The sequence below is a fragment of the Sphingomonas prati genome, assembly GCF_014643515.1.
GTDB classification, from domain to species: domain Bacteria; phylum Pseudomonadota; class Alphaproteobacteria; order Sphingomonadales; family Sphingomonadaceae; genus Sphingomonas_R; species Sphingomonas_R prati.
Map to the genome: position 1 here is coordinate 228,020 of NZ_BMJP01000003.1, position 56,384 is coordinate 284,403.

General features: G+C 67.3%; 53 protein-coding genes and 1 pseudogene (2 of these 54 running past the window's edge). 27 read left to right on the forward strand and 27 right to left on the reverse strand.

The genetic code is table 11. From position 1 onward, the window contains the following. A protein-coding gene (locus IEX50_RS11590) for a SulP family inorganic anion transporter (protein WP_157176062.1) crosses the window boundary here: on the reverse strand, positions 1-675 show its 5' end (the start). Its footprint begins 903 nt before the window's first position; the window shows 675 of its 1,578 coding nt (coding positions 1-675); the start codon lies at positions 673-675; the stop codon falls past the left edge of the window. A 424-nt stretch (positions 676-1,099) separates the two neighbouring features. Between IEX50_RS11590 and IEX50_RS11595 the strand changes: the two genes are divergently transcribed. The 6 genes from IEX50_RS11595 (at position 1,100) to IEX50_RS11620 (ending at position 7,574) form a co-directional block, all read left to right on the forward strand. Continuing rightward, positions 1,100-2,233 carry a phosphoserine transaminase gene (locus IEX50_RS11595; protein ID WP_157176063.1) on the forward strand — a complete coding sequence of 378 codons (1,134 nt, stop codon included), beginning with the start codon at positions 1,100-1,102 and terminating at the stop codon, positions 2,231-2,233. 143 nt (positions 2,234-2,376) lie between these two features. Beyond that, a complete protein-coding gene (gene serA / locus IEX50_RS11600) occupies positions 2,377-3,951 on the forward strand; it encodes a phosphoglycerate dehydrogenase (protein ID WP_157176064.1) in 1,575 nt (524 codons plus the stop codon). Positions 3,952-4,084: 133 nt separating this feature from the next. Then, positions 4,085-4,555 (forward strand): endonuclease domain-containing protein, encoded by a 471-nt coding sequence (locus IEX50_RS11605; RefSeq protein ID WP_157176065.1) that lies wholly within the window; start codon positions 4,085-4,087, stop codon positions 4,553-4,555. Next, on the forward strand, positions 4,552-5,655 hold the full coding sequence (locus tag IEX50_RS11610; protein ID WP_157176066.1) for an ATP phosphoribosyltransferase regulatory subunit: 1,104 nt from the start codon (positions 4,552-4,554) through the stop codon (positions 5,653-5,655). Before IEX50_RS11605 ends, IEX50_RS11610 begins: the two co-directional genes overlap by 4 nt. A 70-nt stretch (positions 5,656-5,725) precedes the next feature. Further along, positions 5,726-7,015 carry an adenylosuccinate synthase gene (locus tag IEX50_RS11615; RefSeq protein ID WP_157176067.1) on the forward strand — a complete coding sequence of 430 codons (1,290 nt, stop codon included), beginning with the start codon at positions 5,726-5,728 and terminating at the stop codon, positions 7,013-7,015. 13 nt (positions 7,016-7,028) lie between these two features. Beyond that, positions 7,029-7,574: a hypothetical protein gene (locus IEX50_RS11620; protein ID WP_157176068.1), complete on the forward strand. Its 546-nt coding sequence runs from the start codon at positions 7,029-7,031 to the stop codon at positions 7,572-7,574. 203 nt (positions 7,575-7,777) lie between these two features. On the opposite strand, the gene IEX50_RS11625 is transcribed toward IEX50_RS11620, so the two are convergent. From IEX50_RS11625 to pdxH, 3 genes are read right to left on the reverse strand one after another with little or no spacing between them, the layout of a single operon-like run. Beyond that, entirely contained in the window at positions 7,778-8,587 is an 810-nt protein-coding gene (locus tag IEX50_RS11625; protein ID WP_157176069.1) for a PhzF family phenazine biosynthesis protein, read from the reverse strand. A gap of 32 nt (positions 8,588-8,619) precedes the next feature. Beyond that, positions 8,620-9,564, reverse strand: a complete 945-nt coding sequence (locus tag IEX50_RS11630) for a cation diffusion facilitator family transporter (RefSeq protein ID WP_157176070.1) — start codon at positions 9,562-9,564, stop codon at positions 8,620-8,622. Further along, the gene (gene pdxH, locus IEX50_RS11635; protein WP_157176071.1) at positions 9,561-10,139 is read right to left on the reverse strand and encodes a pyridoxamine 5'-phosphate oxidase; all 579 of its coding nucleotides are present in this window, start codon (positions 10,137-10,139) and stop codon (positions 9,561-9,563) included. The genes IEX50_RS11630 and pdxH overlap by 4 nt, the downstream gene beginning before the upstream one ends. Positions 10,140-10,293: 154 nt before the next feature. Between pdxH and IEX50_RS11640 the strand changes: the two genes are divergently transcribed. The 5 genes from IEX50_RS11640 to IEX50_RS11660 all read left to right on the forward strand — a co-directional run bounded on the left by IEX50_RS11640 (position 10,294) and on the right by IEX50_RS11660 (position 14,677). Then, the gene (locus tag IEX50_RS11640) at positions 10,294-11,241 is read left to right on the forward strand and encodes a DnaJ C-terminal domain-containing protein (RefSeq protein ID WP_157176072.1); all 948 of its coding nucleotides are present in this window, start codon (positions 10,294-10,296) and stop codon (positions 11,239-11,241) included. A 43-nt stretch (positions 11,242-11,284) separates the two neighbouring features. Continuing rightward, the gene (locus tag IEX50_RS11645) at positions 11,285-12,274 is read left to right on the forward strand and encodes a YihY/virulence factor BrkB family protein (RefSeq protein WP_229673933.1); all 990 of its coding nucleotides are present in this window, start codon (positions 11,285-11,287) and stop codon (positions 12,272-12,274) included. 16 nt (positions 12,275-12,290) lie between these two features. Further along, a complete protein-coding gene (gene fabI / locus IEX50_RS11650; RefSeq protein WP_157176073.1) occupies positions 12,291-13,094 on the forward strand; it encodes an enoyl-ACP reductase FabI in 804 nt (267 codons plus the stop codon). Positions 13,095-13,219: 125 nt separating this feature from the next. Then, positions 13,220-14,290, forward strand: coding sequence for a chorismate synthase (gene aroC / locus IEX50_RS11655; RefSeq protein ID WP_157176074.1), 1,071 nt, complete (start codon positions 13,220-13,222; stop codon positions 14,288-14,290). A gap of 123 nt (positions 14,291-14,413) precedes the next feature. Continuing rightward, a complete protein-coding gene (locus tag IEX50_RS11660) occupies positions 14,414-14,677 on the forward strand; it encodes a hypothetical protein (RefSeq protein WP_157176075.1) in 264 nt (87 codons plus the stop codon). A gap of 50 nt (positions 14,678-14,727) precedes the next feature. Here IEX50_RS11660 and IEX50_RS11665 read toward each other — a convergent pair whose 3' ends face one another. Together IEX50_RS11665 and mnmA are read right to left on the reverse strand one after the other, a co-directional pair. Continuing rightward, positions 14,728-15,405: a class I SAM-dependent methyltransferase gene (locus tag IEX50_RS11665; RefSeq protein ID WP_157176076.1), complete on the reverse strand. Its 678-nt coding sequence runs from the start codon at positions 15,403-15,405 to the stop codon at positions 14,728-14,730. A gap of 180 nt (positions 15,406-15,585) precedes the next feature. Then, on the reverse strand, positions 15,586-16,692 hold the full coding sequence (gene mnmA / locus IEX50_RS11670) for a tRNA 2-thiouridine(34) synthase MnmA (RefSeq protein WP_157176077.1): 1,107 nt from the start codon (positions 16,690-16,692) through the stop codon (positions 15,586-15,588). A gap of 106 nt (positions 16,693-16,798) precedes the next feature. On the opposite strand from mnmA, the gene IEX50_RS11675 reads away from it, so the two are divergent. From IEX50_RS11675 to IEX50_RS11690, 4 genes are all read left to right on the forward strand, one after another. Next, a complete protein-coding gene (locus IEX50_RS11675; RefSeq protein WP_157176078.1) occupies positions 16,799-17,077 on the forward strand; it encodes a hypothetical protein in 279 nt (92 codons plus the stop codon). 114 nt (positions 17,078-17,191) lie between these two features. After that, positions 17,192-17,491 carry a CtrA inhibitor SciP gene (sciP, locus tag IEX50_RS11680; protein ID WP_157176079.1) on the forward strand — a complete coding sequence of 100 codons (300 nt, stop codon included), beginning with the start codon at positions 17,192-17,194 and terminating at the stop codon, positions 17,489-17,491. A 174-nt stretch (positions 17,492-17,665) separates the two neighbouring features. Next, positions 17,666-18,139 (forward strand): DUF3617 domain-containing protein, encoded by a 474-nt coding sequence (locus IEX50_RS11685; protein WP_157176080.1) that lies wholly within the window; start codon positions 17,666-17,668, stop codon positions 18,137-18,139. Beyond that, on the forward strand, positions 18,136-18,993 hold the full coding sequence (locus IEX50_RS11690; RefSeq protein ID WP_157176081.1) for an arylamine N-acetyltransferase family protein: 858 nt from the start codon (positions 18,136-18,138) through the stop codon (positions 18,991-18,993). Before IEX50_RS11685 ends, IEX50_RS11690 begins: the two co-directional genes overlap by 4 nt. Positions 18,994-19,122: 129 nt before the next feature. Here the strand turns inward: IEX50_RS11690 and IEX50_RS17465 are convergent, their stop codons facing one another. After that, the gene (locus IEX50_RS17465; RefSeq protein ID WP_198350642.1) at positions 19,123-19,395 is read right to left on the reverse strand and encodes a hypothetical protein; all 273 of its coding nucleotides are present in this window, start codon (positions 19,393-19,395) and stop codon (positions 19,123-19,125) included. Here IEX50_RS17465 and IEX50_RS11695 point away from each other — a divergent pair. Further along, positions 19,394-20,863, forward strand: coding sequence for a vWA domain-containing protein (locus IEX50_RS11695; protein WP_229673935.1), 1,470 nt, complete (start codon positions 19,394-19,396; stop codon positions 20,861-20,863). The genes IEX50_RS17465 and IEX50_RS11695 overlap by 2 nt on opposite strands. Before the next feature lie 18 nt (positions 20,864-20,881). Here IEX50_RS11695 and IEX50_RS11700 read toward each other — a convergent pair whose 3' ends face one another. Beyond that, positions 20,882-21,967, reverse strand: coding sequence for an MBL fold metallo-hydrolase (locus IEX50_RS11700; protein ID WP_229673937.1), 1,086 nt, complete (start codon positions 21,965-21,967; stop codon positions 20,882-20,884). A gap of 209 nt (positions 21,968-22,176) precedes the next feature. On the opposite strand from IEX50_RS11700, the gene IEX50_RS11705 reads away from it, so the two are divergent. Further along, positions 22,177-22,803: an outer membrane protein gene (locus IEX50_RS11705; protein ID WP_157176083.1), complete on the forward strand. Its 627-nt coding sequence runs from the start codon at positions 22,177-22,179 to the stop codon at positions 22,801-22,803. Positions 22,804-22,833: 30 nt separating this feature from the next. Here IEX50_RS11705 and IEX50_RS11710 read toward each other — a convergent pair whose 3' ends face one another. Continuing rightward, a complete protein-coding gene (locus tag IEX50_RS11710) occupies positions 22,834-24,351 on the reverse strand; it encodes a fumarate hydratase (protein WP_157176194.1) in 1,518 nt (505 codons plus the stop codon). Positions 24,352-25,062: 711 nt separating this feature from the next. On the opposite strand from IEX50_RS11710, the pseudogene IEX50_RS11715 reads away from it, so the two are divergent. From IEX50_RS11715 to IEX50_RS11730, 4 genes and pseudogenes are all read left to right on the forward strand, one after another. Continuing rightward, positions 25,063-26,874 (forward strand): annotated as a pseudogene (locus IEX50_RS11715) (ribonucleoside-diphosphate reductase subunit alpha); the annotation flags it as partial. Positions 26,875-26,936: 62 nt separating this feature from the next. Further along, complete coding sequence (locus IEX50_RS11720) at positions 26,937-27,992, forward strand: ribonucleotide-diphosphate reductase subunit beta (protein WP_157176085.1); 1,056 nt, start codon at positions 26,937-26,939, stop codon at positions 27,990-27,992. A 128-nt stretch (positions 27,993-28,120) separates the two neighbouring features. After that, a complete protein-coding gene (locus tag IEX50_RS11725; RefSeq protein WP_184075218.1) occupies positions 28,121-28,270 on the forward strand; it encodes a hypothetical protein in 150 nt (49 codons plus the stop codon). 39 nt (positions 28,271-28,309) lie between these two features. Then, a complete protein-coding gene (locus tag IEX50_RS11730; RefSeq protein ID WP_188699469.1) occupies positions 28,310-28,639 on the forward strand; it encodes a hypothetical protein in 330 nt (109 codons plus the stop codon). 215 nt (positions 28,640-28,854) lie between these two features. Here IEX50_RS11730 and lepA read toward each other — a convergent pair whose 3' ends face one another. The 3 genes from lepA to IEX50_RS11745 form a co-directional block, all read right to left on the reverse strand. Further along, positions 28,855-30,663: a translation elongation factor 4 gene (gene lepA, locus IEX50_RS11735; RefSeq protein WP_157176086.1), complete on the reverse strand. Its 1,809-nt coding sequence runs from the start codon at positions 30,661-30,663 to the stop codon at positions 28,855-28,857. Between the two features lie 321 nt (positions 30,664-30,984). Then, positions 30,985-31,512, reverse strand: coding sequence for a glycine zipper 2TM domain-containing protein (locus IEX50_RS11740; protein ID WP_157176087.1), 528 nt, complete (start codon positions 31,510-31,512; stop codon positions 30,985-30,987). A gap of 116 nt (positions 31,513-31,628) precedes the next feature. Further along, positions 31,629-32,270 carry a response regulator transcription factor gene (locus tag IEX50_RS11745; RefSeq protein WP_157176088.1) on the reverse strand — a complete coding sequence of 214 codons (642 nt, stop codon included), beginning with the start codon at positions 32,268-32,270 and terminating at the stop codon, positions 31,629-31,631. Between the two features lie 122 nt (positions 32,271-32,392). On the opposite strand from IEX50_RS11745, the gene IEX50_RS11750 reads away from it, so the two are divergent. Together IEX50_RS11750 and IEX50_RS11755 are read left to right on the forward strand one after the other, a co-directional pair. Further along, positions 32,393-33,082, forward strand: coding sequence for a hypothetical protein (locus IEX50_RS11750; RefSeq protein ID WP_157176089.1), 690 nt, complete (start codon positions 32,393-32,395; stop codon positions 33,080-33,082). Between the two features lie 304 nt (positions 33,083-33,386). After that, on the forward strand, positions 33,387-34,787 hold the full coding sequence (locus IEX50_RS11755; RefSeq protein ID WP_229673939.1) for a sugar transferase: 1,401 nt from the start codon (positions 33,387-33,389) through the stop codon (positions 34,785-34,787). 88 nt (positions 34,788-34,875) lie between these two features. Here the strand turns inward: IEX50_RS11755 and IEX50_RS11760 are convergent, their stop codons facing one another. The 4 genes from IEX50_RS11760 to IEX50_RS11775 form a co-directional block, all read right to left on the reverse strand. Next, on the reverse strand, positions 34,876-36,249 hold the full coding sequence (locus tag IEX50_RS11760; RefSeq protein ID WP_157176090.1) for an alpha,alpha-trehalose-phosphate synthase (UDP-forming): 1,374 nt from the start codon (positions 36,247-36,249) through the stop codon (positions 34,876-34,878). Then, positions 36,246-38,039 (reverse strand): glycoside hydrolase family 15 protein, encoded by a 1,794-nt coding sequence (locus IEX50_RS11765; protein WP_157176091.1) that lies wholly within the window; start codon positions 38,037-38,039, stop codon positions 36,246-36,248. Before IEX50_RS11765 ends, IEX50_RS11760 begins: the two co-directional genes overlap by 4 nt. Then, on the reverse strand, positions 38,039-38,770 hold the full coding sequence (gene otsB, locus IEX50_RS11770) for a trehalose-phosphatase (RefSeq protein ID WP_157176092.1): 732 nt from the start codon (positions 38,768-38,770) through the stop codon (positions 38,039-38,041). The genes IEX50_RS11765 and otsB overlap by 1 nt, the downstream gene beginning before the upstream one ends. A 230-nt stretch (positions 38,771-39,000) precedes the next feature. After that, a complete protein-coding gene (locus IEX50_RS11775; protein WP_157176093.1) occupies positions 39,001-40,566 on the reverse strand; it encodes a peptide chain release factor 3 in 1,566 nt (521 codons plus the stop codon). A gap of 416 nt (positions 40,567-40,982) precedes the next feature. Between IEX50_RS11775 and IEX50_RS11780 the strand changes: the two genes are divergently transcribed. Genes IEX50_RS11780 through IEX50_RS11790 form a run of 3 tightly spaced genes read left to right on the forward strand, consistent with a single transcriptional unit; the run spans position 40,983 to position 46,967 of the window. Beyond that, complete coding sequence (locus tag IEX50_RS11780) at positions 40,983-42,176, forward strand: efflux RND transporter periplasmic adaptor subunit (RefSeq protein WP_184075216.1); 1,194 nt, start codon at positions 40,983-40,985, stop codon at positions 42,174-42,176. A 7-nt stretch (positions 42,177-42,183) separates the two neighbouring features. Further along, entirely contained in the window at positions 42,184-45,393 is a 3,210-nt protein-coding gene (locus tag IEX50_RS11785; protein WP_157176095.1) for an efflux RND transporter permease subunit, read from the forward strand. Next, positions 45,390-46,967: an efflux transporter outer membrane subunit gene (locus IEX50_RS11790; protein WP_157176096.1), complete on the forward strand. Its 1,578-nt coding sequence runs from the start codon at positions 45,390-45,392 to the stop codon at positions 46,965-46,967. Before IEX50_RS11785 ends, IEX50_RS11790 begins: the two co-directional genes overlap by 4 nt. Here the strand turns inward: IEX50_RS11790 and IEX50_RS11795 are convergent. The 4 genes from IEX50_RS11795 to IEX50_RS11810 form a co-directional block, all read right to left on the reverse strand. Beyond that, entirely contained in the window at positions 46,936-47,358 is a 423-nt protein-coding gene (locus tag IEX50_RS11795; RefSeq protein WP_157176097.1) for a DUF4345 domain-containing protein, read from the reverse strand. The genes IEX50_RS11790 and IEX50_RS11795 overlap by 32 nt on opposite strands. Continuing rightward, a complete protein-coding gene (locus tag IEX50_RS11800) occupies positions 47,355-47,837 on the reverse strand; it encodes a DUF2721 domain-containing protein (RefSeq protein WP_157176098.1) in 483 nt (160 codons plus the stop codon). The genes IEX50_RS11795 and IEX50_RS11800 overlap by 4 nt, the downstream gene beginning before the upstream one ends. Positions 47,838-47,919: 82 nt before the next feature. Beyond that, positions 47,920-48,144, reverse strand: a complete 225-nt coding sequence (locus tag IEX50_RS11805) for a hypothetical protein (protein WP_157176099.1) — start codon at positions 48,142-48,144, stop codon at positions 47,920-47,922. A gap of 219 nt (positions 48,145-48,363) precedes the next feature. Continuing rightward, the gene (locus IEX50_RS11810) at positions 48,364-48,528 is read right to left on the reverse strand and encodes a hypothetical protein (RefSeq protein WP_188699471.1); all 165 of its coding nucleotides are present in this window, start codon (positions 48,526-48,528) and stop codon (positions 48,364-48,366) included. Positions 48,529-48,782: 254 nt separating this feature from the next. Between IEX50_RS11810 and IEX50_RS11815 the strand changes: the two genes are divergently transcribed. Beyond that, a complete protein-coding gene (locus tag IEX50_RS11815) occupies positions 48,783-49,040 on the forward strand; it encodes a hypothetical protein (RefSeq protein WP_157176101.1) in 258 nt (85 codons plus the stop codon). Here the strand turns inward: IEX50_RS11815 and IEX50_RS11820 are convergent, their stop codons facing one another. The 7 genes from IEX50_RS11820 to IEX50_RS11850 form a co-directional block, all read right to left on the reverse strand. Further along, complete coding sequence (locus IEX50_RS11820; protein WP_157176102.1) at positions 49,041-49,421, reverse strand: nuclear transport factor 2 family protein; 381 nt, start codon at positions 49,419-49,421, stop codon at positions 49,041-49,043. A gap of 61 nt (positions 49,422-49,482) precedes the next feature. Continuing rightward, positions 49,483-51,528, reverse strand: a complete 2,046-nt coding sequence (locus IEX50_RS11825; protein ID WP_157176103.1) for a 3-hydroxyacyl-CoA dehydrogenase NAD-binding domain-containing protein — start codon at positions 51,526-51,528, stop codon at positions 49,483-49,485. Between the two features lie 12 nt (positions 51,529-51,540). Further along, on the reverse strand, positions 51,541-52,320 hold the full coding sequence (locus tag IEX50_RS11830; RefSeq protein ID WP_157176104.1) for a class II aldolase/adducin family protein: 780 nt from the start codon (positions 52,318-52,320) through the stop codon (positions 51,541-51,543). Between the two features lie 419 nt (positions 52,321-52,739). Then, positions 52,740-53,429 carry an aspartate/glutamate racemase family protein gene (locus IEX50_RS11835; RefSeq protein ID WP_157176105.1) on the reverse strand — a complete coding sequence of 230 codons (690 nt, stop codon included), beginning with the start codon at positions 53,427-53,429 and terminating at the stop codon, positions 52,740-52,742. Next, complete coding sequence (locus IEX50_RS11840; protein ID WP_157176106.1) at positions 53,426-53,623, reverse strand: DUF5818 domain-containing protein; 198 nt, start codon at positions 53,621-53,623, stop codon at positions 53,426-53,428. Before IEX50_RS11840 ends, IEX50_RS11835 begins: the two co-directional genes overlap by 4 nt. Then, positions 53,620-54,378: an SDR family NAD(P)-dependent oxidoreductase gene (locus IEX50_RS11845; protein WP_157176107.1), complete on the reverse strand. Its 759-nt coding sequence runs from the start codon at positions 54,376-54,378 to the stop codon at positions 53,620-53,622. The genes IEX50_RS11840 and IEX50_RS11845 overlap by 4 nt, the downstream gene beginning before the upstream one ends. 10 nt (positions 54,379-54,388) lie before the next feature. Further along, positions 54,389-56,384, reverse strand: partial view of a protein-disulfide reductase DsbD family protein gene (locus IEX50_RS11850; RefSeq protein ID WP_373285307.1) — the 3' portion only. 53 nt of this gene lie beyond the right edge of the window; only the last 1,996 of its 2,049 coding nucleotides appear in the window; its start codon lies off the right edge, out of view; its stop codon occupies positions 54,389-54,391.

Here is a 56,384-nt window from a genome sequence, read left to right on the forward strand (position 1 = left end):
GATCTGCGGCATCACGCGCTGGAAGAACATGTTCGCCACGATGCTGAACACCACCACCACGAGCGGTCCGGGCAGCAGCTTCAGCCAGCCCTTCTTGGGCTTAGCCTTTTCCCACCAGAACAGGAAGACGATCGAGATGAGCGCGATCCAGGTCGGGCCGGCCAGCGTCTCCTCGCGGATCGTATAGGCGATCGTCGACAGCGTGTTGCGCCCGTCCTCCTGGAAGAAGCGAAAGCTGCCCTCGTAATCGCCGTCGTAACCGATCGCGTGCGGAAACTGCTTCAGGATCAGGATGATGCCGATCGCCGCCAGCATGCCCGTGATGACCGAGGTCGGCACGAACTCCGCCAGCACGCCGCCGCGCGTCAGCGAGAACCCGATCTGGATCATGCCCGCCAGCATCACTGCAAGCAGGAAGGTCTGGTAAGTCGGCATCGCCTCAATCGCACTCAGCACGATCGCGGTCAGCCCGGCGGCCGGCCCGCTGACCGACAGCGGCGACCGGCTCATGAACCCGATGACGATTCCGCCGACCACGCCCGAAATCACGCCGGCGAACAACGGTGCGCCGGATGCCAGCGCCACGCCCAGACACAGCGGCAACGCGACGAGCGCCACCACGATCGACGCCGGCAAATCGCTCCGCCAGCTCTTGAACAGACCGGGTGCCGTCACGTGGAGTTCCTTAGCTACCAATCGACAGTCCCTACGCCACCCAAGAACCCCCACGCGACCCCCGACCACCGCGAGACATACTTCCTTACAATTCGAGCACCCGACGCCAACGCGACAGAAAGGCTCTCTCCCCCCGGGGAGAGGGTTGGGAGAGGGTGAGTGGCTTGGGGCGACCGGGCCTCACTACACACGTTCCCCCGCGGATGCGGGGGTCCAGCTTGAACCCACCCCGAACCTCACCGCCCCAAACCAACCTGGATCCCCGCGTCCGCGGGGACACGTCAGACCGGAAGACCGGTTTTCGGCGTGACTGGCACCACCCCAACGTCCAGCAACCCGCTTGACACCCCCACCCCAGTCCCTAAACCCCGCGACGGGCCACGCCGCCCCAACGCGGCGCGTGCTCTCTGTGAGGAGAGACTACATGACTGCACGTCCCGACGCCGCACCTGCGCGTCCGTTTTTCTCGTCCGGCCCCTGCGCGAAACCGCCGGGCTGGTCCCCCGATACCCTCGCCACCGAATCGCTCGGCCGCTCGCACCGGTCCAAGATCGGCAAGGCGCGCCTCGCCAAGGCGATCGACCTCACGCGCGAGATCCTCGGCGTCCCCGCCGACTACCGCATCGCGATCGTGCCCGCGTCCGACACCGGTGCCGTCGAAATGGCGATGTGGACGATGCTGGGCCAGCGCCCCGTCACCGTCGCCGCCTGGGAAAGCTTCGGCGAAGGCTGGGTGACCGACGCGGTCAAGCAGCTCAAGATCGACCCCGTCGTCGTCACCGCCCCCTACGGCGAACTGCCCGACTTGGGGAGCATAGACCCGGCGCACGATCTCGTCTTCACCTGGAACGGCACCACCTCCGGCGTCCGCGTGCCGAACGGCAACTGGATCGCCGCCGACCGCGCCGGGCTGACGATCAACGACGCCACCTCCGCCGTTTTCGCGCAGGCGATCGACTGGGCGAAGTGCGACGTCACCACCTTTTCCTGGCAGAAGGTCATGGGGTCGGAGGGCGGCCACGGCATGCTCATCCTCAGCCCCCGCGCGGTCGAGCGGCTCGAAAGCTACGTGCCCGACCGCCCGCTGCCGAAGATCTTCCGGCTGACCGCCAAGGGCAAGCTGATCGAGGGCCTGTTCAAGGGCGAGACGATCAACACCCCCTCGATGCTCGCGACCGAGGACTATATCGCCAGCCTGGAATGGGCGCAGTCGATCGGCGGCCTGCCCGAACTGTTCGCGCGCGCCGACCGCAACGCCGCGGCGCTGGATGCCTGGGTGCAGCGCACGCCCTGGATCGAACATCTCGCCGCCGACCCGGCGATCCGTTCGAACACCAGCGTCTGCCTGAAGTTCGCCGGCCTGTCCGACGACGCGGCCACCGCGATCGAGAAGAAGATGGTGAGCCTGCTCGAGGCGGAAGACGCCGCCTACGATCTCGGCTCCTACCGCGACGCGCCCCCCGGCCTGCGCATCTGGTGCGGCGCCACCGTCGACACCGCCGACATCGAAGCGCTCGGCCCCTGGCTCGACTGGGCCTACGCGCAAGCGACCGCCTAAGCTTCTTCTAACCCCTCTCCCCACCGGGGGGAGGGGTGGGTGGGGGGCGTGGCCTGACGCGACGCCGCCTCCACCGATCCACCCAGAAAATCCCCCCTCCCCAGCCCTCCCCCCGGTGGGGGGAGGGAGCGAAGGAACCCCCCATGCCAAAAGTCCTCATCTCCGACAAAATGGATCCCCGCGCCGCCCAGATCTTCCGCGAACGCGGGGTCGAGGTCGACGAGATCACCGGCAAGACCAAGGACGAGCTGATCGCCATGATCGGCGAGTATGACGGCCTCGCGATCCGCTCCTCGACCAAGGTCACCAAGGACGTCCTCGCCGCCGCGACGAACCTCAAGGTCGTCGGCCGCGCCGGGATCGGCGTCGACAATGTCGACATCCCGTCCGCATCGGCCGCCGGCGTCGTCGTCATGAACACGCCGTTCGGCAACTCGATCACCACCGCCGAACACGCCATCGCGCTGATGTTCGCGCTCGCCCGCCAGCTGCCCGAGGCCGACGCCTCGACGCAGGCCGGCAAGTGGGAGAAGAACCGCTTCATGGGCGTCGAGCTGACGTCCAAGACGCTCGGCCTGATCGGTGCCGGCAATATCGGCTCGATCGTCGCGGATCGCGCGCGCGGGCTGAAGATGAAGGTCGTCGCGTTCGATCCCTTCCTCACCCCGGAACGCGCGATCGAACTGGGGATCGAGAAGGTCACGCTCGACGAGCTGCTCGCGCGCGCCGACTTCATCACGCTCCACACGCCGCTCACCGATTCGACGCGCAACATCCTGTCGGCCGAGGCGCTGGCCAAGACCAAGCGCGGCGTCCGGATCATCAACTGCGCCCGCGGCGGCCTGATCGACGAAGTCGCGCTCAAGGCCGCGATGGACAGCGGCCAGGTCGGCGGCGCGGCCCTCGACGTGTTCGTGGAAGAACCGGCCAAGGCATCGCCGCTGTTCGGCACGCCCAACTTCGTCTCTACGCCGCATCTCGGCGCATCGACGACGGAAGCCCAGGTCAACGTCGCGATCCAGGTCGCCGAGCAGATGGCCGACTTCCTGATGTCCGGCGGCGTCACCAACGCGCTCAACATGCCCAGCCTGTCGGCGGAAGAAGCGCCCAAGCTCAAGCCCTACATGGCGCTCGCCGAACGGCTCGGCAGCCTGGTCGGCCAGCTCGAGGGCGAGATCACCGCGGTGTCGATCGAGACCGAGGGCGCCGCGGCGGACCTCAACCAGAAGCCGATCACCGGCGCGGTGCTGGCCGGCCTGATGCGGGTCTATTCCGACACGGTGAACATGGTGAACGCGCCCAGCCTTGCCAAGGAACGCGGCCTCGACGTCCGCGAAGTCCGCCACGACCGCGAGGGCGACTATGCGACGCAGGTCCAGGTCACCGTCACCACCCCGAACGGCGAACGCGCCGTCGCCGGCACGCTGTTCGCCAACTCCGAACCACGCCTGGTCGACATCTTCGGCGTGAAGATCGAAGCCGACCTCGCCGGCACGATGCTCTACGTCGTGAACGAGGACGCCCCCGGTTTCATCGGCCGCCTCGGCGGCGCGCTTGGTGAGGCCGGCATTAACATCGGCACCTTCCACCTCGGCCGCCGCGCCGCGGGCGGCGAAGCGGTCGTGCTGTTGTCGGTCGACTCCGCGCTGTCGGAAAAGGTGCTGGCGCAGGTGCAGGCGCTGCCGGGCGTGAAAGTGGCGAAGACGCTGCGGTTCTGACACGGTTCGGTCAAGCCTAAGCCCCCCACCCCAACCCTCCCCCCGGTGGGGGGAGGGAGCCTGCTTAGCCCTCCCCCCACCGGGGGGAGGGTTGGGTGGGGGGGGCTTCACTGGACGCAACGGAGCGGGGACAATGCAACAAGACCCCATCCTGAAATCCCGCGCCCGAACCATGCTCCACACCCCCACCCCCGCCGAACAAAAGCTCTGGCAATCCCTCCGCCAATCCCAACCCGCCACCAAATTCACCCGCCAGATACTAGTTGGCCCCTACATCCTCGATCTCGTTTCACGCCGAGCAAAACTCGCGATCGAACTCGACGGGGATACACATGCGACCCAAGTCGCGTATGACGCCGCCCGAACCGCTTTTCTCGAACGACAGGGCTACCGGGTGCTCCGCTTCACCAACGCCGACGTGATGACCAACCTGCCCGGCGTTTTGGAGGCGATCGCCTGCGAGCTTGCGTCCAGTGACGCCCCCCACCCAACCCTCCCCCCGATGGGGGGAGGGCTTCAGAAGGCTCCCTCCCCCCATCGGGGGGAGGGTTGGGGTGGGGGGCTTGGCCTGACGCAGCGCAGCCCCAAAGGACGCGACCAATGACCAACGGCCTCCTCCCCGAAGGTCTCCGCGACCGCCTCCCGCCCCAGGCCGAGGCCGCATCGCGCCTGCTCCACCGCGTCATCGTCGCGATCGGGCGGCACGGTTACGACCGCGTCTCCCCCCCGCTTGCGGAATATGAGGAGGAACTGGTCGGCCGCCTCAAGAGCGCACGCCGTCAGGACCTGCTGCGCTTCGTCGACCCCGTGTCGCAACGCACGTTGGCACTCCGCCCGGACATCACCGGCCAGGTCGGCCGCATCGCCGCCACGCGCCTCGGCCACCGCCCGCGCCCGCTGAGGCTCGCCTATGGCGGCCCGGTCCTGAAACTCCGCGCGACGCAGCTTCGCCCCGAGCGCGAACTCACGCAGGCCGGCGCAGAACTGATCGGCACCGCCGCCGTCCCCGCGATCGTCGAGGTGCTGCGTGTCGCGATCGAGGCGATGGAGGCGGCCGGCGTCACCGGCATCACGATCGACCTCACTCTGCCCGACCTCGTCGAAACGCTCGCCGCCGGGCCGCTGCCCGTCCCCACCGAGCGGCTCGCCGCGCTCCGTGATGCTCTCGACGCCCGCGACGCAGGCGCGCTCGCCGGGATCGGTGCGGCGGACTATCTCCCGCTGCTCGAGGCCGCCGGCCCGCTGCCCGCGGCCCTCGCCCGGCTCCGCGCGCTCAGCCGCTGGGAGATCCTCGACCAGCGGATCGATGCCATCGCGCAGATCACCGACGCGCTCGACGGCCGCGTCACGTTCACGCTCGACCCGACCGAGCGGCAGGGCTTCGAATATCAGAGCCTCATCGGCTTCTCGCTGTTCGCATCCGGTCTGCGCGGCGAGGTCGGCCGCGGCGGCTCCTACGCCATCCTCCATGCGGACGGCACCGCCGAACCCGCCGTGGGCTTCTCGCTCTACATCGATCCGCTGGTCGATGCCGGGCTCGGCCAGGAACCGTCGCGCCGCGTGTTCGTGCCCGTCGGCGCCGACCCCGCCGCCGCCCGGGCGCTGCGCCGCGAAGGCTGGACCACGATCGCTGCGCTGACCGACGACGATCTTCCCGTCGGTTGCACGCACCGGATGGTTGGCGCGGTCCCCGAACCGCTCTAAGGCCCGCCTTTACTCTTGTCCGCCGCGACTTAACGGGCGGGCACCCGGCAACGAACAGGACTTACCGAGCATGGCCAACGTCACCGTCATCGGCGCCCAGTGGGGCGATGAAGGCAAGGGCAAGATCGTCGACTGGCTGGCCGAACGCGCCGACATCGTCGTGCGGTTCCAGGGCGGCCACAATGCCGGCCACACGCTGGTCGTCGACGGCAAGGTCTACAAGCTGTCGCTGCTGCCGTCCGGCATCGTCCGCGGCACGCTCAGCGTCATCGGCAACGGCGTCGTGCTCGACCCCTGGCATTTCCGGGACGAGGTGGCCAAGCTCGCTGCGCAGGACGTGCGGATCACGCCCGACAATTTGCAGATTGCCGAAACCTGCCCGCTGATCCTGCCGTTCCACCGCGACCTGGACGGTCTGCGCGAGGATGCGTCGGGCGCCGGCAAGATCGGCACCACCCGCCGCGGCATCGGCCCGGCGTACGAGGACAAGGTCGGCCGCCGCGCGATCCGGGTGTGCGACCTCGCCCATCTGGACGATCTCGGGCCGCAGCTCGACCGCCTGCTCGCGCATCACGACGCACTGCGCGCCGGGTTCGGCGAACCGCCGATCGACCGCGCCCGGCTGCTTGCCGACCTGGCCGAGATCGCCGACGTCATCCTGCCCTTCGCCAGCCCCGTCTGGCGGACGCTGGGCGAGGCGCGCGCGCAGGGCAAGCGCATCCTGTTCGAAGGCGCGCAGGGCGTGCTGCTCGATGTCGATCACGGCACCTACCCGTTCGTCACCTCGTCCAACACCGTCGCCGGCACCGCCGCATCGGGTACCGGCCTCGGCCCAAGCGCGCCCGGCTTCGTGCTCGGCATCGTCAAGGCCTACACCACGCGCGTCGGCTCCGGCCCGTTCCCGACCGAGCTGGAGGACGAGACCGGCACGCGGCTGGGTGAGCGCGGCCATGAGTTCGGCACCGTCACGGGCCGCAAGCGCCGCTGCGGCTGGTTTGACGCGGTGCTCGTCCGGCAGTCCGCGGCCGTGTCCGGCATCACCGGCATCGCGCTGACCAAGCTCGACGTGCTCGACGGGTTCGCGGAACTGCGGATCTGCACCGGCTACGACCTCGACGGCCGGCACTACGACTATCTCCCGCCGCACCCGAACGACCAGGCGCGGGTGAAGCCGATCTACGAAACGATCGAGGGCTGGTCCGAATCGACCGCCGGGGCGCGCAGCTGGGCCGACCTTCCGGCGCAGGCGATCAAGTATATCCGCCGTGTCGAAGAACTGATCCGCTGCCCGGTGGCGCTTGTGTCGACCAGCCCGGAACGCGACGACACCATCCTCGTCCGCGATCCGTTCCAGGACTGACGCCATCACATCATTGTCGTTGCTGGCCATCGCGCTGGCTCTCTGCTGGTTCGTGCCGGTCCCGCTCGTGGGACTCGGCGCGCTGGCGCTCGCGGCGCTGGCCGGGCTGACGTTCCCGGACGTGGACCAGTTCGTGCCGCTGCTCCGCCATCGCAGTGCGCTGACCCACAGCCTGCTCGTGGTGCTGCTCTGCATGGCCGATCGCCGGCTGCATCCGGTCGCCGCCGGCCTGGCGCTCGGCATCGGTTTCCACCTCGCGGCGGACTGCTTCCCCGCGTCGATGCGCGGCTTCGCGACGGTGAAGATGCCGCTCGCGGGCACGTTGGACACGCAAGGGTCCTACATGTGGCTGGCGATCAACGCGGTCGCGGGCAGCTACGTGTTCGGTGTGCTGGTCGAACGGCTCTACGATCCGCAGGTCCAGATCATCGCGCTGGCCGGCGCGCTGCTGCTCGGCGCGACCTACCTGGCCGGCGTCCCCGGCGGCTTCCGCGCGCTGGCGGTGTATGCCGCGATCTTCTGGGTCGGGTGGCGGATGCACCGGCCGACGCTGGAGTAACCGTGTCACTTTAGCCCTCCCCCAACGGGGGGAGGGTTGGGTGGGGGGCTTGGCTTGGCGCAACCCCAAGCCATTCGAGCGCGAAAGATTCGCGAAACGCCCAGCTAGTAAGTCGCGACGACTCGAACCTCACCCCAAGCCAAGCCCCCCACCCCGACCCTCCCCCCCAAGGGGGGAGGGAGCAGGGCCAGGCCATGCCAAAACTAAACCGAAATAACCCCCTCGATCACCGTCACGCACTGCCCGGTCAGCAACACGCGCCCCCCCTCGACCCGGCACAGCATATCCCCACCCCGCCGGCTCGCCTGATGCGCCGTGGTCTCCGCCCGCCCCAGCCGCGCCGACCACCACGGCGCCAGCGCGGCATGGGCAGCCCCCGTCACCGGATCCTCGTCGACGCCCCAGGCCGGCACGAACACCCGGCTCACCATATCGGTCGCCACCCCCGGCGCGGTACAGATCGCCATCAGCCGAACCGCCGCCAGCGCCACCATGTCGGGCGCCAGCGCGCGCACCGCGGCCTCGTCCGGCAGCACGATCAGCGCGGTTTCCTGCACCGGCGGCACCGAGAAGAACACCGCCGCATCCGCCAGCCCCAGCGCCGCCAGCAACGGCGCGACCCGCGCGTCACCAGCGTCAGCCGCGGTCACCATGGTCGCCGGCAGGTCGAGCACGTAGCCCCCATCCGCGCGCCGCACCTCCAGCACGCCCGCCTGCCGCGTTGCGAACCGCACGGCGCTCAGCGACAGGTCGTCGCTCAGCAGCACATGCCCGGATGCCAGCGTCGCATGCCCGCACATCGCGATCTCGCTCGTCGGCGTGAACCAGCGCAGTTCATGATCCGCCGGGCCACCCGGGGTCGCGAGCAGGAACGCCGTCTCCGACAGGTTGTTCTCCGCCGCGATCGCGACCAGCACGTCGTCCGGCAACCACGCATCGAGCGGGATCACCGCCGCCGGGTTGCCCGTGAAAGGGCGCGACGCGAACGCATCGACCTGCGTGAACCGAGGCATCGCGTTCTCCGAATCGAAAAGTTAGAAAGGCCTCAGACCCCGAGCCGCTTCCCGAACCACGGCGGCGTCACGTCCGCCTCGACCAGCGGATTGTCCGGCTCGTCGATATGGCCTTCAGGGTCCAGGTGGATCAGGATCTCCACCTTGGGGAACGCCATCCGGATATTCTCCTCCACCTCGTCCATCACGTCGTGCGCGTCGGCGACGGTCATGTCGCGCGCCACGCACATGTGGAACTGCGCGAAGTCGTGCGATCCCGACCGCCGGGTGCGGAAATCATGGATGCCACGCAGCGCCGGGTGCCGCGCCGCGACGTCCATGAATGCGTCGCGCTCCGCCTCCGGCCATTCGCGGTCCATCAGCTGGTCGATCGCCTGGCTCGATGCCTGGAACGCGCCCCACGCCAGCCATAGCGCGATCGCGATGCCGAACAGCGGATCGGCACCCTTCACGCGGAAATACTGGTCAAGCACCAGCGCGGCGATCACCGACAGGTTGAGCAGCAGATCGGACTGGTAATGGACATTGTCCGCACGGATTGCGACCGATCCGGTCATCGCGATGATCCGGCGCTGATACGCCAGCAGCCCGAACGTCGCCAGGATCGCGATCACCGACACCGCGATGCCGAACCCGGCATCGTCGGTCGCCTGTGCGCTGTCGAAACTGATGACCGCGCGCCAGCCGATGCCGACCGCCGACGCGGTGATCAGCGCCACCTGGAACAGCGCGGCCAGCGCCTCCGCCTTGCCGTGGCCGAAGCGGTGGTCGTCGTCCGCTGGCGTCGCGGCCAGCCGCACGCCGTACAGCGTCACCAGCGACGCGAGCAGGTCGAGCCCGCTGTCCGCCAGCGACCCGAGCATCGCGACCGACCCGGTGTGCCAGGCGGCGAACCCCTTCAGCACCATCAGCGCGCAGGCGACCGCGACGCTGGCAAGCGCCGCGCGCGATGTCAGGATTCCGTTCGCCTTGGTCATGGGTACAGCAACCCTTCGGTCCAGCCACCCTGTCCGTCGGGCGTGAACAGCCGCCGTTCGTGCAACCGGTGCGCACGGTCCTGCCACAGCTCGATCCGGTCCGGCGTCACGCGAAAACCCGACCAGTGCGGCGGGCGCGGCACCGGGCCACCATCGAACCGCGCCTTGATCGCTTCGAACCGCGCATCGAACGTCTCGCGCCGGTCGAGCGGCTGCGACTGATCGGACGCCCAGGCGCCGAGCTGCGAATCGCGGCCGCGCGTCGCGAAATACGCGTCGCCCTCCGCATCCGACACGCGGCTGACCGCCCCCTCGATCCGCACCTGGCGGCGCAGCGATTTCCAGTGGAACGTCAGCGCCGCCACCTGCGTCGCGAATAGATCGCCCGCCTTGCGGCTTTCCAGATTGGTGTAGAACACGAAGCCTTCGTCATGGCCCTTCAGCAGGACCATACGCGCGGATGGGCGGCCGTCGGGCGCGACCGTGGACAGGCACATCGCCTGCGGATCGTTCGGTTCGGATGCGGTGGCCTCGGCCAGCCAGGCATCGAACAGCGCATGCGGATCGGTGGACATGACGTCGCCTTAACCCAAGTGTCTTTGTTTTTCGACCCCGCGGTGCGCCCGGGATCAGGACAGATTGCCCTTGCACACCCGAAAAGCGCACCCATCTGCACCGTGACATATCGGCAACAGTTGGCGTTTCCCGGAAAGGGCGCGAAAGGGGCGCATGGCGGATCTCTATTCAAAGCTGAACGTGGCACGCGGCGCGAGCGAGGCGGACGTTAAGAAGGCGTATCGCAAGCTCGCGAAAGAGCTGCATCCCGACCGCAATCGCGACAATCCGAAGGCGTCGGAGAAATTCTCCGAGATAACGCAGGCGTACGACCTGCTGTCCGACAAGGACAAGCGCGCGCAATATGACCGCGGCGAAATCGACGAGAACGGTCAGCCCAAGGCGACGTTCGGCTATGGCGGCAGCCCGTTCGGCGGTCAGGGCCAAGGCGGGCGTCGCCCCGGCGCGGCCGGCGGCTATGGCGGTGCCACCGCAGACGCCGGCGACTTCGGCGATATCTTCGAAGGGTTGTTCGGTGGCCGGCGCGGTGCCGGTGGCCCGGCGGGCGGATTCGGCGCGCGCCGCTCGCCCCCGGCCAAGGGCGCGGACATGGCCTACCGACTGTCCGTGTCGTTCGAGGATGCCGCCTCGCTAGCCCCGCAACGCGTGACGCTCTCAACCGGCAAGGCGATCGACCTGAAGCTCAGCGTCGACGCGGTCGATGGCAAGCCGATGAAGCTGACCGGCCAGGGCGAGGAAGGCCCCGGCGGCATCGGCGACGCGATCGTTACGATCGCGATCGACCCGCACCGTTTCTACACGCGCGACGGCGACGACATCCGCATGACCCTGCCGATCACGCTGGAGGAAGCGGTGCTTGGCGCGACGGTCCGCGTGCCGACCGTCGACGGCCCGGTGAACTTCTCGGTGCCCAAGGGGTCGACCTCGGGCAAGACGCTCCGCCTGAAGGAGCGCGGCTTTCACAAAAAGGGCGGCGGCCGCGGCTATCAATATGTCACGCTGTCGGTCGATCTGCCCGCCGACGATGCGGAGCTGATCGCGTTCGCCGAAAGCCGGCGCGAAACGCAGACGCGCAACCCGCGCGCCGCCCTAGGCGTATAACTGCAGACATCTGTGCGGTAGCGGAAAGCTTGAGGGGACACGCGTGACGGACCGCAGCAGGACAACCGAGCCGGCGGAGGGCAACCCTTCCGAGTCGCTCGGTGGTGTGTCGCCCGAATCGCCAGAGGCCCGCGCCCGCCGCCGCAACCGGCTCGGGCGACAGGTCGCCAAGGTCCGGCCCGGCACCTACCCGTTCGAGGTGCTGAAGCGCGTTGGGATCGGCGTCTATTCCGACGGTTTCATCCACGCCGGCAACATCGCCTATCTGGCGCTGCTGACGCTGTTCCCGTTCTTCATCGTCGCGCTCGCGATCGCGTCGATCCTGGGGCGCAGCGACGACGGCCTGCGCACCGTCAACTCCTTCCTTGAAACACTGCCGAACGGCGTCGCGGACCTGCTCCGCGCGCCGATCCTACAGGTGCTGAAGGCCCGCACCGGCTCGCTCCTCTGGCTTGGTGCGCTCGTGGGGCTCTGGACGGTCGGCTCGTTCATCGAGACGATCCGCGACATCCTGCGCCGCGCCTATGGCACAACCTCCAGCCAGCCATTCTGGCATTACCGGCTGGGGTCGGTCGCGATCATCGTCGTGTCGGTCATGCTCGCGCTCATCTCGTTCGTGGCGCAGGGCGTGCTGACCGCCGCGGAACAGATCATCTACCGCCTGCTCCCCTGGGCGCAGGATATCGCCGGCTGGATCGGGCTTTCCCGGCTCGTCCCCGCCGCCCTCATGTTCGGCGCGCTCTATCTGCTGTTCCTCACGCTCACCCCGTCCAAATATCGTTACGGCAACTGTCCGAAATGGCCGGGTGCGCTGCTCGTGACGGTCTGGTGGCTCGGCACCACCGCGCTGCTGCCGATGCTGCTTGCCCAGCTTGGCGGGTACGAACCGACCTATGGCGGGCTTGCCGGCACGATCGTCGCGCTGTTCTTCTTCTGGACCGTCGGCCTCGGGATCGTGGTCGGTGCCCATTTGAATGCGGCACTGGCGGAAACGGTCGTCCCGGATATAGAGGACCCGGCCGTCAGTACGTGACGACGAAGGAGTGACGATGCCCGGATTGATGGACGGTAAACGCGGTTTGATCATGGGCCTGGCGAATGAGCGGTCGCTGGCCTGGGGCATCGCCAAGGCGCTTCGTGCGCAGGGTGCCGAACTCGCCTTCACCTACCAGGGCGACTCCCTGCTGCGCCGCGTCCGCCCGCTGGCTGAGGAGGTCGGGTCCGACTTCCTCGTCGACTGCGACGTGTCCGACATGGCCGCGCTCGACAAGAGCTTCGCGGAAGTCGCCGAACGCTGGCCGACGATCGACTTCCTCGTCCATGCGATCGGCTTCTCCGACAAGAACGAGCTGCGCGGGCTCTATGTCGACACCAGCCTCGACAATTTCCTGATGACGATGAACATCTCGGCCTATTCATTCGTCGCGGTCACCCGCGCGGCGCGCGCGATGATGCCGAACGGCGGCTCGATCCTGACGCTCAGCTACTATGGCGCGGAAAAGGTCGTGCCGCACTATAACGTCATGGGCGTCGCCAAGGCCGCGCTGGAGGCCAGCGTGAAGTATCTCGCGATGGACCTCGGCCCCGAAAATATCCGCGTCAACGCGATCTCCGCCGGCCCGATCAAGACGCTCGCCGCCAGCGGGATCGGCGATTTCCGCTACATCCTGAAATGGAACGAGCTGAACAGCCCGCTCCGTCGCAACGTGACGATCGACGATGTCGGCGGCGCGGGCGTCTATCTCCTTTCCGACCTCGCCTCCGGCGTGACCGGCGAGATCCACCATGTCGACGCCGGTTACAACGTCATTGGCATGAAGGCCGAAGACGCCCCGGACATCGCCCTGGCGTAATCTTCACTTCTCCCTCTCCCCTCCGGGGAGAGGGCCGGGGAGAGGGGCCGACGGGGAGCCCCCATGAAACGGTTGCGGCCTGACGCACCGTTGCTCCCCTCTGCCCGGAAAGAAGAGGCTAAAGCATGAGCTTCAACACGTTCGGTCGCATGTTCCGCTACACCAGCTGGGGCGAGAGCCATGGGCCGGCACTCGGCGCGGTGGTCGACGGGTGCCCGCCCGGCATCGCGCTGTCCGAAGCGGACATCCAGCCCTGGCTCGACAAGCGTCGCCCCGGCACGTCGCGCTTCACCACGCAGCGCCGCGAACCCGACATCGTCCGCATCCTGTCCGGCGTGTTCGAGGGGCGCACCACCGGCACGCCGATCAGCCTGATGATCGAGAATGTCGACCAGAGGTCGAAGGACTATGCCAACGTCGCCGTCGCCTACCGCCCCGGCCACGCCGACTATGCCTATGACGCCAAATACGGCTTCCGCGACCCACGCGGCGGCGGGCGATCGTCCGCGCGCGAGACCGCCGCACGGGTCGCCGCCGCGGCCGTCGCGCGCGGTGTCATCCCGGAGGTCCGGATCCGCGCCTACCTGACCGAGATCGGCGGCGACGTCATCGACCGCGCCGCGCACGACGATGCGGAGATCGATCGCAACCCGTTCTTCTGCCCCGATCCCGCCGCTGCCGCGCGCTGGGAGGTGCTGGTCGACGCCGCGCGCAAGGCCGGCTCCTCGCTCGGCGCGGTCGTCGAGTGCGTCGCCGAGGGCGTGCCCGCCGGCTGGGGCGCGCCGCTCTATGCCAAGCTCGACGGCGATCTGGCCGGTGCGATGATGAGCATCAACGCGGTCAAAGGCGTCGAGATCGGCGACGGGTTCGCCGCGGCCCGGCTGGCGGGGGAGGGCAATGCCGACGCGATGCGCCCCGGCCCCGACGGCCGCCCGCTGTTCCTCGCCAACCACGCCGGCGGCATCGCGGGCGGCATCGCGACCGGGCAGCCGGTGGTGGTCCGCGTCGCGCTGAAACCCACCTCGTCGATTCTGACGCCGGTCGAGACGATCGACCGCACCGGTGCGGCGGCGGAGATCGCGACCAAGGGCCGCCATGACCCCTGCGTCGGCATCCGCGCCGCGCCGGTGGTGGAAGCGATGATGGCGCTCGTCCTGGCCGATCACAAACTGCTGCACCGCGGCCAGATCGGCTGAGATTGCCGCTTCTGGTCAGCTTTTATTCAGTATCGCGCCGAACGGAGCCTTTCGGCGCGGTGAAGGGAGCGTCTTCCGATGTGTTCGGGCGTTGATCGCAAATAACACAGGAAAGGATGTCTCATGAAGAACCGTCACCTGATGGGCGCATTGATTGCCTTCGCACCGGTCGTCGCCATCGCACAGGCGGGCATGACCCCGCCGGTCGGCAACGCGTCGGAAAGCAGCACGATGAACACTCCCGCGTCCGAGCCGATGATGGACAACGCGGCGGGCGTCTCCGACCCGGCCACGACCACCAACTCGGTCGCGACCACCACGCCGGATCCGATGGCCCCGACGACGACGCCGGACCCGACGAAGCCGAAGCCGACGCCACGCGGATGACGCATGATCCGATGATTGAAAAAGGGCGGCCCGCGGGTCGCCCTTTTTTGTTACCGGCGCCGCCCGATCAGCGTGCCGGCGGTGTTGGTCACGCGGTGGAACGTAAAGTCCGGCCATTCGCGCTTCCAGCGCCGCGCCACCAGCCGCTCGCCCGGCCGCGCCGCATCGTCGAGCAGGACGGTCCCGCCGCTCGGGATCCGGTCGAACAACGTCGCCGCCGCGCCGCGCACCATCGGATGCAGGAACCATGGCGGCCCGTCGACGATCAGCAGGTCGATCCGATCCGGCAGCGGGACCGGCGCGTACCATGCCCCCGGCCAGCCATTCTCCTGATAATCAAGCGGTGCCGCGCGCACCTCGGCCTCCAGCCCGCGGGCATGGACCATCTCACGCGTCGCATCGGCGAACGGTTCGCTCCCGTCGATGCTGACCAGCCGCCCGCCGCCAATCTTCTCCAGGCAATGCGCGGCGACCAGCGTGCTCGTCCCGCCGCCCAGTTCGACCACGGTGCGCGGCCGCCGTTCCAGGATCTCCGTCGCAATGATGTTCAGGAAATCGGCATCCGCCCGCCAGCTGCCCAGATCGGGCAGCGCGTCATCGTCCAGCCCGGTGCGCGCGAGCAGCGCCGCGCGCGCCATCGGGCCACCATCGCCCAGGCTCTTCAGCAGCCATGGCCAGCCGACCGCACCGGCCGCACCCACCGCGATCCACTCGTTCAGCATGCGCATGCCGGACCTCAGACGATCGGCATCCGGCAACGGTCTCGTGCGGGCGCGTTCCTGGGGAAAGGAAATGGGAGCCTCCGTGATCGCTCGCGTGTTGTGGACCGATGCGTCGGGAGCGACCGTTCGTCAATGACGTTGCGCGCCGCCCGGGCCGGACCACCGTGTTTCAGTCACCGGCCGCCGTCACGCGACCTGCAACGCCGCCTCGGTCTCCGCGATCCAGCCGCCGCCCAGCACGCGCTCGCCGGCATAGAACACCGTCGCCTGCCCCGGCGATACGCCATATTCCGGCGTCGCGAACCGGACCCGGTCGCCGTCCAGCCATGCCGGCACCGGCTTCGCCATCGATCGCACCTTGGCCATCAACGGCCCGGCATGATCGCCGCCGATCCAGTTCATGTCCTCGACCCGCGCCGCCGCCACCGCGAGCGCCGCGCGCGGCCCCGCCACCACGCGCCGCGCCTCCGGCTCGACCCGCACGACATAGAGCGGATAGGGACTGCCGCCGATCTCCAGGCCCTTGCGCTGCCCGACCGTAAAATGCGCGATCCCGCGGTGTCGCCCCAGCACCCGCCCGTCCAGGTCGACGATGTCGCCCGGCTCGGCCGTCTCAGGGCGCAGCCGCTTGACGATCCCGGCATAGTCGCCGTCCGGGACGAAACAGATATCCTGGCTGTCGGGCTTCATCGCCACCGCCAGGCCGTTGTCCGCCGCGATCGCCCGCACCTGCGCCTTCGGCATCCCGCCCAGCGGAAAGCGCAGATAGTCGAGCTGGTCCTGCGTGGTCGCGAACAGGAAATAGCTCTGGTCGCGCGCCGGGTCGATCGCGCGGTGCAGCTCCGCCTGACCGCCCGCGCCCACCACGCGCTGCACATAATGGCCCGTCGCCAGGCAGTCCGCGCCCAGTTCGCGCGCAATGCCGAACAGGTCGGTGAACTTCACCCCCTGGTTGCACCGCACGCACGGGATCGGCGTCCGCCCCCGGGCATATTCATCGGCGAAGTCAGCGATCACGCCGTCGCGGAACCGGCTTTCATAATCGAACACATAATGCGCGATACCCAGCCGGTCCGCTACCGCGCGTGCATCGCGAATGTCCTGCCCCGCGCAACACGCGCCGGCCCGTTTCACCGCCGCGCCATGATCGTACAACTGCAGCGTCACGCCGATCGTCTCCGCGCCGCTCGCCTTGGCCAATGCGGCCACCACCGAGCTGTCGACGCCGCCCGACATCGCCACCACGATCCGCCTGCCGCGCAGGTCGTCGCCCAGTTGAAATTCTCCGTCCATTCGCACGCCCTACCGCATTTTGTGTGCGATCGGGACCCCGGCCTTTACTTCCCTTAAACCATAGTAGGCCTATCAAGAGGTTCGGCAGCGACCATATGGACAGCTTATGGATCTTGGGTTTCACCGGCGCAATCGCGCCCGCCTGCGCGAAGACGGGGCGCTCGACTACCACGCCGTGGTGGCCGGGCTTGCGGCGGCGCAGGCGCGGGGTGTCACCGCGATGGCGGCGGAACGGATCGCGCATGCGACCACCGCCTTCCCCGGTCGCGATGCCGCGCTGGTGGTGCTGATGCTGTGCGAACCCGGTTGGGTGCGCGCGGCGGCGGCTCTCGGCGGCAGTTTCGATGCCGCGTTGTCTCTGAAGTTTCCGCCGCTCAAACCCTGAGCAAAACTGACCGGCGCCTTTACCTTCCCGTTTCAACGTTCCTTATATTTCCATGCTTTACACCGGCGTTAGCAAGAGTGAGGCCTTCCCCGACTGGCCCAGCCTGAGGTAGTTATGATCGAGAACCAGAAAATCAGACCGGCTCAGGTCATCGGCCCGCTCGGCGAACCGTTGACCGTCGACAGCCTGCCGCCGCCGCAGACGACTCGCTGGGTCGTGCGCCGCAAGGCTGAAGTCGTGGCCGCGGTCAGCGGCGGGCTGCTGTCGGTCGACGAGGTCTGCGATCGTTACGGGCTCAGCCTGGAGGAATTCGCCAGCTGGCAGCGCGCGGTCGACCGGTCCGGCATGCCCGGCCTGCGTGTCACGCGGATCCAGCACTACAAGTCGCTCTACGATCGCAAGACGAAATATTAACCTCTGCCCGCCATGGTCACGTCAGGCAGCCGGAATGGCAGCCCACAGAGTTTCCCCAGTTCGCAAGGTGCGTAAAGCGCCGCGATTCCCCCGAACCGACACCTCGGCCCCGCCGCCCCACCCGGGCGGCGGGGTTTTTCTTGTGCCCGCCCGCATCCCGCGACATGACGAGGCATGCGCCCGCGATCCTCCGCCCGTCTCCTGACGATCCCGCTCCTGCTCGCCCCCGCGATGCTGCCCGCACAGGGGCTCGCCCCCGGCCGTTGGGACGTGAAGTCGACCGGCGTCGAACTGGTGATCCCCGGCGTGCCCGCCTTCATGGTCCGCATGATGCAGGGCAAGTCGAAGACCGAGAACAAGTGCGTGCTGCCCGCCGACGCGAGGTCCGGCGTCGCCACGCTGATGGCGCCGAAGCCCGAGGCTAGATGCAGCGTCGAGCGCGCCGTCGTCGCGAACGGCCGCGTCGACCATGTCATGCTCTGCCCGCAGAAGAAGGGCGGCGGGGCACCGATGCGGATCACGCGCGTCGGCACCTACACGCCGGCCGGCTTCGCGCTGCGCATGACGATGACCGGCACAACGCCGAAGGGCCCGCTCCGCATCGTCGCGGATCAGGTCGCCACCCATGCCGGACCGAAATGCAAATGACCGACCAGCCGTTCGACCTGCCCGCCTACCTCTCGCGCATCGGCCTGTCGGAGGCACCCAAGGCCGATGCGGACGGTGTCGCCACCATCCAGCGCGCGCAACGCATGACGATCCCGTTCGAAAATCTCGACGTCAGGCTCGGCCGCGGCGTCTCGATCGCGCCGGATGCAATCTTCGCCAAGCTCGTCGGCACGCGGCGTGGCGGCTATTGCTTCGAACATAACCAGCTGTTCGCCGCGGCGTTGACCGCGATCGGCTTCGTCGTCCGCCCGCTGCTCGCGCGCGTCTGGCTGGGCGTGCCGGACGATGCGACCGGCGACGCGATCCCGGCGCGCACCCACCAGCTGCTGCTCGTCGAACTGCCCGATGGCCCCTGGATCGCGGACGCCGGGTTCGGCGGCGCCTACACCCCGCCGATGCCGCTGCGCGACGGCGCCACCGCGACCAGCCCGGACGGTGCGGTCCACCGGCTTCATGCCGATGCGGTCCATGGCTGGGTCACGACGCGCGACGGCGATCTCCACGCCACCGATGCGCGCGGCGTGGCGCAGCCCGGCGGCGGCCCGATCCGCCAGTACAGCTTCACCGAAGACGCCGTTTGGCCGGCCGATATCGCGCAGTGCAACCACCACATCGCGACCGTGCCGAACCACCGCTTCACCACCATGGCGATCGTCAGCATCGTCCTGCCGCGCGGTTTCGCCAGCCTCACCGACCGCCACTATCGCCGTCGCAACGGCACGGAGGCGGTCACCACCGACATCACCGACCCGCGCGTCTACCGCATGCGCCTCAGCCTCGTCTTCGGCATCGACCTGACCGCGGAAGAAGTGGCTGCGTTGGAGCTGTTCTAGGCTGCACTTCTAGTCAGCCAGGGCAGCCGCAACCGGTTCTGAAATAACTCGAATCGGTTCCAACCACCGCTTGCCGACAACCGTGCCCCATGCGACGCTCCCGGCTAATAAGGGGGAGAGCATCATGGTCTACCAGTCGGTTATCGCCGTTGCCGCGGGCATGGCGCTTCTCGCGGCCGCCCCTCCCCCGCCACCTCCCGCACGATCGTCGGCCGACGATTCGCCTGTCCGCTGCCGCACCGGGGACGACGGCGAAGCAATCGTGGCGAAGAGCGGCTTCACGCGCCGATCGCGCTCGGGCGCCGTCATGAACGCCCCACCACCATCGCTCAGCACCGTCGCGCCCTCGCCCATCGCACCACCGCCCGCCCCCGCTCCGCTTCCGCCGGAGCCCTCAGCCATGGGTGCCCGCGCACCATCCATCGTCCGAACCCCCGTCTTCACACCTCCTGGGCAGCCGCCGTACGGAGCGGCCGGCAATACCGAGCGCTATGCCGGCGAGGCGGTCGCCTCCATCAAGAACAGCGCGACCACCCCGGTCTCCACCTTCTCGGTCGATGTCGATACCGGTGCCTATGCGAATGTCCGCCGCTTCCTGAACAAAGGCGAACCGGTTCCGGCGGCGGCGGTCCGGACCGAGGAGATGATCAACTATTTCCGCTACGACTATCCCCGCCCGACCGACCGGCGCCAACCGTTCAGCGTCACCACCGACGTGGCGCGCACCCCCTGGAACCCGAACACCCGCCTGCTGCGCGTCGGGTTGCGCGCGGACGCCGTCGCCACGGCCGCACGACCGGCGGCGAACATCGTCTTCCTTGTCGATACGTCGGGGTCGATGAACACGCCGGACAAGCTGCCGCTGGTCAAGGACGCGCTGCGCGGCCTCGCCAAGCGCCTGCGCGCCGACGACCGCGTCTCGATCGTCGCCTATGCGGGCAGCGCGGGCGTCGTGCTGGAGCCGACGTCGCAGACACGCTACATCGACGCGGCGCTCGACTGTCTCGCCGCAGGCGGGTCGACCGCCGGCGGTGAGGGCATCGAACTGGCCTATTCGCTCGCCCGCGCGCACTTCCGCCGCGGCGGGGTCAACCGCATCTTCCTGGCGACCGACGGTGACTTCAACGTCGGTGTCAGCGACAATGCCACGCTCGAGGCCCTTGTGAAGCGCAACCGCGACACCGGCATCACGCTCACCACGCTGGGGTTCGGCACCGGCAACTATAACGAGGCGATGATGGAGCGGATCGCCGACGTCGGCAACGGCAACTATGCCTATATCGACAGCGCGCAGGAGGCCGACAAGGTGCTCGGCGACGAGCTGTCCGCCACGCTGGTCACGGTCGCGCAGGACGTGAAGATCCAGGTCGAATTCAATCCCGCACAGGTCAGCCAGTACCGGCTGATCGGCTACGAGAATCGCGCGCTTCGCGAAGAGGACTTCACCAACGACGCGGTCGATGCAGGCGACGTCGGTGCCGGGCACCAGGTAACCGCGCTCTACGAGGTCGTGCCCGCCGGTGCCGCGGGCTGGACACCGTCGCGGCGCTACCCGGCGAACCGGGCGGCCCCCACCGCCGGCGGATCGGAGGCCTGCGAGGTCAGGCTGCGCTACAAGCTGCCCGGCGAGACGACCTCGCGCGCGCTGTCACGCGTCGTGCCCGCTACCGCATTGCGGAATGCCCGTGCACCGACCGGTGACATGGCGTTCGTTACGGCGGTCGCGGCTTACGGCCAGCGCCTGCGCGGCGACACCTATCTCGGTCGTTTCGGCATGGCCGACGTCACGCGCCTCGCCGGCCCGCAACGCGATCCCGTGCGGCAGGAGTTCATCACGCTCGCCGGCCTGGCCGGACAGGCGAAGGACTGATGCCGGCCGGGGCGAGCTCTACTCGACCTCCCACGGCACCCCCGCCTCGGTCACCCTGAACCGGGCCCGTTCGGCGGGGGTCAGCGCGGCGACCAGCGCCAGCGGCGGCGCATCGATCGCCTCATCGGTCAGCTGGAACGTGCCCCAGTGAACGCCGAGCGCGCGGGCCGCGCCCAGCGTACGGAACACCGCCGCCGCCTCGGCCGGGTTCATATGCGCGTCCGCCATCAGGCCGCGCGGTTCGTACGCCCCGATCGGGATGATCGCCAGCCGCACGGGGCCGCGCGCCGCCGCATCGCGCGCCCAGCTGCCGTCGCCGTAACCCGTGTCGCCCGCGAAGAAGATGTTGCCGCCCGGCAGCTTTACCGTGAAGCCCGACCACAAGGCCCGGTTGCGGTCCGAACCGAACCGCGACCCCCAATGTTGAACGCGCTCGACCACCACCGACACCTCCGGCGTCACCGCCACGCTGCCGCCCCAGTCGCGCGCGACCGCGGTGATCCCCGCCTTCCGCAGGATCGTGTCGTTGCCGAGCGACGTCACGATCAACGGCTTGTCACGCGCCCACAACGCCTTCAGCGTTGCCAGGTCCATATGATCATAGTGATTATGGCTGAGCAGCACGACGTCGATCTTGGGCAACGCGTCGAACGCGATCCCCGGCGCGCGCACCCGCTTGGGCCCCGCGAACCCGACCGGCGACGCGCGTTCTGACCAGATCGGGTCCGTCAGGATCGCCAGCCGCTGCGTTTGGATCAGCGCGGTCGAATGGCCGATCCAGGTCACCGCCATCCGCTGCGGATCGATCGTGTCGGCCGGCATGCACTGTGCCCAGGCCTCGTGCACCACGCCACCGGTCCGCGCCGGGCACGGCGTCAGCGCGGCGAGCGCGCCGCCGGGCTTCACCGCCACCGACTTCGGCCACGGCGCCCGATCGCGCCCGCTCATGAACCGCGCCATCGATCCGGACCGCGGCGCATTCCCGGTCGTGCCCGGAGGATTGAAGAAGCGCTCGCCATCGAAATGGTCGCTCACCGGCCCGCGATAATAGACCCGGTCCAGGAACCGCGGCACGATCACCACCGCCAAGCACAGGGCAACCACGACGAACAGCAATCCTGCGCCAAGTCTCCTGCCGATCCGCCCCATATGTCCATCCTCATACTCCCGTCAGCCCCGAACGCCCCGCCGCCGGGTCGGGTCCGCACCGCCTACCGCACCAACAACCGTTCGCGGAACGCCATGCCGCAAAATGGTTCGCAACCGCCGCCGCTTGCCCTAGGCGAACGGAACCAGCCGGAGGATATCGCCGCATGACCGCCCTCGCCACCCTGCTTCGCACCACGACCCTGTTCGCGCTCGCCGTCCCCGGCCTCGCCGGCGCGCAGGGCCTGCCGATCCCGTTCGTGCCGCATGTCTATGCCGGCGTGGAGGCCGGCCGCGGCATGCGCGGCACCACCGACTACGCCGGCTCCGGTCGGCTCGGCGACGACGAGAAGTCGCTCGACTACGGCGCGTTCGCCGGGGTCGAGCTGCCCTCGCTGCCGTTCGGCTACCTCGCGGTCGAGGGGAATGTCGGCAAGTCGGATGCGAAGACCCGCGCCACCTCCGGCACCGGTGCCGCCGCGATCCTGACGCAGGGCGACGCCGACACCAACTGGTCCGCCACCGCGCGCGCCGGCATCAACGCGATCCCCGGCCTCGCCGCCTACGGCATCGCGGGCTACGGCGCGGAAAAGGTCGACATCACCACCACCACCATCGCGACCGGCCTCGTCACCGGGGACGACCGCCGCTCGCTCGACGGCCTGATCTACGGCCTCGGCGCGCGCTACACCTTCGGCCGCTTCCTCGGTGCCCGCGTCGAATATCGCCGCATGGCCACCGAAGGGCGCTACGATCTGGAGCGGGTGATGGCCGGGCTCTACTTTCGGCTGTAGTGCGGGACGCCGGTCACCCCCGACCGGCGCTCAAACCCCCTCCAGCGCTTTCATCCGGGCGATCTTGTCGCGCCACACCAGCGGCGCGGTGTGGTGCACGCTCACCCCCTCCGCATCGACCGCCACCGTCACCGGCATGTCGCGCACCTCGAATTCGTAGATCGCCTCCATGCCCAGATCCGCGAAGCCGACGACCTTGGCGCCCTTGATCGCGCGCGCCACCAGATAGGCCGCACCGCCGACCGCCATCAGATAGGCGGACTTGCGCTCGCGGATCACCTCGATCGCCGCAACGCCGCGCTCCGCCTTGCCGATCATGGCGAGCAGCCCCTGGTCGAGCATCATCGCGGTGAACTTGTCCATCCGCGTCGCGGTCGTGGGACCCGCCGGGCCGACCACCTCGCCCGCGATCGGATCGACCGGCCCGACATAATAGATCACCCGGCCCGCGAACTCGACCGGCAGTGTCTCGCCCTTGGCCAGCATGTCCTGGATCCGCTTGTGCGCCGCGTCGCGCCCGGTCAGCATCTTGCCGTTCAGCAGCAGCCGGTCGCCCGGCTTCCACGTCGCCACCACCGCGGGGGTCAGCGTGTCCAGATCGACGCGGATCGACTCCTTCGATGGCGTCCATTCCACCTTGGGCCAGTCGTCCAGGTTCGGCGTCTCCAGATACACCGGCCCCGCGCCGGTCAGCGTGAAATGCGCGTGGCGCGTCGCCGCACAGTTCGGGATCATCGCCACTGGCTTAGATGCCGCATGCGTCGGCCAGCTCTCGATCTTCACGTCCAGGATCGTCGACAGTCCGCCCAGCCCCTGCGCGCCGATGCCCAGCGCGTTGACCTTGTCGAAGATCTCGATCCGCATCGCCTCGGTCTCGTTTTGCGCCCCGCGCAGCTTCAGCGTCGCCATGTCGATGTCGCCCATCAGCGATTCCTTGGCCAGCGTCATCGCCTTTTCCGCGGTCCCGCCGATGCCGATCCCCAGCATCCCCGGCGGGCACCAGCCGGCGCCCATCTTCGGGATCATCTCCAGCACCCAGTCGACGATGCTGTCCGACGGGTTCAGCATCGCGAACTTGCTCTTGTTCTCGGAGCCACCGCCCTTGGCCGCCACCGTGACCTCGACGGTGGCGCCCGGCACCATCTCGACGTTCACCACCGACGGCGTATTGTCCTTGGTGTTCTTCCGCGAAAAGGCCGGGTCCGCCACGATCGACGCGCGCAGCCGGTTCTCTGGATGCAGGTAGGCGCGCCGCACGCCCTCGTCGATCACCGCCTGCAACGACGACGCGCTTTCCAGCCGGCAATCCTGCCCCCATTTGACGAACACCGTGACGATGCCCGTATCCTGACAGATCGGCCGGTGCCCCTCCGCGCACATCCGCGAGTTGGTCAGGATCTGCGCGATTGCGTCCTTGGCCGCCAGGCCCTGCTCGGCCTCATACGCATCGCCCAGCGCGCGGATATAATCCATCGGGTGATAGTAGCTGATATATTGCAGCGCATCGGCCACGCTCTCGATCAGGTCGGCTTCGCGGATGGTGATCATGTGCGGCTCCTTGGCGTGGTCCAGCACCGCCGCCGCCGCGTCCCGCACCATCGGACGCGGGCGGCAAGGCGGCACCGTATAACGGTCCCATATCGTCTCCCGCGTCATCCGCCAAGAAACCGACGCAAAAGCGCCAATGCGACGAACGGATGGAGAACACCCACGGTTAACGCTGGACTCACGAGGCGGGACGACACACCATATGTGCTGTGGATAACTTCTGTAGATACTATATGTGGGGTTATAATGAAATTGCGTTGGCCGATTTACCCGTTCCAGCCCGCGGTCTTGCCAGGCGAGCGCGCGGTCAAGTTTGCAACATGCGATGGCGGCACTGAATGGATGGTGCTGCCTGCGAGCAAACAGCCTCTCACACCGTTAAACGCAGCGCACACAAAACCTGTCACGACCCCGAGCGCGCCCCTCTACGAGTGGACTGACTATCGTAGTGGGAAAAAGATTTTTTGACATCTTGACAACGCTTTTCTGCCGAGCCGCGCGGTGCCAGCAGAACCGGACGACGTTCCCTGGGTTGTAAGCGTCAAGCGATAGTGCCTAAACAAAGCTAGACACCATATATAGTGGCCTAGCAGATTTTTGGGTGACTTGATGGACACATCTAGGGAAAGCGTTATGGATTTTGCATTCGACGGCGTTGCCGCTGAGGTACCGGTCGTTCATGTGAACGATACCGTTCCTGAAAACCAACGAGTAGATGCGCACCGCCACGCCATCATAATCGATCGCAGTCGAGACGACCTCCTCACTGATTTCGGAAAAGAGACGCTTAACGACAGGTACCTACTGCCTGGCGAGAGCTACCAGGATTTGTTTGCCCGGGTTGCGTCAGCATATGCAGACGACGAGGAACAGACTCCGGGTCACGCCCAGCGGCTCTACGACTATATCTCGCGCCTGTGGTTCATGCCGTCGACGCCCGTGCTGTCGAACGGCGGCACCGGTCGCGGCCTGCCGATCTCCTGCTACCTGAACTCGGTCCCCGACAGCCTCGAGGGCATCGTCGAGACGTGGAACGAGAATGTCTGGCTCGCGTCGCGCGGCGGCGGCATCGGCACCTATTGGGGCAATGTCCGCGGCATCGGCGAACCGGTCGGGCTGAACGGCAAGACCAGCGGCATCATCCCGTTCGTGCGAGTCATGGACTCGCTTACGCTCGCGATCAGTCAGGGCTCGCTGCGCCGTGGCTCTGCCGCCTGCTATCTCGACGTCAGCCATCCGGAGATCGAGGAATTCCTTGAAATCCGCAAACCGTCGGGCGATTTCAACCGCAAGGCGCTCAACCTGCACCACGGCGTGCTGCTGACCGACGCCTTCATGGAGGCCGTCCGGTCGGGCTCCAGCTTCGACCTCGTCAGCCCGAAGGACGGCAGCAAGCGCGCCGAGGTCGACGCCCGCTCGCTGTTCCAGAAGCTCGTCGAAACGCGGCTCCAGACCGGCGAGCCCTATATCGTGTTCGCTGACACGGTGAACCGCGCGATGCCCAAGTTCCAGCGCGACGTCGGGCTGAAGGTCTCGACCTCGAACCTCTGCTCCGAAATCACGCTGCCCACCGGGCGCGACCAGTTCGGCCGCGATCGCACCGCGGTCTGCTGCCTCTCCTCGCTCAACCTGGAAAAGTGGGACGAGTGGAATGGCGACAAGCGGTTCGTAGAGGACGTGCTGCGCTTCCTCGACAACGTGCTGCAGGACTATATCGACCGTGCCGAGCCCGAGATGGAGCGCGCGCGCTACTCAGCGGAGCGTGAGCGTTCGGTCGGCCTCGGCGTCATGGGCTTCCACAGCTTCCTCCAGGCGCGCGGCGTGCCGTTCGAAGGCGCGATGGCGAAGAGCTGGAACATGCGGATGTTCAAGCAGATCTCCGCACAGGCCGACGAAGCGTCGATGCAGCTCGCGATCGAACGCGGTGCCTGCCCCGATGCCGCCGACCAGGGCGTGATGGCGCGTTTTTCCTGCAAGATGGCGATCGCGCCCACCGCGTCGATCAGCATCATCTGCGGCGGCACCAGCGCGTGCATCGAACCGATCCCGGCCAACATCTACACGCACAAGACGCTGTCGGGCTCCTGGTCGATCAAGAACCCGTATCTCGAGAAGCTGCTCGCCACCAAGTCCAAGAACAGCGACGCGGTGTGGAACAGCATCCTGGAACTGGGCGGCTCGGTCCAGCATCTCGATTTCCTCACGCCTGAGGAAAAGGACACGTTCAAGACCAGCTTCGAGATCGACCAGCGCTGGCTGCTCGAACTCGCTGCCGACCGGACGCCCTATATCGACCAGGCGACCAGCCTGAACCTGTTCATCCCGGCCGACGTGGAAAAATGGGATCTGCTCATGCTCCACTTCCGTGCCTGGGAACTGGGCATCAAGTCGCTCTATTATCTCCGTTCCAAGAGCATCCAGCGCGCCGGGTTCGCCGGTGGGGTGGAAGCCGACAACAGCATCGACCTTCGCCAGATCGAACTGGACGCCAAGGACTATGACGAGTGCCTCGCCTGCCAATAATCCGGCAATCCGTGAGTTGAAGCCCGTCTAATCCGTCCGTTCGCACATCAGAAAGAACCGCCATGTCGCTCCTCTCCGCCTCCCGCGTCTACAAGCCTTTCGAGTACCCCTGGGCGTTCGATTTCTGGAAGCGCCAGCAGCAGCTTCACTGGCTGCCCGAAGAAGTGCCGCTCGGCGAGGATTGCCGCGATTGGGCACAGAAGCTCAGCGATCACGAGCGCAACCTGCTGACGCAGATCTTCCGCTTCTTCACGCAGGCCGACATCGAGGTGCAGGATTGCTACCATGAGAAGTACGGTCGCGTGTTCAAGCCGACCGAGATCAAGATGATGCTGACCGCGTTCAGCAACATGGAGACGGTCCACATCGCCGCCTACAGCCATCTGCTCGACACGATCGGCATGCCCGAAAGCGACTATAACGCCTTCCTCCAGTACAAGGAGATGAAGGACAAGGTCGACTATCTCGACACGTTCGGCGTCGACAGCGACGAGGATATCGCCCGCACGCTGGCGATGTTCGGCGGCTTCACCGAGGGGCTCCAGCTGTTCGCGTCGTTCGCGATGCTGATGAACTTCCCGCGCTTCAACAAGATGAAGGGCATGGGTCAGATCGTCACTTGGTCGGTCCGCGACGAAAGCCTGCACTGCGAAGGCATCATCAAGCTGTTCCACGCCTTCTGCCACGAACGCCAGTGCCTGACGCCGGCAGTCCGCGACGACATCATGGACATGTGCCAGAAGACCGTCCGGATCGAGGACGCGTTCATCGACCTCGTCTTCGAAATGGGCCCGGTCGAGGGCATGAAGGCCAAGGATATCAAGAAGTATATCCGCTACATCGCCGACTGGCGGCTCGGGCAGCTCGGCATGAAGCCGATCTACCTGATCGAGGAGCATCCCCTCCCCTGGCTAGCCCCGCTGCTGAACGGCGTCGAGCATGCGAACTTCTTCGAAGCGCGCGCGACGGAATATTCCAAGGCCGCCACCCGCGGCCAGTGGAACGACGTGTGGGACTCGTTCGACCGCCGCAAGGTCGCCGGTGCCGCCGCCCCGGTTGCGAACGAGGACATCGCGGTCGCCGACATGTTCGGCCACGCCGGCATCGCGGCCGAGTAAGGCCTGGTCGCCCCCTCTTGTCGGAGGGGGCGACAACAAACCCCGCGACGCGACGGACCCTCGCTGCCGGCCGGTCGTTCCTATGTTCGACCCCGCACCTTGGCGGACCATGAACAAAGGACTTTCACATGGCAGACAAGACCCTCGGCAAGAGCATGGCGAAATCGGCAGCACTCGGCGCGGTCATCGCGATCCCCGTGCCGTTCATCGGCCCGATCCTGGGGGCCGCAGCGGGTGCGGGCTACGCCTACTACAAGGCCAAGAAGCGCGGTTACTGATCGCTTGACGCGGACACGGCGCGCAGTGATCCTCCAGCCGTGGTCCTGCCCTATCTTCTTCTGATCCAGCAGGCGTTCGGCCCACCTGTGCCAGCGGCACTACGTGCGCCTGCGCCTCGCCCCACGCGCCCTGCCTGCTCGGTGACGCCGTCGGCCACGGACATCACGGTGTGCGCGCGGCGGGGTCCCAGCCAGCGGTTGTCCTCACTCCCCGACCAGACGCCGGAACCGGCAAACCCCACTACGCTCCGCCTGCCGGGCGGCGGTAGCGGTTCCGTGAACGCGGCACAGAGCAACATCAGCGGTTTCACCGGTCAGGCCGCCAAAGTCACGCTGCGCATCCCCTTCGGCAAGGGCAAGCGCGACTGAGTGTTGGGTGGGGAAATACCCCGCCATCGCGAACGAAACCAAGCCCCCTCCCCCCTCCGGGGGGAGGGTTGGGGAGAGGGGCTTAGGCTAGAAAAGCCCTCGCGCCCGGACCGAACCAGAAGAGGCCGTGGGCAAAGCCCACGTCGTCGGTCGGGCTCAGCGCCCGCCGGCCGGGCTTCGCGCTCTCGGGAACAGCTCCGCTGTTCCCGTGGCGCTTAGCCTTCATCCCCCATCCGCAGCGCCGCAATAAACGCCTCCTGCGGGATCGACACATTGCCGTACTCCCGCATCCGCTTCTTGCCTTCCTTCTGCTTCTCCAGCAGCTTCTTCTTCCGGCTCGCATCGCCGCCATAGCATTTCGCGGTGACGTCTTTGCGCAGCGCCGCGATCGTCTCGCGCGCGATCACCTTGCCGCCGATCGCCGCCTGGATCGGCACCTTGAACATGTGCCGCGGAATCAGGTCCTTCAGCCGTTCGACCATATGACGGCCGCGCGTTTCCGCCGCGGACCGGTGCACGATCATCGACAGCGCATCGACCGGTTCGTTGTTCACCAGCACGTTCATCTTGACCAGGTCGCCCTCGCGGTAGCCGATCTGGTGATAGTCGAACGACGCATAGCCGCGGCTGATGCTCTTCAACCGATCGTAGAAGTCGAACACGACCTCGTTCAGCGGCAGTTCGTAGGTCAGCTGCGCCCGGCCCGAGACGTAGGTCAGGTTCTTCTGGATCCCGCGCCGGTCCTGGCACAGCTTCAGGATCGACCCAAGATGTTCGTCGGGCACGTAGATGGTAGCTTCGATCCACGGCTCCTCAATGGTGTCGATCTTCATCGGATCGGGCATGTCGGCCGGGTTGTGCAGCTCGGTCATGCCCTCGCCGTGCGCCAGATTGATATGATACACCACCGACGGCGCCGTCGTGATCAGGTCGAGGTCATACTCGCGCGTCAGCCGCTCCTGGATGATCTCCAGATGCAGCAGCCCCAGGAACCCGCAGCGGAAGCCGAAGCCCAGTGCCGCCGACGTTTCCATCTCGAACGAGAAGGACGCATCGTTCAGCCGCAGCTTGTACAGGCTGTCGCGCAGCTTCTCGAAATCGTTCGCGTCGATCGGGAACAGCCCGCAGAACACCACCGGCTGAACCAGCTTGAACCCCGGCAATGCCTCCGCCGTCGGGCGCTTCGCATCGGTGATCGTGTCGCCGACCGCGGTCTGCGCCACTTCCTTGATCTGCGCGGTGATGAAGCCGATCTCGCCCGGCCCAAGCTCGGCCAACACGTCGATCTTAGGCCGGAACGCGCCGACCCGGTCGACCAGGTGGACGGTGCCCGCCTCCATGAACTTGATCTGCTGACCCTTCTTCAGGACCCCGTCGATCACGCGGACCAGAATCACGACGCCGAGATACGGATCGTACCAGCTGTCGACCAGCATCGCCTTCAGCGGAGCCGCGGCATCGCCCTTCGGTGGCGGGATGTGCGCGACGATCGCTTCCAGGATCTCGTCGATGCCGATCCCCGCCTTCGCCGACGCCAGCACGGCGTGCTCGGTCGACAGGCCGATCAGGTCCTCGATCTCCGCCTTCACCTTTTCGGGCTCCGCGGCGGGCAGGTCGATCTTGTTGATGACCGGGATGATCTCGTGATCATGCTCGATCGACTGGTACACGTTGGCCAGCGTCTGCGCCTCGACGCCCTGTGCTGCGTCCACCACCAGCAACGCGCCCTCGCACGCCGCCAGCGACCGGCTCACCTCATAGGCGAAATCGACATGGCCCGGCGTATCCATCAGGTTCAGCACATAGGCCTTGCCGTCCTTGGCGGTGTAGTCGAGCCGCACGGTCTGCGCCTTGATCGTGATCCCGCGCTCCTTCTCGATCTCCATATTGTCGAGCACCTGCGCGGTCATCTCGCGGTCCTGCAGGCCGCCCGTGCGCTGGATCAACCGATCGGCCAGCGTCGACTTGCCATGGTCGATATGCGCGATGATCGAAAAATTGCGGATCGAGGAAAGTGGGGTCACGCGGGGCCGATCTTGGGCGGGAGTATTGGGTTTCCGTCGCGATAGCAGGTGGGCGCGCGGGGGGCAAAGGCTAGGCGGAGCGCAGGGGCTGGGTGGGACAAGAAAGCCCCCTCCCCCACGGGGAGAGGGTTGGGAGAGGGGGTGTGGCTCGGGGTGGACTTGAGCATGAAAAGAAACCCCTTCCGACCAATCCCCGGTCGAAACCGTGAGAAGGAAGGAAGGGGTCCCGGGCAAAGCCCGTGCCGTCGGTCGGGCTAAAGCCCGCCGGCCGCGCTTCGTGCTCTCGGGAACAGCGCCGCTGTTCCCGTGGCGCTCAGCCGCTCAGCGGCACTGAACATTATTCCGGTCGATCCCGCGACCCACCAAGGCACCACCACCGGCACCCAGCAAAGTGCCAAGCGTGTTCGAACCACCCGGCGCGATCAGGTTGCCGAGCACGCCGCCACCAAGTGCACCGATCAGCAGACCGGTCGTGCCGTCGTTGCGACGGCAGTAATAGTTGCCGTTCTGCCCACGATACACCCGGTCGTTGCTGTTCAGCCGGCGCGCCTGATACTGGTTGCCCGAGCGGTAATAGCGGTCGGCGTAATAACGGCCACCCTGCGGCGGACGGTTATAGTCGTAGCGGCGACCCTCGCGCCACTCTTCCTTGTTCGCCTGGCGCACGTCCTGGCGATACTCCTTGTTCGCGCGGCGCACGTCCTTGCCGCTGTCCGCATTGCGCAGGTCCTCGCGGCGCTCCTGGCGGGCATCGCGGATATCCTCGCGATATTCGCGGCTCTGCGCCATCACGGGGATGGCGGGCACGGCGATGGCGGCCAGCGTGGCGGCGACGATGAACTTGCGCATGTGGGTCTCTCCTGCTTGATTCAGATTGTGGTGAGCAGAACAGGCAATGCGCGAAACGGTTGCGTGAACGGCAAACTACACGCCGTTCATCGTGGCACCATGCGGCTACGGATGCGTCAGCCGGCATGATCCATGGTGCGGAGCAGCGGCTGGATCGACAGCACCGCCTGCGTCCGGTTCAGCACGCCCAGCTTGCGGAAGATCGCGGTGAGATGCGCCTTGATCGTCGCCTCCGACACGTCGAGTTCCTGCGCGATCTGCTTGTTCAGATGCCCGCGCGCCAGCGCCAGCAGAACGCGTCGCTGCGCCGAGGACAATGTTTCAAGACGTTCGCGCGCCGCTTCGATCTCGTGCGCGGACCGGGTCGGCGGCGGAAACACCCGTTCACCGCGCAACATGCGTTCGACCATGTCGGCCAGCACGTCGAGCGGCTGGGTCTTGGACAGGAAACCGCGAGCGCCCAGCACGCGTGCCGCCTCGACGATCTGCGGATCGCCGAAGCCGGAGATGATCGCGATCGGCACGTCGCCGAGGAGATATTGCAGGCGGAAGAAGCCCGAATAGCCGTCGCTGTCCGGCAGACGGTAGTCCAGCAGGACCAGCCGTATCCCCTTCGCATCCCGGCAGGTTGCTTCGGCCGCCGCCACGCTGCTGACGATATCGACCCGATGGTCTGGATACCGCGCCGACAAAGCGAGCCGCAGCGCATCACCGATCAAAGGATGATCGTCTGCGATGATAATACGTGCTGTCGCCACGCGAATACGATATCCTTTATTGCCATTCACTGGGAAACGAAATGGTAGCGCAACAACTGTAACAGTCGCGGAAACCAAGCCCGCTGTCGACCGCCAATCTTTTAGACAAAGGTCTAGGACCAGTGCCCCTGCTAGGAAACGACAAAAAGGGTGGCTTAGGCACGACACTATTACGGACTAACCATTCCGTCCTGCTGGCCATCGGCGCGGCCTCGACTGCCGAACATGCCGCGGTCGCCCTCACCGGTCGGGGATGGACGGTTACCACCGCGACAGACGCCGCAACGCTGGTCGCCCGGGCGCAGACGCAAGATTTCGCGCTCCTCCTGCTCGGCGCGCTGCCGGATGGCGAGGCGGCCGCGCTGGCCGCGCGGATCGCCCGCCTGCCGCCGCCCCGCGGGCTAGTCCCCATCGTCCTGCTCGGCGCCGACACGGCACTGCCGACGGACGACGTCCTGCGTGCCCGGATCGCCGCGACGTCGCGATCCGGCACGGCGCCGCTCGATCCGATCGCGCGACTGTCCCCGATGTTCGGCGCGGTCGGAGTCGCGTCCTTGATGGGCGATTTCCGCAACAGGCTCGGCGCGCTGCTCGCCGCGGCGGATCCGTGCGCGATCGGCGAAGGGACAACGATAGCCGGGGTCGCGCACCGGATCGCCGGCCTAGGCGGCACGCTGGACTTTCCGCTGCTCGCTGATGCGTGGCAACAGGTGGAACGCGACGGACCGGCGCACCTGTCCGCCGCCTGGGCCGAAACCCGGATCGCGCATACCGTCCTGACCCTCCTGCTCGACCGTCGAACCGTGATGTGACGCTACGGTAACCCGGCCTTTCATGCGTTCTGGTCGCGGGAAGCGCGTGACGGATCGCAATTGCCGCTCGTCCTGCGGCTTTCATATTGCCATTTTCGTCGTCCGCGCTACCCATCTCCCGACGAGCGGGTGTAATGGTCCGGGGCGTTTGTGAACGCCGCGCTTTTACGCGGCCGACCACAGCGCCCGGACGCCTGAACGGATGATGATCGCATGACACGCAGGACAGACAGGGTTATGCCCGCCGCACTGCGCATCATGCGGGCGTTCGCGCGCGCACCTCAATTGATATGGACCATCTGAGATGGGACATCAGTCCACCGGATCGCCGTCGAACGTCGAGTGGGGCGGCTATCTCCGCCCGCTAATGCCGCGCCGCAAGGAACGGCTGCGCGTTCAGTTGATGATCGGCATGATCGGGTTCGATTTCGGCGCGATCCTCATCGGGTTCGTGCTCGCGAACCTGCTGCGCTTCGATGCGCCGTTCGCCCCGCAGGGCTTCTACCTGATGAAGATCGTGGTGCCGATCTTTCTGGCAATCGCGATCAACAACGGTGCCTATTCGCTCGATGCGCTGGTCCAGCGCCGCTACGGCATCGGTCGGGCGCTCAGTGCGTTTGCCATCGCGATCGCGGCGGTTGCGGTACTCGTCTTCTACCTGCGCGTCGCGGCCAACTATTCTCGGGTCGGGTTCAGCATCGGCATCATGCTGTCGATGGCAACGCTCATCGCCGGACGGCTGCTCTACGATCGGCTGGCGCGCCGCGTGTACGGCGCCTCGCCGCTCAGCATCGTCCTGATCAACGACGGGGCGGATGCGGCGGCCGAACCCGGCGTCCTGCTGGTCGATGCTGCCGCGGCCGGCCTGGTCCCCGATGCGCGTGATCCGCTGATGCTCGACCGGCTCGGTCGCTTCCTCGAAAATGCCGATCGCGTCGTCGTGGCCTGTGCGGAGGATCGCCGCTTGGCTTGGGCGATGGCGCTGAAGGGTGCGAACATTCTGGGTGAGATCATCGATCCGGAGATCGCCCGGCTCGGCGCGCTGGGGACCGGCTACTATGCCGGGGCGGGGACTTTGGTTGTGTCCGCCGGCGCGCTCAGCCTGCCGAACCGCGTGCTCAAACGCGTGCTCGACCTGTCGCTGGCGGTGTTCGGCATGATCGCGATCACGCCGGTGCTCGTCGCCACCGCGATCGCGATCAAGCTGGACGATGGTGGCCCGGTGCTGTTCGTCCAACAACGCCTCGGCCGAGGCAACCGGCTGTTCAACATGTACAAGTTCCGCAGCATGAAGACCGCGCAGCTTGACCATTCCGGCTCCCGCTCCGCCACGCGCGACGACGATCGCATCACCCGCGTCGGCCGCATCATCCGCAGCACCAGCATCGACGAGCTGCCGCAGTTGCTCAACATCCTGAAAGGCGACATGAGCTTCGTCGGCCCGCGCCCGCACGCGCTCGGCTCGCTCGCCGGCGACCAGCTGTTCTGGGAAGTCGACCAGCGCTACTGGCATCGCCACGCCAGCAAGCCCGGCCTCACCGGCCTCGCCCAGGTCCGTGGTTTCCGCGGCGCGACGCTGGAACGGATCGACCTCGTCAACCGGCTCCAGGCCGACCTCGAATATCTCAACGGCTGGACGCTCGCCCGCGACATCCGCATCCTGGCCGCCACGCTCAAGGTTTTGGTCCACCGCAACGCGTTCTGAGCGCGCTAGACTGCCATCAAGCCTAGCTCCGAAGCTTACCCAGTCCCCCACCGACCCGTTTGGTTCGGATCGGCCGCGCATCAGCTCCTCAAGCCGCCATCAGCGCGGCCGCGAACCGGTCGCGCCACCACAGCACATCCTCCTGCTCGATATTGTCCATCAGCGCGCGCCACCGCTCGATCCGCTCGGCTTTCGGCATCGCCAGCGCCATAGAGATCGCGTCGGCCATCTCCTCCGCGCTGTACGGGTTGATCAGCACCGCCTGGGTCAGCTGTTCCGCCGCCCCCGCGAAGCGCGACAGAATCAGGACGCCCGGGTCCTCCGGGTCCTGCGCGGCGACATATTCCTTCGCCACCAGGTTCATCCCGTCGCGCAGCGGGGTAACCAGCCCGATCTTCGCCGCGCGGTAGATGCCGGCCAGCACGTCGCGCGGATAGCCCTGGTTCACATACCGAATCGGTACCCAGTCTGTATCGGCGAACGCCCCGTTGATCCGCCCGGACATCGCGTCCAGCGTGCTGCGGATCTTGCGATAGCTTTCGACGCTCGCCCGGCTCGGCGGCGCGATCTGAAGCAGGAACACTTCCTTCCGCTGGTCGGGATGCTCCTCCAGGAACCGCTCGTAGCCGAGGAACCGCTCCTCAAGCCCCTTGGAGTAGTCCAGCCGGTCGACGCCCACGATCATGTCGCGTCCGTCCGCGCTGTCGCGCATCCGGCGATACGCCAGCCGCGCATTCACGCCGCGCGATGCCTCGACGAACTCGGTCGTGTCGATCCCGATCGGGCAGGCGATCGCCGTCACCGTCCGGTCGCCCAGCGTCAGTACGCCGCCCTCGCCCAGCGTCGCACCCAGCTCCTTCGTCGCGAAATCCTGGAAGCTTTCCAGCCATTCGCGCGTGTGGAACCCGACCACGTCATAGGCGAACAGCGTCGTCGCCAGTTCTGCGGCATGCGGCAACGTCGACAGCAGGCGGCGCGGCGGCCACGGGATATGCAGGAAGAACCCCATCCGGTTCTTCACCCCCCGCTTGCGCAGTTCCTGGCCCAGCGGGATCATGTGATAATCCTGGATCCAGACGGCGTCTCCCTCGCCGATCAGCGGCCGGACGCTGTCCGCGAACCGCTCGTTCGTGCGCTGATACCCGTCGGCGAACCCCCGTTCGTATTCCGCCAGGTCGATGCGGTAATGGAACAGCGGCCACAGCGTCCGATTGGCGTAACCGTCATAGTATTCTTCGATATCCTGGTCCTCCAGGTCGATCGTGGCGGTCGTGACGCCAAAGCCCTCGGTATAGTTTATCTCGCCGGTATATTCGTCCGTCCGCTCGCCCGACCAGCCGAACCACACCCCGCCATGTTCGAGCAACGCAGCCTGCAACGCGACCGCCAGGCCACCCTGCGCGCCGGAATGGGACCCCGTCGGGGCCGCGACGCGGTTCGAAATGACGACCAGCCGGCTCATCGCACAGCACTCCATGGTTTCGACAACAGGACGGCGCAGTTGATCAGCCCGACCAGCGAATAGGTCTGCGGGTAATTCCCCCACAGCTCGCCGCTGACCGGATCGATATCCTCGGACAGCAGTCCGGCCCCCGTCCGACGCGCCAGCATCTCGTCGAACAGCGCGCGGGCATCCGCCTCGCGGCCCGTGAAATGCAGCGCCTCGATCAGCCAGAAGGTGCAGACGTTGAACGCAGTCTCGGGCAGCCCGAAATCATCCTCGCTGTCGTAGCGCAGCATATGGCTGCCGCGTCGCAAGCCCGCCTCGACCGCCTTCAGCGTCGACAGGAAGCGCGGATCATCGGGCCGCAGGAAGCGCAGGTCGAGCAGCTGAATCAGACTCGCGTCCAGATCGTCGCCGGAGAAAGTCGCCGACAGCCGCTGAGTGTCCTCGCGCCAGGCGGAGTCCATGATTGTTGTGCGGATCGTGTCGGCGCGGTCCTGCCAGAACACGCACCGATCGTGCAGATCGAGTGCAGCGGCGGCATTGGCCAGCCGGTCACACGCGGCCCAGCACATTGCGGCTGAGTAGGTATGAATCGACTGCCGCGTCCGCAGCTCCCACAGGCCGGCGTCGGGCTGATCGTGGAACTTCCACGCGCGTTCGCCCACCTTTTCCAGTGCGCGGAAATCGGCCACGCCCGCCATCCGGAACAGCCGCCGGTCGACGAACGCCTGCACGTTGCACAGCACGATCTGGCCGTATGCATCGTGCTGGATCTGCTCGTAAGCCTGGTTGCCGACCCGCACCGGGCCCATCCCGCGATAGCCGGGCAGGCCGGGCGCGAACCGCTCCTCAAGCTTCGCCTCGCCCAGTACGCCGTACAGCGGCTGGATATGACCGCCCTCCGCCTCGCCGACGATGTTGCGGAGATATTCGAGATACGCCTCGAGCACGTCGAGCGCGCCGAGCCGGTTGAGCGCCTGCACAGTATAATAAGCGTCGCGCACCCAGCAGTAGCGATAGTCCCAGTTGCGTTCCGACCCAGCATGTTCGGGCACCGACGTGGTCAGCGCCGCGACGATCGCGCCGGTCTCCTCATGCTGGCACAGCTTCAGCGTGATGGCGGAGCGGATGACCGCGTCCTGCCACTCGACCGGCGTTGCCAGTCCGCGCACCCAGCCCTGCCATTCGGCGATCGTGCGGTCGAGCATCTGATCGACCGTGGCGCCGATATCGCCGGAGAAGCTCTCGTCCGGCCCCAGGAAGAAATGCAGCGGCCGCTCGCACCGGAACACCGTCTCCGCCCCGATCCGCCCGACCGGCGCGGTGGTCGACAGCCGCATCGTCAGCGGGTTGAGCAGATAGCGGACATGATGCGAACCGCTCGTCGTCTCGACCGCCTCGGTGCTCCAGTCATGCGTCGGGCGCAGGCAGATCCGGATCCGAGGCACCCCCGCCACCGGCCGCACGACGCGCGCATAGGCCACCGGGCGATAGGTCCGGCCGACCTGTTCGAACCGCGGGCAGAAATCGACGACCTCGATCGCGTTGCCGTCCGCATCCTCGTGCCGCGTCACCAGCACCGGCGTATTGCGGATATATTCCTGGCTGGTCTTCACGACGCCTTCCAGGTCGATCGCCCAGAAGCCGCGTTCGGCCGCGTCGCCGCCGATCAGCGTGCTGAACAGCGGATCGCCGTCGACCCGCGGCACGCATCCCCACACGAACCGCCCGCGATCGTCGATCAGGGCGGACACCTGGCAATTGCCGATCGGCCACAGGTCCAAGTTCGTCTTCGGTTCGGTCATCATGCTCCCTTCAGCCAGCGGCGGACCGCCGTCACGTCGTCCAGCCGGTACCGCGCCGCGGTCGCCCGCGCCGGCCCCACCAATATACCGCATCCGCCCAGCGCCGTCGCCGCCACGAACGCGGCCTCATCCGTATCGTCGTCGCCCACGAAGATCGGATCGTGCCCGGCAAAGGGGTTCGCGGCATGCAGTCGGCGGAGCGCATGCCCTTTATCCACGCCGGCGGGTCGCAGTTCGACGACCATCTTGCCGGTCTGCACGTCGAGCCCGGTCCGCTCGGCCAGCCCCGCCACCAGCGCGTGCGCATCGGTCTTCGCTTCCGGATCGCCGCGATAATGCAGCGCCACGCCGAATGGCTTCTCCTCCACCAGCACACCCTGTCGCCCGCCGGCAAACGCCGTCATCTCCGCGATCGCGGCGTCCAAGCCCTCCGCCCGGTCCGGCCCGTCGCGCCGCCCATCGGCCCAGCGCGTCTCGACCCCGTGGCTCCCGCTGATCGGCAGGCCCGGCACCGGCACCATCGCCGCCAACCCGTCGATCGCCCGCCCGCTGATCAGCGCCAGCCGCCCGCCCAGCCGCACGGTCAGCGCGGCAACCAGGTCCGGCACCAGTGGCTCCACCACGACCCCGTCGGGCGTCTCGGCGATCTCCACCAGCGTCCCGTCGAAATCGAGATACAGGCTGGCCCCGTCGATCAGGTCGGCGGGCGGCGGAGGAAGCGCTTCGTTCATGGGAGGAGGAACGCTGGCATCGCGGATTGTTCCGTTGCAGTGCAGCAAAATCTGGACGGAGGTCGTCTTAACCGCGACGACCGGAGCAATCAGCCCAGAAACCGCCTGTCCCGAGCAGGGTCGAGGGACCCGTCGAGCGCAGCCAAGACGGCCAACCCCGCCCCCAGCTACGCTCGTGGAAGTGCCTAGACTTCGCTCGGCATGGACGGGTCAGGCGGTTAGGCGGAACCCTAAACCCGCTCCTTCGTCGCGGAAAACCGCACCGTCGGCGACCGCCCACTCACGAAATTCAGGTCCCACAGATCCTTCGCCAGGAACACCGGCTGCCCGTCGCGGTCGGTCGCCATCGCGCTGCGGTGCTGCGACTGGAACGCCGCCATGTCTGGCGCCGCATCGGTCGCGATCCAGCGCGCCGTATCCCAGGGCGAGGGCTCCAGCCGCGCATCGACCTTGTACTCATGCTCCAGCCGGCTGATCAGCACTTCCAGCTGTAGCTGCCCGACCACGCCGACGATCATCTGCGATCCGATCGCCGGGTGGAACACCTGCACCACCCCCTCCTCGGACAGATCGTCGAGCGCCTTGCGCAACTGCTTGGTCTTAGTCGGATCGACCAGTTGCACGCGGCGCAGGATCTCCGGCGCGAAGTTCGGCAGCCCGGTGAACACCACCGGCGTCCCCTCGGCCAGCGAATCGCCGACCCGCAGCGTGCCGTGGTTGGGGATGCCAATGATGTCACCCGGCCACGCCTCGTCCGCCACTTCGCGGCTCTGCGCGAAGAACAGGATCGGCGAATGCACCGCGATCGCCTTGCCCGTGCCCGACTGGTTCAGCTTCATGCCGCGCCGGAACTTGCCCGAACACAGCCGCATGAACGCCACGCGGTCGCGGTGCTGCGGGTTCATGTTGGCCTGCACCTTGAACACGAACCCGGTCACGCCGTCCTGATCCGGGCTGATCGGCGCCGGGTCCGCCGGCTGTGGCCGCGGCGACGGCGCAAGATCGCGCAGCGCATGGATCAGCTCCGGCACGCCGAAATCGCGCAGCGCCGACCCGAAATACACCGGCGTCATGTCGCCGCTCAGATATTTTGCCCGGTCGAACGCGGCATAGCCCCCGACACCCAGCTCGACCTCCTCGCGCAACCGCGCCGCGGCGCGCTCCGACAGCATCGTGTCGAGCTTCGGATCGTCGAGCCCGTCGACCGGCTCCACCCGCCCCTCGGGCAACAGCATCCGCTGGCCCGCGACATCGTACAGCCCCTCGAACTCGCCGCCCAGCCCGGCCGGCCACATCATCGGCGCGACGTCGAGGGCAAGCTGGTCGGCGATCTGGTCCATCAGGTCGAACGGCGACCGCCCCTCGCGGTCCACCTTGTTGACGAAGGTGATGATCGGCACGGACCGCAGCCGGCACACCTCGAACAGCTTGCGCGTCTGCGCCTCGATCCCGCGCGCCGCGTCGATCACCATCACCGCGCTGTCGACCGCGGTCAGCGTGCGGTACGTATCCTCGCTGAAATCCTCATGCCCCGGCGTATCGAGCAGGTTGAACGTCAGCCCGTCATATTCGAACGTCATGACCGACGAGGTGACCGAAATCCCGCGCTGCTGCTCGATCTTCATCCAGTCGGAGCGCGCGCGCCGCGTCTGGCCACGCGCCTTGACCTCGCCCGCCAGGTGGATGGCACCACCCGCGATCAGCAGCTTCTCGGTCAGCGTCGTCTTGCCGGCGTCGGGGTGCGAGATGATCGCGAAGGTCCGGCGGTCGGGGCGTCCGGTCGGACGGTCGTTCATGCGTGATGGTCCAGCAGAATTCGGGGATGCCGGGTGCGGTACAGCCTGCCGCGCCCAAAGGCGAGCATCGCGGATCGTTAAAAAACGCGCGCCCGCCCGGAACCCGAACCACTTTCATGCGCTTCGCACAATGTCCCTTCCGACCCCCCCTCGGAACGGATATAGATTGCGGGCCGCGCATCCTCCCCCCCGGAGCGCGGCCCGTTTTCTTGCGGGCCGGTTGTGGTCGCGGTTCGTCCGCGATAGCGCCGGCCCGTCTAGTTTCTGGTCTCCTGCAACCCGTTCGGGTCTCACGTCCGTAACTTGTGCCGTCACTCCCCGCGCGCGACTCCGTTTGCCGGCATCGTCGGGTCTGTGTCAGCGTTGAAACCAACCTCTGATTGACCGGGATCACGCGGAAACCCATGCTGACCTCCATGAAAGTTTCGCGCGTCAGGGGCCTCGCCTGCGCCCTTCCCTTCAGCCTGCTCGCCGTCCTGGCCCTGTCCGGTTGCGGCGGGAAAGAGGACGAGAAAAAGGGCCCGCCGCCCATTCCCGAAGTCGGCTTCGTCACGGTCCGCACGCAAAGCGTCCCGCTCGTCGCCGAACTCGCCGGGCGCACCGCCGCCTATGAAACGTCGGAGGTCCGGCCGCAGGTGTCGGGCATCATTAAGGCACGGCTGTTCACCGAGGGCACTGTCGTCCGCGAAGGGCAGACGCTGTACCAGATTGACCCGCGGCTCTACCGCGCCACCGCTGCCGAAGCGCAGGCCAACGTCGCCAGCGCCCGCGCCGCGGAAACCGCCGCCCGCGTCCGGGCCGACCGGCTCCGCCCGCTTGCGCAGATCGAGGCCGTGGCACAGCAGGACTATACCGACGCCGCCGCGACCGCCGCGCAGGCCCGTGCCACCATCGCGCAGAACCGCGCGCAGCTCGATACCGCGCAGATCAACTTGGCCTTCACCCGCGTGCCCGCGCCGATCACCGGTCGCATCGGGCGCTCGCTGTTCACCACCGGTGCGCTGGTCACCGCCAGCCAGGCCGATCCGCTGACCACCATCCAGCGGCTCGACCCGATCTTCGTCGATATCCAGCAATCGTCCGCCGAACTGCTCACGCTGCGCCGTGCGCTCGCATCCGGCGGGGTCGTGCCGACCAGCGGCACCGTCCGGCTGAAGCTGGAGGACGGCAGCGACTATGGCCGCACCGGCACCGTCCAGTTCGCGGAGGTTACGGTCGACCAAAACACCGGCACCGTCACGCTGCGCGCGCGCTTCCCCAATCCGGACGGGCTCCTGCTGCCCGGCATGTATGTCCGCGCGATCCTGGCGCAGAGCAGCGACACCAACGCGATCCTCGTGCCGCAGGCCGGCATCGCGCGCGATCCGAAGGGGCAGGCGACCGCCTTCGTTGTCGGTCCGAACAACAAGGCCGTGATGCGCGTCGTGCAGACGAGCCGCACGATCGGCAGCAACTGGCTCGTCACCGGCGGGCTCAAGCCGGGCGACCGCGTCATCACCGAAGGGCTCGCCAAGCTGAAACCCAACCAGACCGTGCGGCCCGTGCCCGCGGGCTCCAAGCCCCGCGCCCAGCCCGCCCCCGCGGGTGCCGCGCAGCCCAAGGGCAACTGACCGCCTCATGATCAGCCGCGTCTTCATCGATCGCCCGATCTTTGCCTGGGTCATCGCCATCGTCATCATGCTGGCGGGCGTCGGAGCGATCCTGACGCTGCCGATCGAGCAATATCCCGACGTCGCCCCGCCGCAGGTCAGCGTTCGCGCAAACTATCCCGGCGCATCCGCGGACATCCTCGAATCGAGCGTCACGCAGATCATCGAGCAACAGCTGACCGGCATCGACGGGTTGATCTACTTCCAGTCGACGTCCAGTTCCGAAGGCCAGGTGACGATCTCGGTCACCTTCTCCAAGGGAACCGACCCGGACATCGCGCAGGTCCAGGTTCAGAACAAGGTCCAGCAGGCACTCTCCCGCCTGCCGCAACAGGTGCAGCAGCAGGGCCTGACCGTCACCAAGTCGAACAGCGATTTCCTGCTGCTCGCCGCAATCTATGACGAGACGGATCGCCGCACGAATGGCGACATTTCCGACTATCTGGTCGCCAACCTGCAGGATCCGATCGGCCGTATTCCCGGCGTCGGCGCGACCAATGTGTTCGGCGCGCAATATGCGATGCGGGTGTGGCTCGACCCCTACCGACTCAGTTCTTATGCGCTCATGCCATCCGACGTGGTCTCCGCGATCGAGGCGCAGAATGCCCAGGTCGCCGCCGGCCAGATCGGCGCGTCGCCCTCCCCAGTAACGCAGATGTTGAACGCCACCGTCACCGCCAAGACGCGACTGACCACGCCCGAACAGTTCCGCAACATCATCGTCAAGACGCAGACCGACGGGTCGAAGGTGCTGTTGTCCAATGTTGCGCGCGTCGAACTGGGTCAGGAAAACTATAACGCGCTCAGCCGGTTCAACCGTCACCCCGCGTCCGGCATCTCGATCCAGCTCGCCCCCGGGGCCGATGCGCTCGAAACCGCCGAACTGGTCAAGGCGGAAGTGGTCCGCCAGTCCAAGGCGTTCCCCGACGGCTACCGCTACACCTTCCCGCGCGACAGCACCGACTTCATCAAACTGTCGGTGGAAGAGGTCGTGAAGACGCTGATCGAGGCGATCATCCTCGTGATCATCGTGATGTTCGTCTTTCTCCAGAACTGGCGCGCCACGCTGATCCCGACGATCGCGGTCCCCGTCGTGCTGCTCGGCACGTTCGGCGTCATCGCGCTGTTCGGTTATTCGATCAACACGCTTACTTTGTTTGGCCTCGTCCTGTCGATCGGCCTGCTCGTCGACGACGCGATCGTCGTCGTCGAAAATGTCGAGCGCGTGATGGACGAGGAACCCGACATCTCGCCGCGCGATGCGACGATCAAGTCGATGTCCGAAATCCAGACGGCGCTGATCGGCATCGCGCTCGTCCTGTCCGCGGTTTTCATGCCAATGGCGTTCTTCGGCGGCTCCACCGGCGTCATCTACCGGCAATTCTCGATCACGATCATCTCGTCGATGGTCCTCTCAGTCGTGGTAGCACTTGTCCTCACCCCCGCGCTCACCGCCACGCTGCTTAAGCGCCGCGACGAAACCGATGAGAAACCGCGCAACCGCGTCGCCGGCTGGTTCGCCAAGTTCGCGGACTGGTTCAACCGCATGTTCGACCGCACGATCAAGCGTTACGTCGAAGGCGTAAAGGCGATCATCGCCCGCGCCTGGATCGCAATGCTGGGGTTCGCCGGCATCGTCGCGGTGCTCGTACTCGTCTTCCTGCAACTGCCACAGGGCTTCCTGCCGACCGAGGACCAGGGTTCCGCAATCATCCAGTACACGCTGCCGCCCGGTGCCACGCAGCCTCGCACGCTGGCCGCCGCCAAATCGATCGAGGATTATTTCCTGGGGTCGGAAAAGGCCAACATCGCTGGCATTTTCACCATTTCGGGCTTCCGGTTCGGCGGGTCGGGCCAGAATGTCGGTCAGGGCTTCGTTCAACTCGCGCCATGGGACGATCGTAAGGGCAAGGAGAACGCAGCGAAGGCGATCACCGAGCGCGCTACCAAGGGAGTCGCGCCGCTGCTCCGCGACGTGCAGTTCGTGGCGCTCACCCCGCCGTCGGTACAGGGGCTTGGCCAGTCGAACGGCTTCACCATGGAATTGCAGAACGCGTCCGGCATGCCACAGGCGCAGTTTAAGGCCCAGCGCGACAAGCTCCTCGCGGACGCCGCGGCTGATCCTGATCTCGCCGCGGTCCGCCCCGGCGGGCTGGAGGACGTCCCCACGCTCCAGGTCACCGTCGACCAGGCGAAGGTCGGCGCGCTTGGCATCTCGCAGGCCACGGTCGACAACACGCTCAGCGCAGCTTGGGGCGGCACCTACGTCAACGACTTCGTCGATCGCGGCCGGGTGAAGCGCGTCTATGTCCAGGGCGACGCGCCCTACCGAGCGTCGCCCAGCGATCTGAACAGCTGGTTCGTTCGCACCGAAAGTGGCCAGATGGCGCCATTCTCAGCATTCGCCACGACGAGCTGGTCCCAGGCACCGACGACGCTCGTCCGGTTCAGCGGCCTGCCAGCCTACGAAATCCAGGGACAGGCGGCGCCCGGCAAGTCGTCGGGCGACGCGATGGAACGCATGATCCAGATCGCGTCGAAACTGCCCGGCACCTCGGTCGCCTGGTCCGGCCTGTCCTACCAGGAACGGCTGTCGTCGGGTCAGGCGCCGTTGCTCTACGGCCTGTCGATCCTCGTCATCTTCCTCTGTCTGGCCGCGCTGTACGAAAGCTGGTCGATCCCCTTCTCGGTGCTGCTCGTGATCCCGCTCGGGCTGGTCGGCGCGGTCATCGCGGTGGCGCTGCGCGGGTTGGAAAACGACGTCTATTTCCAGGTCGGCCTGCTCACCACCATGGGCCTGTCCGCCAAGAACGCGATCCTGATCGTCGAATTCGCCGAACAGGCCGAACGCGCGGGCAAGTCGCCGTTCGACGCCGCGATCGAGGCGGCCCGCCTGCGCCTCCGCCCCATCCTGATGACTAGCCTCGCCTTCATCTTCGGCGTGCTGCCGCTGGCGATTAGCACCGGGGCCGGCGCGCAGAGCCGCGTCGCGATTGGCACCGCTGTGATCGGCGGCATGCTGACCGCGACGATCCTGGCGATCTTCTTCGTGCCGTTGTTCTTCGTGCTGGTCCGCCGCGTGTTCAAGGGACCGCAGCACGGCGCCCCCGCGCAGGCCGACGACAAGGGCGAACCGGACCGCACCGCGCCGCCGCCTGCGAAACCGGAGCCCGCATGACCCGTAACGCTGCCCTTCTACCGCTCGCCGTCCTGCTGCTTGGCGGATGCAGCCTCGAGCCGCGCTACGAACGCACCACGCCGCCGGTCACCACCAGCTGGCCGGTCGGCGACGCCTATCTGCGACGGACCGAGGCGACGCTGCCGACCTTGTCCTACACCGACATCTTCCGCGATCCGAAGCTCCAGGCTGTGATCGCCCAGGCGCTCACCAACAACCGGGACCTGCGCATCGCCGCCGGCAACGTCGCGTCGGCCCGCGCACTTTACCGTGTCGAACGATCGTCTCTGTTCCCGCAAGTCGACGCCACCGGCCGGGTTCAACTCGGCGACAACGGCTCCAGTGGGACGTCCAACGTCAACACCGGCACCGGTAATGTCGGCGCCGGAACAGGGACCGGGGGTATCGGCACCGGCACCGGCGGCACCGGCAACGGCAATGGCGGTGTCGTCACGACCGGCGGCGGCAGCGGCTTTTACGATCAATATTCGATCAACGTCGGCGTCAGCGCGTTCGAGGTCGACCTGTTCGGCCGGATCCGCTCGCAAAGCCGCGCCGCACTCGCCACCTATTTCAGCACCGAGGCCGCCGCCCGCGCGACCCGCCTCTCGCTCGTCGCGGAAGTGGCAAGCGCCTACCTGACCTACGCATCAGACCGCAGCCAACTCGCGATCGCCCGCGCGACTGAGGCCAGCGCCGCCCGGTCGGTCACGCTCACCCGCGCGCGGCTCCAGGGCGGCATCGCCCCGCGCACCGACCTGCGCCAGGCCGAAACGGTCCTGCTCACCGCGCGCGCCGACACCGCGACGCTCACCACCGCGCTGGCGCAGGACGTCAACGCGCTCACCCTGTTGGTCGGCGCACCGGTCGACCCCGCGCTGCTGCCAGCCTCGATCGAAAGCGTCGACGGCCTGCTCGCGGAGGTCCCGGCCGGCCTGAACTCCGACATCCTCCTGCGCCGCCCCGACGTCGTGCAATCCGAGTTCGACCTGCGCGCTACCAACGCGCGGATCGGCGCCGCCCGTGCCGCCTTCTTCCCGACGATCAGCCTGACCAGCCTCGCCGGCCTCGCCAGTGGTGCGCTCGGTTCGCTGTTCAGCGGCGGGGCCTTCAACTGGAGCGCGTCGCCCACCGTCACGCTCCCGATCTTCGACGGCGGCGCCAACCGCGGCAACCTGGCCTATGCCCGCGCGCAGCAGCAGGTCGCACTCGCCACCTACGAACAGACGATCCAGACCGCGTTCCGCGAAGTGTCCGACGCGCTCGCGCGGCGCGGGACGATCGACCGCGAACTGGCCGCGCGGCGCGAGCTGACCGCCGCGGCGCAGGACAATTACTATCTCACCGAACGGTCCTACCGCGGCGGGATCGGCACGTTCCTCAACAGCCTCGACGCGCAACGCACGCTCTACAACGCGCAGCAGCAGCTCGTGACCACCCGCCTGACCCGCGCCGACAATCTCGTGACGCTCTACCGCGTGCTCGGCGGCGACGCACAGATCGCGGGCGACCCCGCCGCCGCCGCCGTCATGCGCTCACCCGTCAGCGAAGCGGACCAGACCCCAACCCGCTGATCCGCGCCACCCGCGTCTGCCACAGCATCAGCATCGGCACGACGCCCAGTTCCATGCACAGCCCGAACAGATGCCCGTTCGACGGCACCCCCACCTCCACTAGCGACAGCAGCCGCGCCAGCCCGCCAAGCACGACCATCAGCCCCAGCATCCGGAAGATCGCCGTCCGCCGCTCGATCGCCGGGATCGCATAGGCAAAGCCGAAGCCCAGCCCCAGAAAGATGCCCGACACATAGCGGAAATGGCTGTCCAGATCGGGCGGCACCGGGATCGGCGCGCCCTTCAAATATACGACACCGCGCAGCACGCTCTCCCCACCGACGGTCAGCGGCACGAGGCACGCCAGCGCTGCCACCGCCTGCAACAGCCGCCGCTCGGTCGCGGGCGTCATCGCCACCACCGCACGCCGCGGCCCTGGCCATGTTCGAGCAGTTCGTGGCGGATCTTGATGCTCTTCATCGACAGATGCACCTCGAACAGGAACATCGTCAGCCCGCCGATCAGCATCAGCATCGCGGCGGCAAAGATGATCGCCATCGTGTTGGAAAACCCGATCCCGACGAGCCGCGCCAGGAACAGTCCCGCCACGACGCCGCAGATCAGCGCCGCGCTGGCCGTGCAGAGTGAAATCGCCCGGCTCACCACCCGCATCCGCCGGTCGAGCAGCCGCAATTCCCACACTTGGCGATCATGGTCGGCATGACCGACCGGCGTGAAGCGCGTCTCGAGCGCCCGCGCCCGGTCCACCACCCGCGCCAGCCGCCCGACCATCACGTTCAGGAACGCACCGATCCCGGTGAGCAGGAAGACCGGAGCGGTCGCCATCTGGATCGTGTGGGCGAGTTCCGCCGCGGCTGTTGGGGCGATCATGAGTGCCGGGATGACGGGTCTGCCCGCGCCGCGTCAAGCGAAATGGCAAGGCGCCGAAGTCCGGCAAGCCGCAGTGTGCGGGTCAGAGGACCGCGATCACCAGAACGATAAGCCCGAACCACATGACAGCCGAAACGATCATTGCGAGCGCTAGCCCGCGAAATAATCTGCTCGGTGCATCGCTGTACGGCTCGTCGCGATCGGCGTCGACCCCAACCTCGCGGGCCAGTTCTTTGTAAAGATCGCGCGTTAGATCTTTTTGACTCGCGCTGGCTCCATCGCCAACGTTCGTTGCAGTCAACTTCATCAGGTACCTCGAACGCCCCCCCGGGCGGCCAATACTGATAAATATGCCCTGAATTTCCAGAGTACTTCAATCAGCTATTAGTCTGATTAAAGCTCAATCAACTGGAAGCACTGATCACCACTGGCAGTAGTCAGCCGGTCCGGAGTATCCCGTCAGTTCCTCAGTTTGCGTAAGGGACACAAAACGAGCGCAGGTGCATGGCAACGCCCGACTCGACCGTCAGGCGTAATGCATGATCATCAGAATCAGCACGCTCCAGAGGACGATCGAAAAAATCGTCGCCAGTGCAAGGCCCTGGAACATGCCGCTCGGCCTGTCACCCGCCGTCGCACCCGAAGTGCCAACACGAAAATCCGTCTGCGCCTGTGCCACGATTGTCTGCATCCTCTAAACGCCGTCTTTGCAGCGATTTGAGAGTCATAAGGACATAAAACCGCAACACGTTCAATCGAATAATAGTAAAATCCGAACAGAAATTCGAAGCGTGTCGTCGACGTCAGCAACGCACGTGCGGCACCGGATCGCCCCCTGCCGGACCGTCTCCCGCTCCGCGGCCCACCTCCCGATTAACGCCTTTCTAATACCCCGGGCCTAACCGCAAACAGGAGAAACGAATTTGTTCCCGAAGGGGGAAGACAATGCTGAAATTAGTTCTGACGATAATGATGGTCGCTACACCAGCATTTGCGCATGCTATTCCCACAGGGACCGATCATCCTACGGCAGTCGGTATTTTCAGTACGGCCGAACTCAATAACCTCGCTCGCCTCGACGAAGCTGCACCACCCGCGCGGTTGCGCCGCATGGAATATGAAATCGCCGACCTGCGCGATCAGGTGGGCCGGATGAAGCTTGACCGCCTGATCGACACCGTGATCCGCCAGAGGCACCGCTGATTAGCCGACGTCGGCCGACATGACCCGACCGATCTTTGCCGGATCGAAGTAGGTCCGGAATACGGTAATCCCTCGCTCGCCGCTCTCGATCACGCTGACCCCGCCATAGCGCACGTCCTTGCCGTCCACGCTGCCCTCGCTCACCCATTCGAGCAGCGCCACGCCGTCCTGTTCGACGATGTTGCGGAACTCGGAATGGATGCTGTCGAACGTCCCGCGATACGCGGTCCAGAACGCCGCCGCCCCGTCGCGCCCGCCATGTTCGACCAGCGGGTTGGAAATCTCCGCCCCGTCCGCGAACAGGGCGGCAATCGGCTCCACGTCCGAATTGTCCTCCAGCGTACGCAGTGCGTCGATGAATGTCTTGGCGTCGATCGTCATGGCAGGGCTCCTGTTCGGTCTCCCCGCAAAAGCGCGGCGCACGGCCGGATGTTCCGCCCGATCACCCGGTGAAACGACCACCCTCCGCGGCCAGCCGCCGCAGCAACGGCGCGACCGCGACCCCCTGCCGCTCCAGCCCGGCCGCCACCGTGTCCAGCCCGATCGTATCGGCCCAGAACATCGGCCCGCCGGTCCCGATCGGCCAGCCATAGCCGTTGACCCACACCACATCGATGTCGGACGCGCGCTGCGCCACGCCCTCCTCGACGATCCGCGCGCCCTCGTTCACCATCGGGTACAGCAGCCGCTCGAGGATCTCCGCATCGTCGACCGCGCGCTGCACCGTCCCGCGCTTCGCGACGAACGCCGCGATGATCGCCTCCGCTTGCGGCGACGGCGTGCCCCGCCGCTCGGCGTCGTAATCGTAGAAGCCGCGCCCGTTCTTCTGCCCGCGCCGCCCCGCCTCGCACATCGCCTCGCGCAGCGTCGCGCCCTGCGACGTCGCCGCATCCCAGCCCAGGTCGAGCCCGGCAAGGTCCGCCATCTGGAACGGCCCCATCGGAAACCTGAACGCGGTCAGCACGCGGTCGACGTCCCACGGCTTGGCCCCTTCCAGCACCAACTGGTTCGCCGCCTCCTGCCGCGGTTTCAGCATCCGGTTGCCGATGAACCCGTCGCACGTCCGCGCCACCACCGCGATCTTGCCGATCCGCTTGGACAGCGCCATCGCGGTCGCCAGCACCTCCGGCGCGGTCGCGGCACCGCGCACCACCTCCAGCAACCGCATGATGTTGGCGGGCGAAAAGAAGTGCAGGCCCAGCACCGCCTCCGGCCGCCCGGTCGCCGCCGCGATCGCATCGATATCGAGGTAGCTCGTATTGCTCGCCAGGATCGCGCCCGGCTTCACGATCCGGTCCAGTTCGGCGAACAACGCGGTCTTGACCGCCAGATCCTCAAACACCGCCTCGATCACCAGATCGCTGTCGGCCAGGTCCGCCAGCGCCAGCGTCGGCCGCAGCAACGCCATCGCCGCCCCCGCCGCGTCTTCGCTCATCCGCCCGGACCGGACGTTGCGCGCATAATTGCCGCCGATCGTCGCGACGCCGCGGTCCAGCGCCGCCTGCTCGCGCTCGACCAGCGTCACCGGGATCCCGGCGGACAGGAAGTTCATCGCGATCCCGCCGCCCATCGTCCCCGCGCCGACGATCCCGACCCGCTCGATCGCCTGCGGCACGACCGACGCATCCAGCCCGGCGATCTTCCCCGCCGCGCGCTCCGCAAAGAAATAGTGCCGCTGCGCCTTCGACTCGTCCCCGGCGAGCAGTTCCTGGAACAGCGCCCGCTCGCGCAGCAGGCCGTCCGCGAACGGCAGCTCCACCGCCGCCCGCACCGCCGCGATGCACGCCTCCGGTGCACGCAGCCCCTTCAGCAGCCGGCCATGCGCCTGCCGAAACCGGTCGAACACCGCCGGATCGCGCACCGCCTCCGCGATCCGCTCGCCGCGCTCCGACGCCCGCGGCAACGGCTCCCCGATGATATCCCGCGCATAAGCGATGGCGGCCGCCTCCAGCGCGTCCGCCCCGACGACTCGATCGACCAGCCCGATCTCCGACGCACGCTCGGCCGAAACCGGACTCCCGCCGACGATCATCGTCAGCGCTTCGGTCACCCCCACCAACCGTGGCAGGCGCTGCGTCCCGCCCGCGCCGGGCAGCAGCCCAAGCTTCACCTCCGGCAGCCCGAGCTTCGCACCGTCCGCCGCGATCCGGTAATGGCACGCCAGCGCCACCTCCAGCCCACCGCCCAGCGCCGTCCCGTGGATCGCCGCCACGATCGGCTTCGGGCTCCCCTCGATCACCTCGACCAGTTCGGGCAGCAGCGGGAACACCGGCGGCTGGCCGAACTCGGTGATGTCCGCCCCCGCAAAGAACGTCCGCCCGACGCACCGCAGCACCACCGCGCGCACGTCCGCATCCGCCGCGCCCTCCAGCACCGCCGCCATCAGCCCGGTCCGCACCGCGGCGCCCAGCGCGTTGACCGGCGGGTTGTTCGACGTGATGACCAATATGTCGCCATCGCGGCGGGTCGTGATCGGGGCAGTCGCCATCAGCTTCGTCTCCTAGTCCCGGAACCCCGGGTCGATCCGGTCCAGCTTGCGCAGCAACGCCGGCCACGCGAGCATGTCCGCCAGCATCTGCATCCCCGGCCCACTCGACTGCCCCCGCACCTTTTCGGGCGTGCCCTGTGGCGGGTTGAGCAGCGCGCCGCGCCCGGCGGACAGCATATGGACCTGCGCCTCGCACGCCCGTTCCAGAAAATACATCCGCAGGAACGCCTGCGCCACGCTCTCCCCCACCGTCAACGTCCCATGGTTGCGCAGCAGCATGACGTGCCGCTGCCCCAGGTCCGCGACCAGCCGCTCGCGCTCCTCCAGTTCGGTCGCGATACCCTCATAGTCGTGATAGGCGATGTCGCTCCCCGCGATCATCGCGGTCTGGGTATGAGGCAACAACCCCTCGTCCATCGCCGACACCGCCTGCCCATAGGGCGTATGGAGATGCAGCACCGCGGCGGCATCCTCGCGCCCCATGTGGATCGCCGAATGGATCACGAACCCCGCGGCGTTGACCATATACGGCGTCGCACCCACCGGCCGGCCGTTCGTGTCGATCTTGACCAGCGACGACGCCGTGATCTCCTCGAACATCAGCTGATACGGGTTGATCAGGAAATGATGCTCCGGCCCCGGCACCCGCGCGGACAGATGCGTAAAGATCAGGTCGTCCCACCCGTACAGCGCCACCAGCCGATACGCCGCCGCCAGATCGACGCGGATCCGCCATTCCTCGGGCGAAACCTGCGCCTGAACGGAGGGGGTCTGCGTCGCTGCCGTCGCCATTTGATGCATCCTTCTCGCGGGGTTCGGTCTGACTCTTACGGTCTTCTCGGGAGAGGCTATGCCGCCCCGCGCAACCACGCCAGTCCCCCGGAAGTCGCTCGCGGCCACGAACCCGCGATGACGCAACGTCACCCGGCAAAAGATTTTTTGGAGCACGCGGCCGACGCCAAGCAGCCCGCGCTGCACCCTGCCCCACTCAAACCACCACAGCCCGTCCATCCCGAGCGAAGTCGAGGGACCCTTCGAGCGAAGCCGAGAAGCCAACATCACCTCGAAGCTATTCATGAACACATGTTGCCGCCCCCGCCCCGTTTGGTTCGAGCCTGTCGAGAACCCTGCGTGGAGTTCTCGACAGGCTCGAACCAAACGGAGTCGGGAACTGGGAGCGAAAGAGACGCAACCCGCCCCACACCCGAACCCTACCCCAAAGCCAACTCCACAGCCGCCCGAGCATGCAACTCGGTCGTATCGAACAACGGCACCGCACTGTCCCCCGCCCCGACCAGCAGCATGATCTCGGTACAGCCCAGCACGACCGCCTCCGCCCCTTCCGCCACCAGCCGCGCGATCACGCCCCGATACGCCGCCCGCGAAGCATCCGACACCACCCCCACCACTAGCTCGCGGTAAATCACGTCATGCACCACCGCCCGGTCCGCCGCACCCGGCACCAGCACCGCCAGCCCCTGCGCCTCGAGCCGCTCGCGGTAGAAGGCCTGCTCCATCGTGAACGCCGTCCCGATCAACCCCACCCGTTTGTAGCCCGCCGCCAGGACCGCAGCCGAGGTCGGGTCCGCGATGTGCAGCAGCGGGATTTCCACCGCCGCCTCGATCGCATCGGCCACGCGGTGCATCGTATTCGTACACAGCACCACGAAGTCCGCCCCGCCGCGCTCCAGCCCGCGCGCCGCCTCCGCCATCATCTCCGCCAGCGCCGGCCAGTCGCCACGATGCTGCGCCGCCTCGACCTCCGCGAAATCGACCGAGAGCATCAGGCACCGCGCGGAATGCGTGCCGCCCAGCCGCGCCCGCACCCGCTCGTTCAAGATCCGATAATAATGCGCCGAGCTTTCCCAGCTCATCCCGCCGATCAGCCCGATCGTCCTCACGGCGCCGACACCCCGTCCGCCTCGACCAGCGCCTCACCGATCCACGTTCCGATCACCCGGACGCGCTTCTCGACCCGGTCGACCGGCAACCGGTGCAGGTCGAGCCGCACCAGCCCGCCGCCGTCCTGCTGCAAAGCAAAACCACCACCGTCGCGCACCAGCGTCCCGGACAGGTCGACCGCATCCCCGATCATCCGCCGCGCTTCACCACGAACGGCCCCGCGCCCTGCACCACCGGCATCAGCTCGATTCGGTTGACGTTCACATGGGCCGGCAGCCCGATGATCCACAACACCGCTTCCGCCACGTCCGCCGCGGTCATCGGCGTGGTGTCCGCATAGGGCGCCCCCGCCTTCGCATCGTCGCCGCCGAACCGGACATGGCTGAACTCGGTCCCGCCGACCAGGCCCGGCTGCACGTCGCTCACCCGCACGCCCGTGCCGGCCAGGTCGGTCTTCAGCCCCAGCGTGAACTGCTGCACGAACGCCTTCGTCGCGCCGTACACATTGCCGCCCGGATAGGGATAGTTCGCCGCCACACTACCCAGGTTGACGATATCGCCACGCCCGCGCGCCACCATGCCGGGCAGGATCGCATGGGTCAGCCGCATCAGCCCAAGCACGTTGGTCGCCACCATCTGCTCCCACTGCGCCAGATCGCTGTCCTGCGCCGCGGTGGTGCCAAGCGCCAGGCCGGCATTGTTCACCAGGATGTCGACCTCGCGCCACCCCTCCGCCAACGCACCCGGCAACCCTGCCACAGCACCCGCATCGGTCACGTCCAGCGTCAGCGGGCAGATCGCCTCCGCGCCTAGTTCGTCGCGCAACGCTTCCAGCCGGTCGGTCCGCCGCCCCGCCGCGATCACGCGATGTCCGGCCGCCACCAGCCGCCGCGCGATCTCAAGCCCGAACCCGGACGTCGCGCCCGTCACCAATGCCGTTCTGCTCATCAAGATCTCCTCATGCCGCCAGCGCGGTCAGCGTTCCGGGCGTCAGCACCTGCGGCAACACCTTCAGCGGCGCACCCTTGCCCGCGAACAGGTAGAGCGGAACCCCCGACCGACCATGTTCGCCCAGGAACCGCGAAATATCCGCGTCGCCGTCGGTCCAGTCGCCCACCATGGTCACGATTCCGGCTTTCGCGAACGCGGTCTGCACGGCCTCGCGCTCGATCGCCGCCTTCTCGTTCACCTTGCATGTCAGGCACCAGTCCGCGGTGAAATACACGAACACCGGCGTCCCGGCCGCCTGATACGCCGCCAGCTTCGCACGATCGAACGGCACCGCCTTTACGTCCGCCACAGCCACCGCAGTCGAAGCCCCCGCCGGCGCGCGCGGCACCACCGCGACCAGCGCGCAGGCCGCCGCCACCGCCGGGGCCAGTGGCCACCACGCGCGCGTCCGCCCGCCTGCCTGCCGCCCGCCGACCCACCACAGCCCGATCGCAACGATCACCGCCGCGACCAGCCCCAGCATCATCCCGTCGACCCCCGCCTGCCGCCCCAGGATCCAGGCCAGCCCCAGCGCGGTCGCGAACATCGGCAGCGCCAGCACGCGCCGCATCACGTCCATCCACGCCCCCGGCCGTGGCAGCATCGCGCGCACCCGCGGCACATAACCCAGCAGCAGGAACGGGATCGCCATGCCGAGGCCCAACCCGGCGAACACCGCCAGCGCCGCGACAGTCGGCAGCACCAGCGCCGCACCCAGCGCCGCACCCATGAACGGTCCGGTGCACGGCGTCGCGACGAACGCCGCCAGCGCCCCCGTCCAGAACGCACCGCCCGTGCCACCCTTCCCCGCCAGCGCCCCGCCGCCGGAGATCGCCGGCAGCTCGAACAGTCCGGCCAGATTGAACCCGATCGCCGCGGTCAGCAGCATCAGAACCACGATCACGCGCGGGTCCTGCAACTGGAACGCCCAGCCCGCCGCACTCCCCCCGGCGCGCAACGCCAGCAGGATCGCGCCAAGCGCCACACACACCAGGATCACCCCCGCGGCATAGGCCAGCGCCTCGCGCCGCACGCTCCGCTCGTCCCCGCCCCCGCGCGCCAGGCTCAACGCCTTCAGGCTCAGGATCGGGAACACGCACGGCATGATGTTGAGCAGCAACCCGCCCAGCAACGCCCCGCCCAGCGCCGCCAGCAGCGTCCCCGCCCCGCCAGACCCGGCCGGCGCATCGCCTTCATCCGCCGCCCCGATCGCAACACCCGCCGCCGGCACCGTCCCCGGCACCGCATCGAGCGTCAGGCCCTTGCCCCGCCCGATCCGCAGCACGCCGGCCATCCGCCGCGGTGCCGGCCCCTTTGCGGCTGTCTCGATAATCAACGCATCGCCGCGCCGCGATACGCGCTGGGGCGCCGCATAATCGATCACCCCGTCGGTCAGTGGGAAGAAATAGGGCTCGGCCACCCGAACACTCGCCGGCATCGGCACCGCCAGCCGGAACCGCCCGCCCGCCACCGCGAACCGCGCCCGCCCGCCGAGCGGCTTGGGCAACGCAGCACGAAATCCGTCGAACGCCGCGCGCGCCGCCGGCGTTACTGCGCCGTCGCCCACGGTAAGCGCGATCGCCAGTTCCGCCTTCTCCGGCACGCAGATCTCGCGCGTGCAGGCCAGATAATCGAGCCGCACCCGGATCGGCAGCCGCGTGCCTTTCGCCAGTCCGGCCGGCAACGTGAGCATCAGCGGCTGCGCATAGCGGCCCTCGTAGACATAGTTCATCAGCCCCGCGACGATCAGCGTCTGCGGTACCGGATAGGCGATCGGCCCCGCGCTCACCCCACGCGGCAACGTCCAGGTCGCCTGCGTCTCGACGCCCGCATCGCCCGGATTCTTCCAATATCCGTGCCAGCCCGCCGCCGGCGTCATCACGAACGCCAGCGTCACCGGTGCCCCGGCGCGCGGCGTGGCACTCTCCGCAACCAAGCTCGCGCGAATATGCTGCGTCCGCCCC

Excerpts from the sequence above, each read along its gene's own strand:
- IEX50_RS11840 (WP_157176106.1), bottom strand. The coding sequence starts at position 53,623 with ATGATCGGGGATGCGGTCGACCTGTCCGGGACGCTGGTGCGCGACGGT.
- IEX50_RS11710 (WP_157176194.1), bottom strand. The coding sequence starts at position 24,351 with ATGATCACCATCCGCGAAGCCGACCTGATCGAGAGCGTGGCCGATGCG.
- IEX50_RS11775 (WP_157176093.1), bottom strand. The coding sequence starts at position 40,566 with ATGAACGACCGTCCGACCGGACGCCCCGACCGCCGGACCTTCGCGATC.
- IEX50_RS11725 (WP_184075218.1), top strand. The coding sequence starts at position 28,121 with ATGGCAGACAAGACCCTCGGCAAGAGCATGGCGAAATCGGCAGCACTC.
- IEX50_RS11815 (WP_157176101.1), top strand. The coding sequence starts at position 48,783 with ATGCTGAAATTAGTTCTGACGATAATGATGGTCGCTACACCAGCATTT.
- aroC (WP_157176074.1), top strand. The coding sequence starts at position 13,220 with ATGAGCTTCAACACGTTCGGTCGCATGTTCCGCTACACCAGCTGGGGC.
- IEX50_RS11810 (WP_188699471.1), bottom strand. The coding sequence starts at position 48,528 with ATGCAGACAATCGTGGCACAGGCGCAGACGGATTTTCGTGTTGGCACT.
- IEX50_RS11610 (WP_157176066.1), top strand. The coding sequence starts at position 4,552 with ATGACCAACGGCCTCCTCCCCGAAGGTCTCCGCGACCGCCTCCCGCCC.
- IEX50_RS11625 (WP_157176069.1), bottom strand. The coding sequence starts at position 8,587 with ATGCCTCGGTTCACGCAGGTCGATGCGTTCGCGTCGCGCCCTTTCACG.
- IEX50_RS11720 (WP_157176085.1), top strand. The coding sequence starts at position 26,937 with ATGTCGCTCCTCTCCGCCTCCCGCGTCTACAAGCCTTTCGAGTACCCC.
- IEX50_RS11605 (WP_157176065.1), top strand. The coding sequence starts at position 4,085 with ATGCAACAAGACCCCATCCTGAAATCCCGCGCCCGAACCATGCTCCAC.
- IEX50_RS11830 (WP_157176104.1), bottom strand. The coding sequence starts at position 52,320 with ATGGCGACGGCAGCGACGCAGACCCCCTCCGTTCAGGCGCAGGTTTCG.
- serA (WP_157176064.1), top strand. The coding sequence starts at position 2,377 with ATGCCAAAAGTCCTCATCTCCGACAAAATGGATCCCCGCGCCGCCCAG.
- fabI (WP_157176073.1), top strand. The coding sequence starts at position 12,291 with ATGCCCGGATTGATGGACGGTAAACGCGGTTTGATCATGGGCCTGGCG.
- IEX50_RS11785 (WP_157176095.1), top strand. The coding sequence starts at position 42,184 with ATGATCAGCCGCGTCTTCATCGATCGCCCGATCTTTGCCTGGGTCATC.
- IEX50_RS11630 (WP_157176070.1), bottom strand. The coding sequence starts at position 9,564 with ATGACCAAGGCGAACGGAATCCTGACATCGCGCGCGGCGCTTGCCAGC.
- IEX50_RS11665 (WP_157176076.1), bottom strand. The coding sequence starts at position 15,405 with ATGCGCATGCTGAACGAGTGGATCGCGGTGGGTGCGGCCGGTGCGGTC.
- IEX50_RS11690 (WP_157176081.1), top strand. The coding sequence starts at position 18,136 with ATGACCGACCAGCCGTTCGACCTGCCCGCCTACCTCTCGCGCATCGGC.
- IEX50_RS11615 (WP_157176067.1), top strand. The coding sequence starts at position 5,726 with ATGGCCAACGTCACCGTCATCGGCGCCCAGTGGGGCGATGAAGGCAAG.
- IEX50_RS11760 (WP_157176090.1), bottom strand. The coding sequence starts at position 36,249 with ATGAGCCGGCTGGTCGTCATTTCGAACCGCGTCGCGGCCCCGACGGGG.
- pdxH (WP_157176071.1), bottom strand. The coding sequence starts at position 10,139 with ATGTCCACCGATCCGCATGCGCTGTTCGATGCCTGGCTGGCCGAGGCC.
- IEX50_RS11780 (WP_184075216.1), top strand. The coding sequence starts at position 40,983 with ATGAAAGTTTCGCGCGTCAGGGGCCTCGCCTGCGCCCTTCCCTTCAGC.
- IEX50_RS11640 (WP_157176072.1), top strand. The coding sequence starts at position 10,294 with ATGGCGGATCTCTATTCAAAGCTGAACGTGGCACGCGGCGCGAGCGAG.
- IEX50_RS11705 (WP_157176083.1), top strand. The coding sequence starts at position 22,177 with ATGACCGCCCTCGCCACCCTGCTTCGCACCACGACCCTGTTCGCGCTC.
- IEX50_RS11740 (WP_157176087.1), bottom strand. The coding sequence starts at position 31,512 with ATGCGCAAGTTCATCGTCGCCGCCACGCTGGCCGCCATCGCCGTGCCC.
- IEX50_RS11790 (WP_157176096.1), top strand. The coding sequence starts at position 45,390 with ATGACCCGTAACGCTGCCCTTCTACCGCTCGCCGTCCTGCTGCTTGGC.
- IEX50_RS11805 (WP_157176099.1), bottom strand. The coding sequence starts at position 48,144 with ATGAAGTTGACTGCAACGAACGTTGGCGATGGAGCCAGCGCGAGTCAA.
- otsB (WP_157176092.1), bottom strand. The coding sequence starts at position 38,770 with ATGAACGAAGCGCTTCCTCCGCCGCCCGCCGACCTGATCGACGGGGCC.
- IEX50_RS11845 (WP_157176107.1), bottom strand. The coding sequence starts at position 54,378 with ATGAGCAGAACGGCATTGGTGACGGGCGCGACGTCCGGGTTCGGGCTT.
- IEX50_RS17465 (WP_198350642.1), bottom strand. The coding sequence starts at position 19,395 with ATGGCTGAGGGCTCCGGCGGAAGCGGAGCGGGGGCGGGCGGTGGTGCG.
- IEX50_RS11695 (WP_229673935.1), top strand. The coding sequence starts at position 19,394 with ATGGGTGCCCGCGCACCATCCATCGTCCGAACCCCCGTCTTCACACCT.
- IEX50_RS11595 (WP_157176063.1), top strand. The coding sequence starts at position 1,100 with ATGACTGCACGTCCCGACGCCGCACCTGCGCGTCCGTTTTTCTCGTCC.
- IEX50_RS11820 (WP_157176102.1), bottom strand. The coding sequence starts at position 49,421 with ATGACGATCGACGCCAAGACATTCATCGACGCACTGCGTACGCTGGAG.
- IEX50_RS11675 (WP_157176078.1), top strand. The coding sequence starts at position 16,799 with ATGGATCTTGGGTTTCACCGGCGCAATCGCGCCCGCCTGCGCGAAGAC.
- IEX50_RS11795 (WP_157176097.1), bottom strand. The coding sequence starts at position 47,358 with ATGACGCCCGCGACCGAGCGGCGGCTGTTGCAGGCGGTGGCAGCGCTG.
- sciP (WP_157176079.1), top strand. The coding sequence starts at position 17,192 with ATGATCGAGAACCAGAAAATCAGACCGGCTCAGGTCATCGGCCCGCTC.
- mnmA (WP_157176077.1), bottom strand. The coding sequence starts at position 16,692 with ATGGACGGAGAATTTCAACTGGGCGACGACCTGCGCGGCAGGCGGATC.
- IEX50_RS11800 (WP_157176098.1), bottom strand. The coding sequence starts at position 47,837 with ATGATCGCCCCAACAGCCGCGGCGGAACTCGCCCACACGATCCAGATG.
- IEX50_RS11765 (WP_157176091.1), bottom strand. The coding sequence starts at position 38,039 with ATGACCGAACCGAAGACGAACTTGGACCTGTGGCCGATCGGCAATTGC.
- IEX50_RS11825 (WP_157176103.1), bottom strand. The coding sequence starts at position 51,528 with ATGGCGACTGCCCCGATCACGACCCGCCGCGATGGCGACATATTGGTC.
- IEX50_RS11660 (WP_157176075.1), top strand. The coding sequence starts at position 14,414 with ATGAAGAACCGTCACCTGATGGGCGCATTGATTGCCTTCGCACCGGTC.
- IEX50_RS11755 (WP_229673939.1), top strand. The coding sequence starts at position 33,387 with ATGGGACATCAGTCCACCGGATCGCCGTCGAACGTCGAGTGGGGCGGC.
- IEX50_RS11685 (WP_157176080.1), top strand. The coding sequence starts at position 17,666 with ATGCGCCCGCGATCCTCCGCCCGTCTCCTGACGATCCCGCTCCTGCTC.